We start from the raw sequence: 57448 nt of genomic DNA on the forward strand, positions 1-57448 counted from the left end.
ACGATTTGTTTTGTTGTGTTCTTTTTTCTACTCGTGTGGAACACCCAACCTCGCCCCCGGCCCCCCTGGGGGGGCCCCCGGCCCCCCCCCACACCTCTTTCGTGCGTGCGAGGAGTTCCGGCTGTCGAGCAGCGGCCCCGACGGTCTCGCCCGCCGGGCCGTGGACGTCCGACGCACCTTCTCTGAGCCGTGGACGTCGGGCGTGCCCCTCCCCGGGCCGTGGACGTCCGGCCTGCCCTCATCGGGCCCTGGAGGCCCGGCGTGCCTTCGGCGACGGGCGTCGCTGGTACTCCGATGCGAGCCGGGTCGCTGCTCCCGGCCTCCTGTGCCCCCCGCGACACCGCGGACGTCGCGGGCGCCCGGCCCGTGCCCCCACCGCTCCAACTCGGCCTGGGCCATGCTCGCCACCGGTCCGGAACACCTGCGTGCAGCCAGTGCGGCGTGACCGTCCGCCTTCGCCGGGTGGCCGCCCTTCCCCGGCTCCGACCGGGATGCGGCGGGCCGCACCGGCTCCGGGCCGGCTGTCCGCGAACGTCCACCGGTCGGTCGCCGTAGCCGGCGCCGGCATGGCCGTACGACGACCCGCCGACCCGGCGCCGATCACCTCCAGCACACACCGGGGTGGAAGGCCGCACCTGGTGAACGCATGTGGTCACCGAACCGGCCGCCCAACAGCCGCCCGAAGGCGAGCCACTGCCGATGAAGACGGTGACGGCGGCGACAGTTACGGTGACCGCGGTGGCGGCGACAGTGGCGACAGCGGTGGCGACAGCGGTGGCGACAGCGGTGGCGACAGCGGCGGTGACGGCGGTGACGGCGGCGGCGACAGCGGCGGTGACGGCGGCGGTGACGGCGGTGGCGGCGGCGACAGTGGCGGCGGCGGTGGCGGTGGCGGCGGTGATGATCGGGGGCCTTGGCCCTTGCTTTTCGCCTTTCTCCCGATCCGTGGTCGCGGACGATCCTGAGGGCTCACGGAGGATCAGTCGACTGCGGATCGCGATTTATGGCATATCTGGCGTCGGTGCATTCCGGGGGTCGCCGTGAAAGACCGGATTTCCTCTCGGCCGGCCGGAGTGAGAATGTTATGTCGTGATCTGTCGCGCTACCGGTGAATTGGGATAGACGCGTCCGCCGGATGCGGAGGCATTCGGCGCGAGGGTCCGAGCCGAGGGTATGCGACCTCGTGATCATGGCCATGACCTGTGGTTCTGTGGAAATGCCCGGTGGAAGCCACGTGGATCCCCCTGGCAAGGCGTTGCGTTGAGCGAAGGCGCTATTGGTCGCGGCGCCTCTAACTTTACCGTCATCTGACTCTCTCGCACCCTTATGGCTGATCGGGCGTTGGGTACTCTCTGAGCGGTCACATTCGGTAATCGCCGTTCAACGCAGTCCGCGTACGGACGGGCTGTTGCGGCGATTTACTAATAGGGAGAATTCAAGAATGATTCGCCGCCTTCTGGTCACCACGGCATGCGTCGGTATGGCCGTCATCGCCCCGGCCGCCGCCGCCTCCGCCGACGCGGTGCACGCGAAGAGCGCCAAGACCTCCGCTCGGGCCAACTGCTGCCCCTGTGGCGTGGGCGTCGTCCCGACGGTGGTCCCGACGGTCGTCGGCTCCGCCTGCCCGGGCGGCTACTACGGCGCCGGCGTCGGCTACGGCGTCGGCTACGGGGCCGGCTACGGCTACGGCGCCGGTTACGGGGCCGGCTACGGCTACGGCGCCGGCTACGGGTCCGGCGGCGGCTACGGCGTCGGCGTCGGCTACGGCAGCGGCGGCGGCCGCGGCCTGGGCCTGGGCCTCGGCCTGGGGCTGGGTCTCGGCCTCTGACCTGCCTAGCAGGAAGACAGGCGGCGCTTTCACGAGTCGTACTCGTGGAAGCGCCGCCTTCACTTTTGTGCGGATGCGGTCCGGTACGTCGATCGTCTCAGCGATCGCTTCCTGCGTGGCGCGCGGCTTTTCAGCCCTGATCGCCATGAGCTGCCTTAAGGTGGCGTAGCGCGCATCCGGTGATCTTCGAGCGGTGCGCGGCGATCTCCCCCTGCTCTGGCGGTCGAGGTCGAGGAGAGATCATGTCGTGCGGACGCACAGCCCTCATGGGGTGCGCTTTGACGGTCAGCGCGCTTGTCGTGGCGGCCACTCCGGCCGTCGCCCAGCCCCGGACGGCCGGCGTCGCGGTCACCGCGGGCGCCCACAGACCGCTGCCGGGCATGATCGAGGCACTTCAGCGCGACCTTAATCTCACCGCCGCGCAGGCTGAGGCCCGCATGCTCAACGAGATCCGCCTGACACCGATCGCGGCCCGGCTCGCCCGCGGACTCGGTGACCGTTACGGCGGGTCCTGGCTCACGGGGGCCACCGCCCAGACGCTCATGGTCGCCACCACCAGCTCCGCCGACATCCCCCAGATCCTCGCGGCCGGCGCGCGGCCGCAGGTGGTCAGCGGGTCGTTGGCCCACCTCGACATGATCAAGGACAAGCTCGACGCCGCACTGCCCGCCCATCCCGCCACCGTGGGCGGGGTGCGCTTCGTCGACGTGCGCACCAACAGCGTCACGGTCCTGTCCGAGGAGCCCGGCAAGACCCATGACGTCATCAGGAGCATCGGACTGGACGGATCGGCGGTGCGGGTCGTGGCGTCGGCTGAGCGGCCCCGGCCCCTCTACGACCTGACGGGCGGTGACGCCTACTACATCGGGACGACGACCCGCTGCTCGATCGGCTTCCCGGTCGTGCGCGGCACCCAGAAGGGGTTCGTCAGCGCCGGTCACTGCGGCAGGTTGGGCCAGGCGACCTTCGGCTTCAACCGGGTCGCCCAGGGCACCTTCCAGGCGTCGGTCTTCCCCGTCAGCGACTTCTCCTGGGTCGGCGTCAACGGCAACTGGACGCCCAGGCCCTCGGTGAACAACGGCAGCGGCGGCGTGGTCAACGTCGCGGGGGCCAGGGAGGCGATCGAGGGCGCCTCGGTGTGCCGGTCCGGATCCACCTCCGGCTGGCACTGCGGCATCGTGCAGCAGCGCAACGCCAGTGTCACCTACTCCCAGGGCACCGTCTACGAGCTCACCCGGACCAGCGTCTGCGCCGAGCCCGGTGACTCCGGCGGCCCCTTCGTCTCCATCGACCAGGCGCAGGGAGTCACCTCCGGCGGGACGGGCGACTGCACGTCCGGTGGGATCACCTACTTCCAGCCGGTCAACGAGATCCTGTCGACCTATGGCCTGAGCCTGGTGACCACCGCCGGCAACCCGCCGCCGAGCACGGGCGCCTGCACCGGCTTTCCGCACACCGTCACCGGCTCCCTGACCGGCGGCCGGTACGCCTACCAGCCGGACGACCTCTACTACCACTCGGCCGTGAGCGGGGTGCACTCGGCCTGCCTGGACGGTCCCGAGGGCGCCGACTTCGATCTCCACCTGCAGAAGTGGAACGGCCGGAGCTGGGTCACCGTCGCCTCGGCGGCGGGACCGAACCCCGACGAGAGGATCGGCTACACCGGCACGGCGGGCTACTACCGCTACCGGGTGGACGCCGCCAGCGGGTCCGGCTCCTACTCGCTGGCTTACCGGGCCCCGTAGCGGCCCATGTGCATGGATCCCAGGCGCAAGACCGCCGGCGGGACCGAGGCGACCCCCGTCGTCATGGCCCGTCGTCATGCCTCGGCGACGGGCCGATGCCGGGGATCGACGGGCCGGGAGGCCGAGCGTTCGTGACCCGCGGTTCACCCGACCGCCGCGAGGGTCAGCTCGCCAGTTGGGGAGGCTCTCCTTCGCGGGTGACCTCGGTGGGGTGCTTGTCGTCGCGCAGGCCGCGCCAGGACGGGTGGCGCAGCCGCCGGTCGTGGGTCCACTCGGCGTACTGGACCTCGCCGACCAGCACCGGGTCCACCCAGTGGGCGCCTCGGGCCTGCTCTCGGGGCACCAGGTCGTCGAAGGGGCAGGCCGGTCGTCCGAGCGGGCCGAGCACCTCGCCCAGCTCGCGCAGCGTCTCCTCGGTGAACCCTGTGCCGACGTTGCCGGCGTACACCAGCCGTCCGGCCTCGTAGACGCCGACCAGCAGTGAGCCCATCGTCGCCGACCGGCGGCCACGCCCGGTCGTCCAGCCGCCGATCACCACCTCCTGCGCGCGGAAGTTCTTGACCTTGGTCCACTCGGGTGACCTGCGGCCGGGCCGGTAGGGCGACTGTAGTCGCTTGGCGACGACGCCCTCCATGCCGAGCTGCCGGCTCAGCCGCATGGCGTGCGCGCCGTCGTCGTGGAACCAGGCGGGCACCTGCCAGCGCGCGCCCGCGGTCACCACGTCCTCCAGCAGTTCCCGGCGCTGGACGTAGGGCAGGTTGATCGCCGGCTCGGCGTCCAGGTGCAGGATGTCGAAGAGCATGAACGTCACCGGGATCGTCTGGGCCAGCTTGCGCACCCGTTCCTCGCGGCGCTGGTGCATGCGCGGCTGCAGCGCCGAGAAGCTGGGGCGACCGGCGTCGTCGAAGGCGACGATCTCCCCGTCGAGCACGACGTCGTGGCCGCCGACCGCGCCGGCCAGCGCGTACAGCTCGGGGTAGGCCACGGTGACCTCCTTGCCGTTGCGCGAGATGAGCCGGAGTGCGGAGTTCTCGATGTAGGCGAGGGCGCGCACGCCGTCCCACTTCATCTCATGGCCCCAGCTCGCGTCGTCGCCCGGCGGCGGCAGCGTGCCTAGCTGGGCGAGCATCGGAGTATAGGTAGGAAGTCCCCCCATGGGCGTTTTCTTACCCTGATGCGGGGGCTGTCCGAACCCCTATCCCACCCCGGAGATTCATCGGGTGACATCGGGATAATGGGCGTATGAGATTAAGGATCTTCACGGAGCCGCAGCAGGGTGCCGGCTACGAGGACCAGCTCCGCGTGGCGCAGGCCGCCGAGCGGCTCGGATATGACGCCTTCTTCCGCTCCGACCACTACCTGCGCATGGGGGACGGCGACGCCTCTCCCGGCCCCACCGACTCCTGGGTGACGCTGGCGGCGCTGGCCCGCGAGACCACGACGATCCGCCTCGGCACGCTGGTCACCGCGGCGACCTTCCGCCTTCCCGGGCCGCTCGCGATCAGCGTCGCGCAGGTGGACCAGATGAGCGGCGGCCGGGTCGAGTTCGGCTTCGGCACGGGCTGGTTCGACGCCGAGCACAAGGCGTACGGCATCCCCTTCCCGCCGCTCGGCGAGCGGTTCGCCCGGTTCGAGGAGCAGCTGGAGATCATCACGGGGCTGTGGACCACCAAGCCGGGTGACACCTTCTCCTTCGAGGGCGCCTACTACCGGGTCGCCGACTCGCCCGCGCTGCCCAAGCCCGCGCAGAGCCCCCGCCCGCCGGTGATCATCGGCGGCACCGGCGCGAAGCGCACGCCCCGGCTGGCCGCCCGCTTCGCCGACGAGTACAACGTGCCGTTCCACGGGCTGGGGGACACCGCGGCGGCCTACGACCGCGTGCGGGAGGCGTGCTCGGCGGCCGGACGCGAGCCGATCGTCCTGTCGGCCGCCCAGGTGCTGTGCGTGGGCGCCGACGAGGCCGAGCTCGCCCGAAGGGCGGCGGCGATCGGCCGGGAGGTCGGCGAGCTGCGGCAGAACGGCCTGGCCGGCACCCCGCAGGAGGTCCTGGACAAGATCGCGACGTTCGCCGAGGCCGGCTGCGAGCGCCTGTACCTGCAGGTCCTCGACCTGTCCGACCTCGACCACCTCGAACTGGTCGCCGCCGACATCATGCCCCACGTCTGAGCCCGCTGACCCGCCTCGGGGCGGGCGCACCCGAAATCGGTGGCCGGTGGGGCGCGAATGGGGGAAGATCGGGCAGCGTGCTGCTGACCATCTCGACGACCACGCGGCCGGCCACCGATCTCGGCTTCCTGCTCCACAAGCACCCCGGCCGGGTGCAGGAGTTCGGCCAGTCGTTCGGCGTGGCCCGCGTCTTCTATCCCGAGGCCGCCGAGGAGCGCTGCACGGCCGCGCTGCTGCTCGAGGTGGACGCCGTGCGCCTGGTTCGCTCGCGCGGCCACTCCTCGCCCGACTTCAGCCTGGGCCAGTACGTCAACGACCGCCCGTACGCGGCGTCCTCGATGCTCGCGGTGGCGCTCGCCGACGTCTTCCGCACCGCGCGCGCCGGCCACTGCGCGTCCCGTCCAGAGCTGGCCGCCGGGCCGATCGACCTGGAGGTCGTCGTGCCCGCGCTGCCCTGCCGGGGTGGGGCGGAGGTGGCGCACCGGTTGTTCGAGCCGCTCGGCTGGCAGGTGGAGGCGCGGCCGGTCCCGCTCGACGAGGGCTTCCCCGAGTGGGGCGACTCGCGGTACGTGCGGCTCACGCTGCGCGGGGCGGTCCGGCTGGCCGACGCGCTGAACCATCTGTACGTCCTGCTCCCGGTCCTCGACGACGCCAAGCACTACTGGATGGCCTCCGATGAGGTGGACAAGCTGATCCGCGCGGGGGAGGGGTGGCTGGCCGCGCACCCGGAGCGCGCGTGGATCACCCGCCGCTACCTGGGCCGCCGGACCGGGCTGACCCGCGCAGCGTTCGCGCGCCTGGCCGAGCTGGGAGACGACGTCGAGGAGGACCTGGAGCCACCCGTCGAAGAGGAGCCGGCCGCCGAGACCGCGTCCCTGGACGTCGCTGACGCACCGGGCGCCGGGACGCCGGTCAGCGCCGCACCGGTCAGCGCCGCACCGGTCAGCGCCGCACCGGTCAGCGCCGCACCGGTCGTCGACGCACCGGTCGCCGACGTGCAGGTCGCCGACGTGCCGACCGGTGACGGGCAGGCCGGTGACGGGCAGGCCGCGGACGTGCCGGTTGTCGACGCCTCGCTCGCCCAAGCACCGGCCGCAGAGGCGCCGCCGCCGGCGGTGGGCGGGGCGGCGCGGCCGTTGAACCTGGTGCGGCGGGACGCGGTGGTCCGGGCGCTGGCCGAGGCGGGGGCGCGCAGCGTCATCGACCTCGGCTGCGGCTCCGGGCAACTGCTCGCCGAGCTGCTGGCCAGGCCCGAGATCACCCGGGTCACCGGCGTCGACGTGTCGGCGCGGGCGCTCGCCCTGGCCGCCCGCCGGCTCAGGCTCGACCGGATGCCCGAGACGCGCAGAGGACGGCTGGAGCTGTTCCAAGGCGCCCTGACCTACACCGACGCGCGGTTCGCCGGGTACGACGCGGCCGTGCTGATGGAGGTCGTCGAGCACGTGGACCCGCCGCGGCTGCCCGCGCTGGAGCGGGTCGTCTTCGGCGAGGCCAGGCCCGGCGTGGTGGTGGTCACCACGCCCAACAGCGAGTACAACGTGCGCTACGAGTTCCTGACCGGCATGCGGCACCCCGACCACCGCTTCGAGTGGACCCGCGCGGAGTTCTCCGCCTGGGCCGAGGCCGTGGCCCGGGAGCACGGCTACCAGGTGGCGTACCGGCCGGTCGGCGAACCGGACCCCGAGGTGGGCCCGCCGACGCAGATGGGGGTGTTCAGCCGTGGTTGAGATCAGCGTCCCGGCGCTGTCGCTGGTCGTGCTGGTGGGGGTGTCGGGCAGCGGCAAGTCGACCTTCGCCCGCAAGCACTTCCCGCCCACGCAGGTCATCTCCTCGGACTTCTGCCGGGGCCTGGTCGCCGACGACGAGAACGACCAGGCGGCGACCCCGGACGCCTTCGATGTGCTGCACTACATCGTCGGCACCCGCCTGCGGCGCGGGCTGCTCACCGTCGTGGACGCCACCAACGTCCAGTGGGAGGCGCGCAAACGGCTGGTCGAGCTCGCCAGAAGCCACGACGTGCTGGTGGACGCGATCGTGCTCGACGTGCCCGAGGAAGTCGCGGTGGCCAGGAACGCCCTGCGCCCGGACCGCGACTTCGGCGCGCACGTGATCACCCGTCAGCGCAAGGACCTGCGCCGCTCGCTGTCCAAGATCTCAAGGGACGGGTTCCGGCGGGTGCACGTGCTGCGCGGCGAGGACATCGACGCCGCGACGGTCGTCCGCGAGAAGGCGTGGACCGACCGCCGCGAGCTCACCGGCCCGTTCGACCTGGTCGGCGACGTGCACGGCTGCCGCGCCGAGCTGGAGGACCTGCTCACGGAGCTGGGGTGGGAGCTGCGCCGCGACGAGGCCGGGCGGCCGGTGGGCGCGGCCCACCCGCAGGGCAGGACGGCCGTGTTCGTGGGCGACCTGGTCGACCGGGGCCCGGACTCGCCCGGCGTGCTGCGGCTGGTCATGGGCATGGTCGCGGCCGGCACGGCGCTGTGCGTGTCGGGCAACCACGAGAACAAGCTGGTGCGGGCGCTGAACGGCCGCAAGGTCACGGTGTCGCACGGTCTGGAGCGCTCGCTGGAGCAGCTCGCCGCCGAGCCGGAGGAGTTCCGCGAGGCGGCGCGGGCGTTCATGGACGGGCTGATCAGCCACTACCAGCTCGACGGCGGCCGGCTCGTCGTGGCGCACGCGGGCCTGAAGGAGGCCTACCACGGCCGCGCCTCCGGGCGGGTGCGCTCCTTCGCGCTGTACGGCGACACGACCGGCGAGACCGACGAGTACGGGCTGCCGGTGCGCTACCCGTGGGCGAAGGACTACCGGGGCCGGGCCATGGTCGTCTACGGCCACACCCCGATCCCCGACTCCGAGTGGGTCAACAACACCATCTGCCTGGACACCGGCTGCGTGTTCGGCGGCAGGCTCACCGCGCTGCGCTACCCCGAGCGCGAGCTGGTCGCCGTCCCGGCCCGGCAGGTCTGGTACGAGCCGGTCCGCCCGCTCCAGGCGGGGACGCGGCGCGACCCCGGCGTGCTGGACATCGGCGACGTCCAGGGCACCCGGTACGTCGAGACCCGCGCCGGGGGCAAGGTGAAGATCCGCGAGGAGAACGCCGCCGCCGCGCTGGAGATCATGAGCAGGTTCGCGGTGGACCCGCGCTGGCTGGTCTACCTGCCCCCGACCATGGCCCCGGCCGCCACCTCGCCGCTGGAGGGCCACCTGGAGCACCCGGCCGAGGCTTTCGAGGAGTTCCACCAGGCCGGGGTGGCCGAAGTCGTGTGCGAGGAGAAGCACATGGGCTCGCGCGCCATCGCCGTCCTGGCGCGCACGCCCGAGGCCGCCGCCGCCCGGTTCGGAGTCGGCGACGGGACGCGCGGCATGGTGCACACGCGCACCGGGCGCCCGTTCTTCGACGACCCGGCGCTCATGGCCGGCCTGGTGGACGGCCTGCGGGCGGCGGTGTCGGCGGCGGGCCTGTGGGAGGAGCTGCGCACCGACTGGATCGTGCTCGACGGCGAGCTGCTGCCCTGGTCGGCCAAGGCGGGCGGGCTGATCCGCGAGCAGTACGCGTCGGTGGGGGCCGCGGCGCGCGCCGCGCTGCCCGAGGCGGTCGCCGTGCTCGCCGCGGCGGCGGGGCGGGGGCTGGACGTGGGCGACCTGCTGCACCGCACCCGGGCGCGCGCGGACAACGCGGCGCGGTTCAGGGACGCCTACGCGCGGTACTGCCGGCCGGTGTCCGGCCTGTCAGGGGTGAGCTTCGCCCCGTTCCAGATCCTCGCGGTGGAGGGGCGGGCGACGGCGGCGGAGGAGCCGCACGCCTGGCACCTGGACGCGCTCGGGCGCCTGTCCGGCGACCTCATCACCCCGACCAGGCACGTCGTGGTCTCGACGGGCTCGGCGGAGTCCCGGGAGGCGGCCACCGCGTGGTGGGAGTCGCTGACCGGCGACGGCGGCGAGGGCATGGTGGTCAAGCCCGCCCATCCGGCGGCCGGCCGCGTGCAGCCGGGCGTCAAGGTGCGGGGGCGGGAGTACCTGCGCATCATCTACGGGCCCGACTACACCGGCGGCCTGGACCGGCTGCGCGGGCGTTTCCTGGGCAAGAAGCGGTCGCTGGCGCTGCGCGAGCACGCGCTGGGCATGGAGGCGCTGGCGCGGCTGGCCGGCGGCGAGCCGCTCTGGCGGGTGCACGAGGCGGTCTTCGCCGTCCTCGCCCTGGAGTCCGAGCCGGTCGACCCCCGGCTCTGACCCTCTCCCATCCCGCCCGGGTGGGGCGCTCAGGCGGACCGGAGGGGGCGCTGGCGCGGGGCCGGCAGGGGCAGGACCTCGCGGCGGAAGTACGCGCCGAGGTCCTCGCCCCGCTCGTACAGCGCCACCACGGCGGCCAGGCACGGCTCGACGGCGTCGGGGTCGGTGACGCGGCGGCCGCCCAGGTGGGCGCCCGAGCCGTCGTACAGCACCTCGTACATCAGCCCCGACTCGAACACCAGCAGCTCGGGCAGCGGGCCGGACCGCTCCAGGGCGCGGACGGCCGAAGCGGGGACCACGCGGGCCTGCTCGCCGGCCTCGGCGCGGGCGGCGAGCACGTGCAGCTCCCACTGCATGTAGGGGGTGAGCGGCGCGTCGACGACGCGGACCCTGCGGAACTCGGCGTATCCGGCGTAGTCGGCGGTCAGGGAGCCGCGCAGGTCGTCGATCAGCAGGAGGGAACGGTCCCAATCGCCGGCGGCCATCGCCTCCCAGCTCGGCTCGTAGGGCTCGTGGAAGTGCTGGGCCCGCTCGAGCTTCCACACCACGCCTTCGGCGCTCTCGTACGCCCGGCGGAACTCCGGGCCGTACACCTCCGGGGGGAGGACCACCGCGTCGACGTCGCGCACCCTCTGGAACACACGGTGATCAAGCTGATCGTCCGTGATCGGGCCCATGGGCTACTCCTCGTCGTCGGGGGCCGGGCCCGTGGCGGTTCCACTAGGCCGGTGGCGCGCTGATCGCGGGCAACGTGCGCCACCATGCCCGGGTGCGCGCGAGCCGAAACCCGGGAATGACGACGGTCGGGAAGACAGGCCGATCATGAAACGGCTGACTGGAGGCGTCAAGACCCAATTAGCGCCGGCGGTTCCCGGCCGGTCCGCGAGACCGGCCGGGAGGACCCCGCGGCAGGGCGTCAGAGGGGCGCCGGCCGGGCCGGCTCAGAGGCGGCGGCCGAGGCGCCCGCGGTGGTGACGGTGGTGGCGGTGGTGGGCCAGCCCCAGCACGGCCATGACGATCCAGACCAGGAACAGCACCTTCAGCACCCCGAAGATGGGCGCCAGGGAGCCTGAGACCGCCGCGGCGATCAGGATGACCGCGAGGATCATGAGCGGGACCGCCGGCGCGCCGTGCCGGCGACGCCCCCGGCGGGCCAGGTGCTCGCGGCGGACGGCGGCCATGTGCCCGGCCCACACCGCCGGCCCGTCCTGCGGCGACGGCCAGCCGCTCGCAGGCCACCCGGGCCCGCCGTCCCACGACCCCGGACGCGGCCGGGGACCCGCCCACGGGCCGCGAGGACCCGCCCACGGACCGCCGGGACCGGCCCACGGGCCGCGGGGGCCGTCCATCGCGGGATGATCGCCCTCGGCCGCGGCGCGCCGCGCGGGGAAGGGCAGGTCGGCCGTCACCCGCCGCAGCTCACCCGCGGTGCGGGCGGCGAGCGCCGTGTCGAGCCGCTCGTCGAGCTCTTCGTGGGTGAGCCGGCCCTGCGCGAAGTGCTCGCGCAGGGCGGCCATCACCTCGTCGCGCTCCGCGTCGCCGATGCGCAGATCGTCCCGCGATGTCATCGAGGCTCACTCCTCCGGGGTGTCGCCGTCGGCCAGGATCTGGTACAGCTTGCGCCGGGTGTCGGCGAGGATCTTCTTGGCCTGGCCGACCTGGGCGTCACTCCCAGTCTGCGCGATCTGGAAGAGCGCCGCGGCGGCCTGGCGGCTCAGGTCGAACAATTCGTAGACGCCCTCCTCCATGTTCGGCGTCATGTCCTCCCAGGGTGCCCGCAGCTCATCGGCGTGCTGGGCCACGTAGTCGCGGCCCGCGTCGGTGAGCTGGAAGGTCTTGCGCCCCTCGGTCTCGTCGGCGCGCACGAGGCCCTCGTCGGCGAGCTGCTGGAGCGCCGGGTACACCGCGCCGGGGCTGGGCTTCCAGCCCCCCTCGCTGCGCTCGGCGATCTCCTGGATGATCTGGTAGCCGTTGCGCGGCTCCTCGCCCAGCAGGGCGAGGATGGCGGCGCGGACGTCGCCGCGCTTGGCCTTGCGACCGCCTCTGCCGAACGGCGGCCGCCCGCCCCCGAAGCCCCCGAACGGGAAGCCCTGCCGGAACGGGCCGCCGCCGAAGTCCCACGGGCCGGGGCCCCTGCGGCCGCCCCGGCCCCCCCGCTGGCGGCGCTCGGACCCGGCCTCGTCGTCCTCGCCGGGCACGCCGTGGCGGTGCTGGTGGTGGTGATGCGCCTGGTGCAGGGCGGCCATGGCGCCCAGCAGGCCGAGTGTCATGGGCCGTCCGCCTCGGGGGGTTCCCCAGGGCGCGGCTCCCATCGCGAATCCCGTCATCGTTCTCTCCTCACATCGACGATCGACCGTCGACCGTTCTCGATGCTTCAAAGATATATCGTTAGCGTTCTCAGAACAACCCATCGAAACCAACTCGCACACTTCGCCGGTGAACAGGAGCGCCGACGGGGCCGGGGCTCGGAGAAATCAGTGACGCACATCACGCTCACCGGGGAACACATGCCGGGATGCGAGCGTTAACAGCATTCGGACGGGTCGTTCCGCTCTGAGAGGGCTGGGGGGTGCTCTTGGAGCGGAACGGCCCCGTCCTTCTTTTTTTCCACGGCCCTCGGGCGGTTCTCTCCGCGCTTCTCCGCGCTTCCCGGCGCGCGCCGGTCGCCGGGCGCGAGGCGACACGCCGCGCCCCCGGCGGGACACCTCCGCCGCTTGGTGAGGTTTTTGCCATAGGGTGCCCGATCGTGATCGACGCATGATGGGGCATACGCACGCACTCAGCGGGGCGGCGGCCTGGCTGCTGGTCGCGCCGGGTCTGGTGGCGCTGCCGGGCCTGACGGCGCTGTCCGGCCTCACCGGCGACCTGACGCCGGTGGTGGCCAACGCGCTGTCCCCGGCCGAGTTGGTCGCCGGCACGCTCGTCTGCGCGGGCGCGGCGATGCTCCCCGATCTCGACCACCCGCACGCGACGATCGCCCAGACCTTCGGCCCGGCCACCTGGGTCCTGAGCAAGGCGGTCAACTGGGCGAGCGGCGGGCACCGGCACGCCACCCACTCGCTGGCGTTCGCGATCGCCGCCGGCCTCGGCGCGCACCTGCTCGCCGACCACTATTCCATCGGCCGCGACGTCGTGGTCATCCTGATGATCGGCCTCGCGCTGCGGTCGATCGGCATCGGCATCCCCGGCAAGACGATCACCTCGGCGATGGTGAACATCGGCCTGACCGCCATCGCGTTCATCCTGCTTCACTCCGCCCACGTCGGGTACCTGTGGCTCGGCTTCGCGATCTCGATCGGCTGCCTGGCGCACGTGGTGGGCGACTGCCTGACCGAACGCGGGTGCCCGGTGCTGTGGCCGCTGCGGCACCGGTGGCTGCTGCCGTGGAAGATCGGCATCAAGACCGGGAGGGTGTTCGAGATCAAGATCCTCGGCCCGGTGCTGTCGGTGGTCGTGATCGGCCTGTTCGCGGCACGTCTCATGCCGTCCTTCTAGCGTCTCCCGCTCGCCTCGCCGCGGCCCGTCCCGCCGTCCCGCTGCCTCGCGTCCCGTCACCGGGTTCCTCGTCGCACTCCTCGCTACCCATGAGTAACTTGATGTCGAGATATAACACCCGATATCTTGATGTCGAGAGATCCGAGAGGCCGTGTTCGGTTAGGAGTACCTAACTGGCGGCGGCACTCCGCCGGTGCGGCAGGATCTATGGGGCGAACCAGGCACAGTCTGCGACCCATCATCAGTGGCGATGAGTGTGAAATGAGGGAGGCGAGTCTCCGTGTCCGCCAACAGCTTCGGCAGCCGTGACACACTCCGCGTCGGTGACGCGGCATACGAGATCTACCGGCTGGACGCCGTCGAGGGGTCGGCGCGCCTCCCGTACAGCTTGAAGATCCTTCTCGAGAACCTGCTGCGCACCGAGGACGGCGCCAACATCACCGCCGACCACATCCGGGCGCTCGGCGGGTGGGACCCCGCCGCGGCCCCCAGCGTGGAGATCCAGTTCACGCCCGCCCGCGTGATCATGCAGGACTTCACCGGCGTGCCCTGCGTCGTCGACCTGGCCACCATGCGCGAGGCCGTGCGCGACCTGGGCGGCGACCCGGCCAGGATCAACCCGCTGGCGCCGGCCGAGTTGGTCATCGACCACTCGGTCATCGTCGACTTCTTCGGCGGCCCCGACTCCTTCCGGCGCAACGTCGAGCGCGAGTACGAGCGCAACCGCGAGCGCTACCAGTTCCTGCGCTGGGGCCAGACGGCCTTCGACGAGTTCAAGGTCGTCCCGCCCGGCACCGGCATCGTGCACCAGGTCAACATCGAGCACCTGGCCCGCGTGGTCATGACCCGCGACGGCAAGGCCTACCCCGACACCTGCGTCGGCACCGACTCCCACACCACCATGGAGAACGGCGTCGGCGTGCTCGGCTGGGGCGTCGGCGGCATCGAGGCCGAGGCCGCCATGCTCGGCCAGCCGATCTCCATGCTGATCCCCCGGGTGGTGGGCTTCCGGCTCACCGGCGAGCTGCCCGCCGGGGCGACCGCCACCGACCTGGTGCTGCGCATCACCGAGATGCTCCGCGAGCACGGCGTCGTCGGCAAGTTCGTCGAGTTCTACGGCGAGGGCGTCGCGGCGGTGCCGCTGGCCAACCGCGCGACGATCGGCAACATGAGCCCCGAGTTCGGCTCCACCTGTGCGATCTTCCCGATCGACGACGAGACGGTGAAGTACCTCACGCTCACCGGCCGCGCCCCCGAGCAGGTCGCCCTGGTCGAGGCGTACGCCAAGGAGCAGGGTCTGTGGCACGACCCCGCGAGCGAGCCGGTCTTCTCCGAGTACATCGAGCTGGACCTGTCGACGGTCGTCCCGGCCATCGCCGGCCCCAAGCGCCCGCAGGACCGCATCGCGCTGACCGCCGCCAAGCAGACCTGGCGCCGTGACGTGCGCGTCTTCGTCCCCGACGCCGAGGGCGTGGACGAGGAGGGCAAGGAGTCCTTCCCGGCCTCCGACGCCCCCGCCTCCAACGCCCAGGCCGACGGGCACGACAAGGAGCAGGACAGGCCGCACGCCGCGGCGGCCGCCGAGGGCTCGGCCCGGCCGAGCAGCCCCGTCCCGGTCACCCTGGCCGACGGCGCCTCCTTCGAGCTGGACCACGGCGCCGTGGTGATCGCCGCCATCACCTCCTGCACCAACACCTCCAACCCGTACGTCATGATCGGCGCGGCCCTGCTCGCCAGGAACGCCGTGGACAAGGGCCTCACCCGCAAGCCCTGGGTGAAGACCTCCCTCGCGCCCGGCTCGCAGGTCGTCACCGGCTACTTCGAGCGGTCCGGCCTGACGCCCTACCTGGATAAGCTCGGGTTCAACCTGGTCGGCTACGGCTGCACCACCTGCATCGGCAACTCCGGCCCGCTGCCGGAGGAGATCTCGGCCGCCGTCCAGGAGGGCGACCTGGCCGTCGCCGCGGTGCTGTCGGGCAACCGCAACTTCGAGGGGCGCATCAACCCCGACGTCAAGATGAACTACCTGGCCTCGCCGCCGCTTGTCGTCGCCTACGCGCTGGCCGGCACGATGGACCTGGACCTGGACACCGAGCCGCTCGGCACCGGCACCGACGGCGAGCCGGTGTTCCTCAAGGACATCTGGCCCTCGGCCGAGGAGATCGCCGAGGTCGTCCACTCCTCCATCGGGGAGGACATGTTCCGGCGCGACTACGCCGACGTGTTCAAGGGCGACGACACCTGGCGGTCGCTGCCGATCCCCACCGGCGACACCTTCGAGTGGGACCCCGAGTCGACCTACGTCCGCAAGGCGCCCTACTTCGACGGCATGCCGAGCGAGCCGGAGCCGGTGACCGACATCGCCGGAGCCCGCGTGCTCGCGCTGCTCGGCGACTCGGTGACCACCGACCACATCTCCCCGGCCGGTTCGATCAAGGCCGACTCGCCCGCGGGGCTGTACCTGAAGGAGCACGGGGTCCAGCTCAAGGACTTCAACTCCTACGGCTCGCGCCGCGGCAACCACGAGGTGATGATCCGGGGCACCTTCGCCAACATCCGCCTGCGCAACCAGATCGCGCCCGGCACCGAGGGCGGCTTCACCCGCGACTTCACGCAGGAGGGCGGCCCGGTCTCGACGATCTACGACGCCTCCTCGAACTACCAGGCGGCGGGCGTCCCGCTGGTGGTGCTGGCGGGCAAGGAGTACGGCTCGGGGTCCTCGCGCGACTGGGCCGCCAAGGGCACGGCGCTGCTCGGCGTCCGCGCCGTGATCGCCGAGTCCTACGAGCGCATCCACCGCTCCAACCTGATCGGCATGGGCGTGCTGCCGCTGCAGTACCCCGAGGGCGAGAGCGCCGCCTCGCTCGGCCTCACCGGCGAGGAGACCTTCGACATCACCGGTGTCGAGGAGCTCAACGCGGGGACGACCCCGGCCACCGTCACGGTGAAGGCGGGGGACAAGGAGTTCCAGGCCGTCGTGCGCATCGACACCCCCGGCGAGGCGGAGTACTACCGCCACGGCGGCATCATGCAGTACGTCCTGCGCTCGCTGCTCGCCAAGAGCTGAGACCCCGAGCCGGGCCCGCGGGCCCGGCGGACGCGGGGCCCGTCGGGGCCCCGCCGACGGGACGTCGCGTCCCGTGCGGCCCGGCGGCACCTGGTGCCCCGGGCCGCACGGCGTCCTGTCGAATCTTTACTCCGCCCGATACCTCCCTTCATATAGCGGAATGTCCCCGCTTTGTAGGGTCTGGGAGAAAGGGAGGAGCGCATAATGACGCACGCGATGTCACGGCCGGTTACCCTTTCCCTCGAACGCCCGAACCCCTTCGACCCGCCCGGAGAGCTGGCCCGGTGGCGCGAGGAGGGCCCGATCCGGCCGATGCTGTACGCGGACGGGCACGTGGGATGGCTGGTCACCGGCTACGCCGCCGCGCGCGCCGTGCTCGCCGACTCGAGGTTCAGCACCGACCTGAAGGTTTTGCACCCGCCGGTCGGCGGGCGGCTCACCCAGGCGATGTTCGCCGACGTCCCCGGCTTCTTCCTGCACCAGGACCCGCCCGAGCACACCCGCGTCCGCGGGCTGCTCACCGGCCAGTTCACCCTGCGCCGGGCCAAGGAGATGGAACCGAGGATCGCCCAGATCGCCGAGGACCTGCTGGACGCGATGGAGAAGGCCGGCCCGCCGACCGACCTGGTGCGCGCGTTCGCCCTTCCGCTGCCCTCCCTGGTGATCTGCGAGCTGATCGGCGTGCCCGTCGAGGCGCAGGAGGACTTCCAGCGGCAGTCGGAGGTGATGCTCGATCTCGCCTCCACCCCGGAGATGGTCCGCCGGGCGAAGGACGAGTTGATGCGGTTCATGCTGGAGCTGGTGGACGGCAAACGGGCGCGGCCGGCGCAGGACCTGATCGGCAACCTGGTGGCGACCCGGCAGCTCACCAAGGAGGAGATCGCCGGCGTGGCGATGCTGCTGGTGATCGCCGGCCACGAGACGACCGCCAACATGCTGGCGCTCGGCACCTTCGCGCTCCTGCGCAACCCCGGGCAGCTCGCCGCGCTGCGCGAGGACCCCGGCCGCCGGGCCGGGGCCGCGGTGGAGGAGCTGATGCGCTACCTGAGCATCATCCACATCGGCCTGCTCCGCTCGGCCACCGAGGACGTCCTGGTCGAGGGCCACATGATCAGGGCGGGGGAGACGGTGACGGTGTCGGTCGCCGCCGCCGACCGCGACCCCGCGCAGTTCCCGGCCCCCGACGCCTTCGACGTCACCCGCCCGGCGACCGGGCACCTGGCCTTCGGGCACGGCGTCCACCAGTGCATCGGCCAGCAGCTCGCGCGCGCCGAGATGCGCGCCGGCTATCCCGCGCTGCTGCGGCGCTTCCCCGGCCTGCGCCTGGCCATCGAACCCGAGCAGGTCGCGACGCGGTCGGACATGGCGATCTACGGGGTGCACCGGCTCCCGGTCGCCTGGTGACCTCCGCAAGGCCCCGATCAGCGGTTGCGGGCGGCCGATAATCCGTTGCGGCGGGTGGGCGGCCTGCCTCTACTGTGCCACGCATGGGTGTCGAGGGCTTTTACGTGCTGGTCGCCGGCGTGGCGGTGTTCGTGGGCGCCATCGTGCAGGGAGGGGTGGGCTTCGGCCTCGGCCTGGTGGCCGCGCCGCTGATCACGGTGCTCGATCCGAGCGTGATGCCGGGGGCCGTCCAGATCGTCAACGTGACGCTGCCGCTGTTCACTCTGGCCGCCGAGTGGCGCAGGGTCGACTGGAGGGGCCTGGGGTTCGCGCTGCTCGGCCGGCTGCCGGGCAGCGCCCTCGGCGCGCTGGTCGTCGTGTACGTCAGCACCCGCGTTCTCGGCCTGTTCGTCGGCCTCATGGTGCTGGTCGCGGTGGCGGTCACCGCCTCGGCGGTCGCCGTCCCGCGCAACGGGGCCACGCTGGCCGGCGCGGGGTTCATCTCGGGGATCACCGGCACGGCGACCGGCATCGGCGGCCCGCCCATGGGCATCGTCTACCAGCACGCCAAGGGGCCGCAGATCCGGGCGACGCTCGCCCTGTACTTCTTTCTCTCAGCCGCGCAGTCGCTGGCCCTGCTCGCCGCCGTCGGCAAGCTGCCCGCCCGGTCGGCGCTGGCCGGGGCCGTGCTCATCCCGTTCATGGTCGCGGGCTTCGCCGTCTCCGGCCCGCTGCGGCGGTTCCTGGACGGCGGGCGGGTCAGGGCGGGAATCCTCGCGGTAGCCGCCATGTCAGCTCTTGTGTTGATCGGGCAGAGCCTGGGCAGTTAAGGGCGCGTTTCCCGATTGTTACCGGAGACAACAAATCTTGACCCTTCCAGGTCTGGTATCCGGCCCCGGGACGGAATACGTTGCCGCAAACAACATTCAAGGAAACGGCAAAATCCGCGACCCGGTGACAGCCGTGCCATCCCCGGTCAGAGCTCGGCCGGGCACCTCCCGAACAGACCCCCGTGCCACGCCGTCAGTGGCCATCTCTGTAGAAAGGACCCGGTGCATCCATGCGCAAGGGGATCCTCGGCCTGACCGCCGCCGCGGCGGCGCTCTCTCTCGGTCTCACCGCCTGCGGGGGCGACAGCGGTGACTCCGGCGCGGCTCCGAGCGGCAGCGCCCCGGCGTCGTCCGCCGCCGCCAAGCCGGCGGGGAAGATCGGCGTCATCCTTCCCGACAGCAAGTCCTCCCCCCGCTGGGAGACCGCGGACCACAAGTACCTCGAAGAGGCCTTCAAGGCCGCCGGGGTCGAGTACGACATCCAGAACGCGCAGAACGACAAGACCGCGTTCCAGACCATCGCCGACCAGATGATCACCAACGGCGCCACCGTGCTGCTGATCGTCAACCTGGACAGCGGCACCGGCAAGGCCGTCATCGACAAGGCCAAGGGCCAGGGCGTCCCGGTCATCGACTACGACCGCCTCACGCTCGGCGGCGGCGCCTCGTACTACGTCAGCTTCGACAACGTCAAGGTCGGCCAGCTGCAGGGCGAGGGCCTGGTGAAGTGCCTGACCGACAAGAAGGTCGACAAGCCCATCATCGCCGAGCTGAACGGCTCGCCCACCGACAACAACGCCACGCAGTTCAAGGAGGGCTACGACGGCGTCCTGAAGCCCAAGTACGACTCGGGCGACTACAAGAAGGGTCCCGACCAGTCGGTTCCCGACTGGGACCCGCGCAAGGCCAACACGATCTTCGAGCAGATGCTGACCTCCGAGCCCAAGATCGGCGGCGTGCTCGCCGCCAACGACAACCTGGGCAACGCGGCCATCACCGTGCTGAAGAAGCAGAAGCTCAACGGCAAGGTCCCGGTGACCGGGCAGGACGCCGGCGTCCAGGGCCTGCAGAACATCCTGGTCGGCGACCAGTGCATGACGGTCTACAAGGCGGTCAAGCAGGAGGCCGACGCCGCGGCCAAGCTCGCCGTCGCGCTCGCCAAGGGTGAGAAGCCCACGGTCAGCGGCACGACCAAGGACACCCAGACCGGCCAGGACGTCCCCGCCGTCCTGCTCGACCCGCTGGCGGTCACCTTCGAGAACGTCAAGGACGTCGTCGCGGACGGGTTCGTCACCAAGGACGAGCTGTGCAAGGGCGAGTACGCCGACAAGTGCACCGAGGCCGGAGTCCAGTAGAACCGCGGTTCGGCACGGCTCACGCTCCCGCGGGGAGGTCCCGGCAAGGGGCCTCCCCGCGGGGATGCGGGTGACGTACCGTCAGTCCCTGAGGAGCAACGTGTCATCCCAACCCGTCCTGGAGATCCGGGGGCTCGACAAGAGCTTCGGTCCCGTGCAGGTGCTGCACAATGTCGCCTTCTCGGCCTACGCCGGTGAGGTCACCTCCCTGGTCGGCGACAACGGCGCAGGCAAGTCCACCATGGTCAAGTGCATCGGCGGCACCTACACGGCCGACGCGGGGGAGTTCCTGTTCGACGGCAGGCCCGTGCAGGTCAACAGCCCCCGTGAGGCCGCCGACCTCGGCATCGAGATCGTCTACCAGGATCTCGCCCTCTGCGACAACCTCGACATCGTCCAGAACATGTTCCTCGGCCGCGAGAAGAAGAGCGGCCTGGTGCTGGACGAGGCGACGATGGAGGAGATGGCGGCCAAGACGCTCGACAGCCTCTCGGTGCGCACCGTCAAGTCGATCCGCCAGCACGTGTCGAGCCTGTCCGGCGGCCAGCGGCAGACCGTGGCCATCGCCAAGGCCGTGCTGTGGAACAGCAAGGTCGTCATCCTGGACGAGCCGACCGCGGCGCTCGGCGTCGCCCAGACCGCCCAGGTGCTGGAGCTGGTGCGCCGCCTGGCCGACAACGGCCTGGCCGTGATCCTCATCTCCCACAACATGAACGACGTCTTCGCCGTCTCCGACCGCATCGCGGCGCTCTACCTCGGCCGGATGGCCGCCCAGGTCAAGGCGTCCGACGTCACCCACTCACAGGTCGTCGAGCTGATCACCTCGGGACGCAGTGGCGAGCTCGGCCTGCAGAACGTCAACGGAGTCACCGCATGAGTACGACGATGGTTCCCGACAAGCAGACCGCGGCGCCGGCCCCGAGCCTCAGCGGCAACGCCCGTGCCTACATCGGACGCGTCCGGGGCGGTGACATGGGCGCGCTGCCCGCCATCCTCGGGCTCCTCGTCCTGTGCACGGCCTTCGCCGTCCTGCGGCCGGTGTTCCTCTCGGCGATCAACTTCGCCAACCTGTTCACCCAGGGCGCCGCGATCAGCGTGATCGCCATGGGGCTGGTCTTCGTCCTGCTGCTCGGCGAGATCGACCTGTCCGCCGGGTACACCAGCGGCGTGTGCGCCGCGGTGCTCGCGGTGATGATGACCCAGAACGGGCAGCCGTGGTACCTCAGCGTCGGGGCGGCGATCCTCACCGGCGTCGTGATCGGCCTGATCCTCGGCGCGCTGGTCGCCAAGCTCGGCATTCCTTCGTTCGTGGTGACCCTGGCCGCCTTCCTGGGCTTCCAGGGCCTGCTGCTGGTGCTGGTCAACGAGGGCAACAACATCGCCATCCGCGACCCGCTGATCATCGCGATCGAGAACAAGAACCTGCCGCCGTCCCTGGGCTGGATCCTCTACGCGGTGTGCGTTCTGGTCTACGCCGCCATCCAGGTCGTGCGGGCGCGCCGCCGCGCCGGGCGCGGGCTCGCCGCCGACACCGCCGGCATCATCGCCGTCAGGGTGGGCGCTCTGGTGATCCTCGGCGGCCTGGCCGTCTATGCCCTGAACCTCGAGCGCAGCCGCAACGCCCTGCTCGTGTCGCTCAAGGGCGTGCCGATCGTCGTGCCGGTCGTGCTGGCCCTGCTGATCATCTGGACGTTCGTCCTGCGCCGCACCGCCTACGGGCGGCACATCTACGCGGTCGGCGGCAACGCCGAGGCGGCCCGCCGCGCGGGCATCAACGTGGACCGCATCCGGGTCAGCGCCTTCGTCATCTGCTCGGGCATGGCCTCGATCGGCGGCATCATCCTGGCCTCCCAGGCCAGCTCGGTCGACCCGAGCACGGGCGGCAGCGACGTGCTGCTGTTCGCCGTTGGCGCCGCGGTCATCGGCGGCACGAGCCTGTTCGGCGGCAAGGGCCGGGTGCTGGACGCCATCCTCGGCGGCGCCGTGGTCGCCGTGATCAACAACGGCATGGGCCTGATGGGCTACAGCGCCAGCGTCAAGTACATCGTCACCGGGCTGGTGCTGCTGCTGGCCGCCGGGGTCGACGCGCTGTCGCGCAAGCGGGCGGCCGCCTCTGGCCTCAGGTGATCGCCGGTCCGGTGCCACCTGACCCCCCACCCGGACCGGACGATCAACGAGCAGAGGAACGCCGATGATGCGCGCGGGACCCTCGCAGGAGGAGATCCGCCGCCACAACCTCGGAGCGCTGCTGCGTCACGTGCACCTGGGCGGCCCGACGTCCCGCGCCGAGCTGACCACGCGGATGGGGCTCAACCGCAGCACCATCATGGCCCTGACCGCCGACCTGACGGCGGCGGGCCTGGTGCGGGAGGAACTGCCCAGGGAGACCGGCAGGGCCGGGCGCCCCTCCCTCGTGGTGCGGCCCGAGTCGGCGCGCGTGTACGTGCTCGCGTACGACATCGGGGTCGACCGCCTGGTGGCCGCGCGGGTGGGGCTCGGCGGGGTGATACTCGACCGGCGCGAGACCACCCGCCGGCGCGGGGTGTTCGCCATGGAGAACGAGGTCGAGCGCCTGGCCGCGTTCACCGGGCAGATGCTGGGCAAGACCCGCTCCGACACCGTGTGCGTCGGCGCGGGCGTGGCCTTCTCCGGCGGGGTGCGGCACTCTGATGGGTTCGTCCGCTTCAGTCCCAACCTGGGGGTCTTCGACATTCCGCTGGGCGAGGAGCTGGAACGCAGGCTGGGGCTCGGGGTGCCGGTCGTCGTGGGCAACGACGCCAACGTGGGCGCGCTGGCCGAGCAGGCGCGCGGGGTCGGCGTCGGAAGCCGTGACCTGATCTACCTGCACGGGGACGTCGGCGTCGGCGGCGGCATCATCACCGCGGGCCAGCTGCTCGGCGGGCACGGCGGTTACGGCGGCGAGGTCGGCCACATGGTGGTCAACGCGGGCGGCCGTCCCTGCGGGTGCGGGTCGCACGGCTGCCTGGAGGCCGAGGTGGGGGAGCGCGCGCTGCTGGAGGCCGCCGGCCGGTTCGGCCCGCAGATCGGGCGCGACGCCGTGCGCGCCGTCGTGGACGCCGCCGACCGGGGCGACAGCATCGCCCAGGAGGCGCTGGCGCGCGTCGGTGACTGGCTCGGCCTGGGCGTGGCCAACCTGGTCAACATCTTCAACCCCGAGATCGTCATCTTCGGCGGCATGCTGCGCGAGATCTACCTGGGGGCGGCGGCGCAGGTGCGCAGCCGCATCACCACCGACGTGCTGTACGCCTCCCGCGAGACCCTGCGCCTGCGCACCCCGATGCTCGGCGACGACACCACCCTGGTGGGCGCGGCCGAGCTGGCGTTCGCCCGGGTGCTCGCCGACCCCCTGGACGCCCTGGCCAGGGTCGGGGCCTGAGCGGGGGGGCCTGGCTACGCGGGCGCGGAGGCGACCATCGCCGAGCCGGCGCCCCAGGTGTTGCAGGCGCCGGGGCCGGCGGCCTTGAAGCCGCGGCTCAGCCAGTTGGCGATAGTGCGCCCCTTGCCGTGGTCGCGCACCTTGGTGCGCTCGTCGCCGCTCTCGCGGGTGGCCTCCAGCAGATAGTCCCAGTCGTCGGAGGTGCGGTCCAGGGAGTCCCAGACACTGCCGATGAACGCCCCGGCGAAGCACTCGGCCTGCAGTTCCAGGCGGCGGTACTGCTCGTAGTACTCCGGCTTGCCCCCGTAGGCCAGGCCGTTGAACGCGGCCTCGATGCCGGACAGGTTCTGCACGTGGTGGCCGTACTCGTGGGCGATCACGTCCATCAGGAACAGGTCCTCGGCCTGCCGGGTGAGGTGCTTGTCGAGCATGATGACGATGCGCCGCTGCGAGGGGCAGTACAGCCCCTGGGCGTTCTTGGGCCAGCTGTGCCCGCACACGCGCCCCGGCCGGGTGATGAACTGCACACCCGGCTCGGAGAAACGGATGTGCGCCTTGGCGAGCTGGGTCTTCCACGACGCGCCGAGGCAGTCCAGCAGCGGCAGCACGTATCTCTTGGCGGAGGCGACGCTGCCGGGTGTCACGGGCTTCTCCGGGCACCGCGCCGCGGGGAGCCTTCCGGAGGTGTACAGGGGGCTGCGGGTCAGCGCGGCGCGCTTCACCGGGTAGGACGCCGCTGTCGCGGGGATGCCCGGCGCCGAGGCCGCGAGGCAGAGACCCGCGAGTAGTCCGGCCGACAGCGTGGTGGAGCGCTTTCGACTGATCACAGCAGAGGAGAGTAGCCGCTATGTATGCGTAAGGGCTGATAAATGAGGGAGATCGCGTCCGGTGGTCCGTCTCAGGAGACCGCGGACGCCGAGGCGCTCCAGGTGTTGCAGGCGGAGGGCGAGGCGGCGCGGAAGCCGCGGTCCAGCCAGCCGGCGATGTTGGCGCCCTTGCCGTGGTCGCGCACCTTGTAGTTCTCGTCGCCGCTGCGGCGTTCGACGGCCAGCAGGTCCTTCCATTCCGCGCCGGTGCGCTTCAGAGAGGGCCACACGCCGCCGATGAAGACCCCGCCCAGGCACTCGGCCTGAAGCTCGTGCCTGCGGTCCTGCTCTTCGGCCTCCGCCCTGCCGCGGCTGTCCATCCCGTTGTAGGCGCGGGCTATGCCGGCCAGGTACTGCACGTGGTGGCCGTACTCGTGGGCGATCACGTCCAGCAGGAACAGGTCCTGGGGGGTGGCCACGCTGTCCTTGTCCAGCAGCACGGTGATCCGCCGGTCGCGGCCGCAGTACAGCGCCTGGACGTCGTGGCCCCACTTGTCGCCGCACGTCCGCTCGGGTTTGGTGATGAACCTCACAGTCGGCGTGCTGAACGGGATGCGGGCCTTCTGGAGCTGCACCGCCCACACGGCGTCCAGGCACCGCAGCAGCGGCGTGAGGTAGGCGCGCACCGAGGCCACGTCGCCGGGCCGCACCGGCCGCTCCGGGCAGGAGCTCCACGGCAGGCGGCCCGTCGTGTACAGGGGATTTCGCGTCAGGACGCCCGCGTCGCCGACCGGGTAGGCGGCCTGGGCGGCGGCGGCCGGCCCACTGCCGACGACCAATCCGGCAATAAGCATGAACAGCACAGGCAGCGACGAAGTTCGCATGGTTCCGTGAGGGTACGCGAGCTGCGCGCTTGGCGTAAAACCGATCTAATGTGGACAAGTTGTGGAGGTTTTCCGTGCATGTCCCAAAGGCGCCGCAGGGGTGGGACCCTGGGGGCGAGCCGGAGGGGCGGACCCCTCCGGTGAATAGACTCGACGGGCGTCGGTAAGAGGCGGAGGAGATGATTCCGTGAGCGAGCGGACCCAGCGAACCGAAGGTTCGGGCGCGGACAAGGCCGGCCTGCTGGAATCGGTGAAGGGTCCGGGAGATCTCAAGCGCCTGGAGGTCGGCGAGCTGCCCGCCCTGGCGGCCGAGATCCGCGACCTGCTCGTGTCCATCACCTCCCGCACCGGCGGCCACCTCGGCCCGAACCTCGGGGTCGTCGAGCTGACCATCGCGCTGCACCGGGTCTTCGACTCCCCGCGCGACCGCATCCTGTGGGACACCGGTCACCAGGCCTACGTCCACAAGATGCTCACCGGCCGCTCGGGCGACTTCGACACCCTGCGCCAGGAAGGCGGCCTGTCGGGATACCCGTGCCAGGCCGAGTCCGACCACGACGTCATCGAGAACTCCCACGCCTCCACCGCCCTGTCCTACGCCGACGGGCTCGCCAAGGCCTACAAGCTGCGCGGCGAGGCCGACCGCACGGTCGTCGCGGTCATCGGCGACGGCGCGCTGACCGGCGGCATGGCCTGGGAGGCGCTCAACAACATCGCCGGCCACGCCAAGGACCCCGACCTGCCGCTGGTCATCGTGGTCAACGACAACGGCCGGTCCTACTCGCCCACCATCGGCGGGCTCGCCTCCCACCTGGCGTCCCTGCGCATGACCCAGAGGTACGAACACCTGCTGGAGTCCGTCAAGCACAACCTCAGCCGGGTGCCCGTGGTGGGCCCGCCGCTGTACGAGACGCTGCATGGCGTCAAGAAGGGCATCAAGGACGTCCTGGCGCCCCAGGTGATGTTCGAGGACCTCGGCCTGAAGTACGTCGGCCCGATCGACGGCCACGACGAGCAGGCCGTCGAGGCCGCGCTGCGCAAGGCCCGCGCCTTCCGCGGGCCGGTCATCGTGCACGTCCTCACCATCAAGGGCAACGGTTACTCCCACGCCGAGAACCACGACGAGGACCGTTTCCACTCGCCCGCGCCGTTCGACCCGCTCACCGGCGAGGAGCAGCCCAAGCCGCACAGCTGGACCAACGTCTTCGGCCAGGAGCTCGTGCGCCTCGGCGCCGAGCGCCGCGACATCGTGGCGATCACCGCGGCCATGCTGCACCCCACGGGCCTGGCCGCCTTCGCCGAGGCCTACCCCGACCGCACCTACGACGTCGGCATCGCCGAGCAGCACGCCTTCACCAGCGCCGCCGGCCTGGCCCTCGGCGGGCTGCACCCCGTGGTCGCCGTCTACGCCACCTTCCTCAACCGGGCCTTCGACCAGCTCCTCATGGACATCGCCCTGCACCGCCTGCCGGTCACCGTCGTGCTCGACCGCGCCGGGGTCACCGGGGACGACGGGCCCAGCCACAACGGCATGTGGGACATGTCCATCCTCCAGGTCGTCCCGGGGCTGTCGATCGCCGCGCCGCGCGACGCCGCCCGGCTGCGCGAGCTGCTCGCCGAGGCCGTCGAGGTCGACGACGGCCCGACCGTGGTGCGCTTCCCCAAGGGCGCCCTCGGCCCCGAGATCCCCGCCGCCGGGCGCCTGGGCCGCATGGACGTGCTGCGCGCGGGCGGCCAGGACGCCGACGTGCTGCTGGTCGCGGCCGGTGCCATGGCCCAGCCCGCCCTGGACGCCGCCGTGCTGCTGGACGCGCAGGGCATCTCGGCCACCGTGGTCGACCCGCGCTGGGTCAAGCCGCTGGACGAGGCTCTGGCCGAGGCCGCCGCGGCCCACCGGCTGGTCGCCGTGGTGGAGGACAACGGCCGGGTCGGCGGGGTCGGCGACGCCGTCGCCCGCCTGCTCAGGGACGCCGGGGTCGACGTCCCGGTGCGCACCTTCGGCATCCCGCAGCGGTTCCTCGACCACGCCAAGCGGGCCAAGATCCTCGCTGAGATCGGCCTCACCGGGCAGGACCTCGCCCGCGCGATCACCGAAGCGGTCGCACGGCGCTCACCCGCCCTGGAAGCCGACCCCGCACGCTGACCCCCACCCCCGGCCGCCACCCGGCGGCCGGCGGCCGGCCCCTCATGACCTCGGTTAACGTCCGCACGGCTCCCGCCCCCGGCCCGAGCGGCGTCCCGGGGTGTGGAATGAAGGTTCGACCACGCTGAGTGGAGCCATGTTTGCCAAGCGTGAGGGCGCGTGAGCGAACAAGTGTTTCAATTGATCGGGTGAAAGTCGCTGAGTGGGAGTGGTCGCGGGGCATCGACCTACAGATCGCCTACCGGTGGTTCCGGCAGGGCAAAAATGCCTGTCCCGGTCGCCTACCCACCGGCACGACATGATCGAGGTGTTGGCGTCGACGTGCGGGCCCTTGTACGGGCGGCGTGCGGAGCGCAACCGGGCGCTGTGCGCGGTCACTGCGGCCAAAGCCGCTGATCGCGAGATCTGGTGAAGGTCGTCCAGGCGTACCGGTACGCCCTGGACCCGACCGCAGCCCAGGTTGCCGCGCTGGTCTCGCATTGTGGTGCGGCCCGGTTCGCGTTCAACCGGGGTCTGGCCCTGGTCAGGGCCACGTTGTCGCAGCGGGCGGGGGAGCGGTCCTATGGGGTGCCTGATGAGGTGCTGACCGAGGTGCCGTGGTCGCTGTACGGGCTGCACCGGGCGTGGAACGCCGCCAAAGGCCGCGTCGCGCCGTGGTGGGCCGACAATTCCAAGGAGGCGTACAACACCGGGCTGGAGGGTGTGGCGCGGGCGCTGAAGAACTGGTCGGCCTCCCGCAACGGCACCCGCAAAGGACGCAAGGTCGGGTTCCCGCGGTTCAGGTCAAAGCATCGTGCGGGGTCGTCATGCCGGTTCACCACCGGAACCATCCGGGTGGAACCTGACCGGCGGCACGTGACGCTGCCCCGCCTGGGCACGATCCGCACCGCTGAGTCGACGCGGAAACTGGCCCGGCATCTGGAGCGTGGCAGCGGCCGGATCCTGTCGGTCACCGTCCGGCGGGAGGGTGGCCGCTGGTGGGTGGCGTTCACCTGCCAGATCGAGCGTACCGACCGTGTCCCGGCGCAGCCGGGTGCCGTGATCGGGGTGGATCTCGGGGTCAAAGACCTCGCGGTGCTGTCCACCGGCGAGGTCATCGCCAACCCCGGGCATCACCGGTCGGCGTCCAAGCGGCTGCGCCGGTTGAACAAGCAGCTCGCAAGCTCGCCCTGTCCGAACGCACCTACACCTGCACCGGGTGCGGCCTGGTCCTGGATCGGGATCTCAACGCCGCGCTGAATCTGGCCGCACTGGCGGCCGAGGTCGCCCAGAGTTGCGGGGAGACCGAAAACGCCCGTGGAGGAGCGGTAAGACCCGGCCCCCGCGCCGGGCGCGCACCGGTGAAACGAGAACCCCCGAAACGGGGAACGCCGGGCCGTAAGGCCACGGCTGCCTGACATGTGCTCACATTCGACCACATTTGAGGTAACGGTAGGCATGACCTGCGTTTTCAGGGGCAGGCGTCCTCGCGCGGTCATCGAGGAAAAGGGGCACGCGGATGTCGATTTTCCGGACGAAGTCTGTTGAACGGTCGATCGAGGACACCGAGGGCGAGCACCGGCTCCGGCGCAACCTGAGCGCGCTGGACCTGACCGTCTTCGGGGTCGGAGTGATCGTCGGCACCGGCATCTTCGTCCTGACCGGCCAGGTCGCCCGGGACACCGCCGGACCGGCCGTCGCGCTGTCGTTCGTCGTCGCGGGCGTCGTCTGCGCGCTCGCGGCGCTCTGCTACGCCGAGTTCGCCTCGACCGTGCCGGTCGCCGGGTCGGCCTACACCTTCTCCTACGCCACCATCGGCGAGTTCCCCGCGTGGATCGTCGGCTGGGACCTGATGCTGGAGCTCGCGCTCGGCGCCGCGGTCGTCGCCGTCGGCTGGTCGGGGTACTTCTCCGAGCTTATGGCTTCGCTCGGGGTGCACCTGCCGGACTCCCTCGCCGGCGAGCACGCGACGTTCAACGTGCCCGCCGTCGTCGTCGTGCTCGCGCTGACCGCCGTGCTGGTGGCCGGAATCAAGCTGTCCGCGCGGATCAACCTGGTCATCGTCACGGTCAAGGTGGCCGTGGTCCTGCTGGTCATCGTCGCGGGCCTGTTCTTCGTCAAGGGCGCCAACTACACCCCCTTCGTCCCGGACGCGCAGCCGACCCCGGCCGTGCACGGCCTCAAGGCGCCCCTGATCCAGGTGGTCTTCGGCATCACCCCGGTCGCCTACGGCCTGCTCGGGGTGTTCGTCGGGGCGGCCGTCGTCTTCTTCGCCTTCATCGGCTTCGACGTGGTGGCCACCGCCGCCGAGGAGACCCGCAGGCCCCAGCGCGACCTGCCGATCGGCATCATCGCCTCCCTGGCGGTGTGCACCGTCCTGTACGTCGCGGTCTCGCTGGTGGTCGTCGGGATGCAGCCGTACAACCGGCTCAGCCGCTCGGCCCCGCTCGCCGGAGCCTTCCGCACCGTCGGCCAGGACTGGCTCGCCACCATCATCAGCATCGGCGCGCTCGCCGGTCTGACCACGGTCGTGATGATCCTCATGCTGGGCCAGAGCCGCATCTTCTTCGCCATGAGCCGCGACCGGCTGCTTCCCGGCGGCCTGGCCACCGTGCACCCGCGGTTCGGCACCCCCTACCGCATCACGATCATCATCGGCGTGGTCACCGCGCTGCTGGCCGGGTTCATCCCGCTGTCCGCGCTGGCCGAGCTGGTCAACATCGGGACGCTGTTCGCCTTCATCCTGGTCTCGGTCGGGGTGATGATCCTGCGGCGGACGCGGCCCGACCTGCCCAGGGCGTTCCGCACGCCGCTGGTGCCCGTGGTGCCCGTCCTGTCGGTGCTCGCCTGCCTGTACCTGATGCTGAACCTGCCGGTCGAGACCTGGGTGCGGTTCCTGGTCTGGATGGCCCTGGGCATCGTGCTGTACTTCGCCTACGGGCGGCGGCACAGCCGGGTCGAGGAGCCCTCGCCGGCCCGCGCCGGGTAGCCGGGGCGCCGCGACGGAGGTCGTGACCGGGCACTCCAGAAGCGCCGCACAATTGAGGGAGGGGCGGCAGGCAGGAGGAGGACCGCCATGATCACGCTTGAGGACGTCGCCAGGCACGCGGGGGTGTCACTGGCCACGGCGTCGCGGGTGCTCAACGGCAGCAGCCGCCAGGTCGGTGCGGCCCTGCGCGTCAGGGTCGAGTCCTCGGCCGCCAAGCTCGGCTACCGCGTGGACGCCGCCGCCCAGACGCTGGCACGGGGCGCCAGCAACGTCGTGGGCGTGATCATCCAGGACCTCACCGACCCCTACTTCGCCGCCATCGCCGACGGCGCCATCCGCTCGGCCGACCTGCACGACATGGTGGTGACCCTCGGCACCACCTACCGCGACCCCGAGCGCGAGATCGCCCTGGTGGCCACGCTGAACGCCCAGCGGGCCCGCGCGGTCCTGATCACCGGGTCCCGCGTCGACGACGCCTACCTGCTCGGCAGGCTGCGCGCCGAGCTGGAGGTGTACCGCGCCTCCGGCGGCCGGGTCGCCATGATCGGGCAGGACCTCCTCGGCACCGACACCGTGGCCCCGCTCAACCGCGAGGGCGCCCGCGAGCTGGCCCACGCGATCGCCGGCCAGGGCCACCGCCGGTTCGCCGTGCTGGCCGGTCCCAAGCGGCTGTTCACCGCCGCCGACCGCACGCTGGGCTTTCTCGAAGGACTGTCGGAGCTCGGCCTGCCGGCGCCCGTCGTCGTGCACGGCGGGTTCGACCGCGACGGCGGGCAGGCCGCGGCCGAGGAGCTGCTGGAGATGGGCGCCGAGGTCACCTGCGTGTTCGCGGTGAACGACGTCATGGCGATGGGGGCGCTGGCCGCCTTCCGCGCCCGCGGCGTCGAGGTGCCCGGCGAGCTGTCCCTGGCCGGCTTCGACGACATCCCCACGCTGCGCGACGTGGTCCCCTCGCTGACCACCGTGCGGCTGCCGCTGTCGCACATGGGGTCCATGGCCCTTGATCTCGCGCTCTCCAGCGAGGACGCGCCCCGCGTGGAGCCGGTGGCCGGGCAGGTCGTGCTCCGCGAGAGCGTCCGCAAGCTGGGCGCCCCGGGCACGGCCGCGACCACCACGGCCCCGGCGGCGCACATCCCGGTCACTCCCTGAGGCGGCGCACACCCCGCCTGCTCGAGCGGACCCCTTGGCGGGCTTGCGGAGAGGCGGCGCTCAGCCGCCGAGGTCCTCCTTGGCCGCCAGGCGGATCAGCGCCTTGGACAGCGGGTGGGCGGTCAGGGCGATCTGCCACTCGCGCGCGCCGAGCCGGCGCAGCCGCTCGGCCACCGCGTCGTCGCCGAGGTCGTCCGGCGGCTCCCAGGTGAGGCGGCGCACGGCCTCGGGCTGCAGGAGGTTCTCCGTGGGCATGTGGTTGGCGTCGGCGAGCGCGGTGATGGCCGTGCGGGCGGCGGCCAGCCGCCTGGCCGCGGCGGGGTCGCGGTCGGCCCACCGGTTGGCGGGCGGCGGACCGTCGCCGGGGCCGCTCTGCTGCGGCAGCTCCGTCTCGGTCAGCACGCGCGCCCGGCCGATGGCGTTCAGCCAGTCGCGCAGATGGCGCCGAGCGCTGCGCCCGGTGAACGGGGGGATCTCGGTCAGCGCCTTGGTCGTGCGCGGCTGCTCGAGCGCGGCGGTGACGATGGCCGAGTCGGGCAGCACCCGGCCCGGGGCCAGGTCGGCCTCCCGCGCGAGCTCGTCGCGCAGCGTCCACAGCTCGCGCACCACCGCCAGGCCGCGCAGCGAGCGCACCCGGTGGATGCCCGACGTGCGCCGCCACGGGTCGACGCGCGGCGGCGCCGGGGGAGCGGCGAGGATCGCGGCGAACTCCTCCTGCGCCCAGGGCAGCTTGCCGCTGCTCTCCAGCTCCGCGTAGAGCATGTCCCGCAGCTCGATGAGCACCTCGACGTCCAGCACGGCGTAGCGCAGCCAGTCCTCGGGCAGCGGGCGGTGGGACCAGTCGGCCGCCGAGTGGCCCTTCTCCAGGCGCAGGCCGAGGACGTTCTCCACCATCGTGCCGAGGCCGACGCGCTCGTAGCCGAGCAGCCGCCCGGCCAGTTCGGTGTCGAAGAGCCTGCGGGGGACCAGGCCCAGCTCGGCCAGGCACGCGAGGTCCTGCGTGGCGGCGTGCAGCACGATCTCGGCGCCGTCCAGCGCGGCGTCCAGCCGCGACAGGTCGGGGCAGGAGATGGGGTCGATCAGCGCGCTGCCGGCCCCGGCGCGGCGCAGCTGGACCAGGTAGGCGCGGCCGCTGTAGCGGTAGCCGGAGGCGCGCTCGGCGTCGACGGCGACCGGGCCGGTGCCCTGGGCGAACGCCTGTACGGCCGCGGCGAGCGCGGCGGGGTCCTCGATGACCGGCGGGATTCCCTCGCGGGGCTCCAGAAGCGGCACTATCTCGGATGCGGGGATGATCTCTTCGTCGGTCACGTCCTGAAGGACTCCGGGTCTTCGCGACGCGCGGTCCGCGGCTGCAGGGCCGCGACGTCAGGTGGCAGGGGTGGGATGCCCGCGGCGAGGCAGATGAGGTCGCACCAGGCGGCGACGTGGGCCGACAGGTCCTCCTCCAGGGGGGACCACGAGGCCCGCAGCTCCAGCTCGGTGGTGACCGGGTCGTCGGCCTTGTTGCCGAAGCCCTCCGACACCGCGCGGGTGACGGTGCCGCCGGCGGCGGCGTACCGCGCCTGGTGGGAGTCCAGGGACTCGGTCAGCCAGCTCCACGCCACCGGGCCGAGCATCGGGTCGGAGGTGATCTCCGGCTCCATGTCGGCGCGCACGTAGGCGACCAGGCGGAAGGGGCCGTCCCACCCGCGCTGGCCGTCGGGGTCGAACAGCATGATCAGCCGGCCGACCGCGAGCTCGTCGTCGTCGCGGTAGACCGAGGCGCCGACCGCGCCGGAGTAGGGGGCCAGCCGCTGGGGGGCGGGGATGTCCTCCAGCTCGATCTCGGGCCTGACCTCGGTGGGACGCAGGCTTTCCAGCGCCCGCCGGAATGCGGCGGGGGCCGGTGGCGCGTCACCGATGGTCATGATGGCAGCGTAGGACGGAGCGGGCGGGGCCGGAAGCAGGGGGGTATGCGCGGAGGACACCGAAGGTGATCAAGCCGTCATCACCGGTGCGCCGCCACGCTCCATGGAGACCCGGTCGTGGCGCAGGTGGTGGCGGGGTTGCTCCTCGAACCCCTGCTCGCCGGCACGGAGCGCACAATGCACAGTGCGGTGCTCGGAGGAACTCCACATCGCGGTCATCGCGGGCCTTTCGTCGGGTCCCAAGATCGAGTGCTCGCACGGACAGGAGCGCGCGCCGCCGCCTGGCCGGCGCATCCCCGCGCGCGCCATGTCCGTGAACTCGAGGGCTGGTCCGACGTTGACACGTCACGGCGACATTTCCCCGCAACGCGCTCGGCGTGTCCCGAAAGTGGTCACCGAATCAGCGCCGCGCGGTGATTTGGCGAGCATTTGAACCAGCCGTGACATGATCACGAACCTCGCGTGAGACGTACTGTACCTGCGCTTGGCCGCTGATTGGCGCGGTCGGCGGCCGTCCGGGCCGCAGACTGCCCCTACTGAACCAGACATATTGTACGGATCGCCACGTCGTTCACCATGACCGGACATCGGCCTGGTAGGTAACTTTTTCGCGGCAAACTTTGCCGTCGCTCTCCAGGAAGGCGGCGGACTTGTTTCCGCCGGGCCCGCCGACGCCGCCTTCAACGGCCGCGTGGCCCCTCCGACGGCCGCGTGGCCCCTGCGGGCGGCCGCCGCCCCCCTTCCGCGCGGCGCGGCCCCCTGTTCCCCCGGCCGGGCGATGCTCCGACCACGTGACCGGCGTGGCACTCTGGTCAGGTGAATCCCGAGACCGCCGAGTCCCCGTTCATCCGCGCGTGCAGAGGTCTGCCCGTGCCGCACACGCCCGTCTGGTACATGCGTCAGGCGGGGCGCGCGCTGCCGGAGTACCGCGCCGTGCGCGCCGATGTGCCCATGCTCACGGCCTGCGCCACGCCCGACCTCATCGTGGAGATCACGATGCAGCCCGTGCGGCGCTACGGCGTGGACGCGGCGATCTTCTTCAGCGACATCGTCGTGCCGCTCAAGGCCATCGGCGTCGACCTGGACATCCAGCCCGGCGTCGGCCCCGTCGTCGCCGCCCCGATCAGGGACGCCGCCGCGGTCGCCGCGCTGCGCGACCTGTCGCCCGGCGACGTGCCCTACGTCACCGAGGCCATCGGCGCGCTGACCAAGGAGCTCGGCCCCACGCCGCTCATCGGCTTCGCCGGAGCCCCCTTCACGCTGGCGTCCTACCTCATCGAGGGCGGCCCGTCCAAGAATCACGACCACACCAAGGCCATGATGTACGGCGAGCCGGCGCTGTGGCACGCGCTCATGGACCGCCTCACCCAGATCACGCTGGCCTACCTGCGGGTCCAGGCGGACGCCGGCGCCTCGGCCCTCCAGCTGTTCGACTCCTGGGTCGGCGCGGTGGCCCCCGACGACTACCGCGAGTTCGTCCTGCCCTACACCAGCCGCATCTTCGCCGGCCTGGCCGACCTCGACGTTCCGCGCATCCACTTCGGCGTGGGCACCGGAGAGCTGCTCGGGTTGCTCGGCGAGGCCGGCGCGGACGTGGTCGGCGTCGACTGGCGCGTCCCCCTGGACGAGGCCGCGCGCCGGGTCGGCGAGGGCAAGGCCCTGCAGGGCAACCTCGATCCGGCCATCCTGTTCGCCCCCTTCGAGGTCGTCGAGCGGCGCGCCCGCGACATCCTCGCGCGGGGGCGGGCGGCGGGCGGCCACGTGTTCAACCTCGGCCACGGCGTGCTCCCCACGACCGACCCCGACCAACTCACCCGCCTCACCGACCTCGTCCACGAAGCCTCAACCCGCTGACCGCGTCCCCGAGCGCCGGGCCCGGTGACCGCGTCCTCGAGCCCTGGGCCCGGTGACCGCGTCCTCGAGCCCTGGCCCGCTGACCGCGTTCTCGAGCCCGGTGACCGCGTCCTCGAGCCTTTGGCGCTCTCCCCGCCTCGGCTGGACCTTCCTGCGGCGCCGAGGCGGCGAGTCGCGGAGCGGCGGGTCCGGCGCCGTCGTGCGGCGGGTGACCGGTGCACGTTCGCGGGTCACTCGCACTATTCGGGCCGGCCGGGCTCGCCGGAGTGCGGAGGGTGTCCCTGGCCGGCGGGGCCGGAGAAGGGCCATACAGGGCGGTCGGCGAGCGGGGCCTCACCCTCCGGCCTCTCCCGGGTCTCCGGCGTCTCCGAGGGGGCCGAGGGCTCCGGTTCCTCCGGGGAGTTCTGGGACTCGGGCGACGGGTTCCCGGAGAGGGTGCGCTCTGGCGGCGCGCCGGGGTGGGGCGTGGGCGGGACGGCCACGCCGGGGTCGTCATCGCCGCCGCGCCCCCGGCGCAGCGCCCTGATCCCCCGGCGGGCGCCGACGTACGCCGCCCACAGCACGGCGAGCACCGCCAGCCACGGCAGCAGCGCTCCGAAGACCGCGAGGCCGACCCGCGCCGTCTGCTTGAGCGTCGTCCACCCCGACCGCAGGCCGGTGAAGAAGTTCGGCGGCTGGGGCTTCGGCCGGTGCACCACGGGCTCCCGGCGCACCGGCCCCTCCACGTGCAGGGTGAGCGTGCCGTCGGCGACGCGCGTGGCGAGGCTGCGCTGGCGCGCCTGCAGGGCTTCCAGGTCGGCCTCGCGGCCGGAGATCTCCCGCTCGACCTTGAGCACCTCCGAGACGTTCTTCGCCTTCTTCAGCAGAGAGCGGAGCTGGTCCAGGCCCGCCTTGGCCGACTTCACGCGGCTGCCGACGTCGGCGATCTCCTCGGTGACGTCCTCGGTGGACAGGCGCAGCGACACGCGGGTGCCCAGTTCCCTGCCGAGCCGGTCGGTCACCGTCGCGTAGTGGTCCGGCGGGATCTTGAACACCAGGGTCGAGGTGTCCTGGCGCGCCAGGGCGGCCGCCTCCTCGCCGTCCAGCCGGCCCCCGGCGTCGGCGACGATCCGCTTGGCGGTGTCGGAGGCCGCGGTGACGTCCTTCACCCGCACCGTCATCTCGCCCGTGTACACGATCGCCCGCGGGCCGGCCTGGGGCGCGTCGGGAGTGGGGGCCGCCTTCTGCGGCGCCACCTTCGAGGAGTCGCCGGTCCCGCCGGCCTCGCCTTGGTCCCGCTGGGCGACCGCCGGTGCGCCGGCCGCGTCCGTCGAGGAGCCCGAGCCCCCGCAGCCCGACAGGGCGATGGCCGCCGCCGCCAGGGCCGCCGCGAGGGCCGGGCGGCATCGTAATCTGCTCATGTCATGGTTGACGACGCGGGCTCTCGGCGGGTTTGACGTGCCGCGTCACAATGCCGTCACGGTCTCGACCAGGGGCCCGCCGGAGCCGCGGCCCGCACCGGCGGTGCCGGAGGGTAACGTCTGGGGGCATGGAACCTACTCGGCGGCACGTCGTGGTCGTCGGCGGGGGCATCGCGGGGCTGGCCGCGGCCTTGCACCTCCGCCAGGAGGACGGCGACGTTGCGGTCACCGTGCTCGAAGGCGCCTCGCGCATCGGCGGCAAGCTGCACGCCTCGCAGGTCGCGGGCTTCCCGGTGGACGAGGGCGCGGAGGCCATGCTGGCCCGGCGTCCGGAGGGCAAGGAGCTGGCGCGCATGGCCGGCGCCGGCGGCGATCTGGTCCATCCCGCCTCCGTGGGAGCGTCCATCTACAGCAGGGGAGCGCTGCGGCCGATGCCCAAGGGCCAGGTCATGGGCGTTCCCTCCGACCTCGCCGAGCTGGCTCGCTCCGGGGTCCTGTCGCCCGGCGGCCTGGTGCGGGTGCCGTTCGACCAGGTGCTGCCCGCGACCCTGATCACCTCCGACGTCTCGGTGGCCGCCTACATCCGGGCCCGCATGGGCAGAGAGGTCCTCGACCGCCTGGTCGAGCCGCTGCTCGGCGGCGTCTACGCCGGGCGCGCCGAGATGCTCTCGCTGGACGCCACCATGCCCGCCGTCGCCACGGCGGCCCGCACCGAGCGCTCCCTGCTCCAGGCGGCCCGCGCCATCGCCGCGAAGGCCCCCAAGGACGCCGGCCCGGTGTTCACGACACTGAGAGGCGGCATGGGCGGCCTGCCCGAGGCGGTCGCCGCGGCGTCCGGCGCCGAGGTGCGCACCGGCGTCATGGTGCGCGAGCTGAGCCGCACGCGCGCCGGATGGCGCCTGGTGACCGGCCCGGCGCGCGCCCCCGAGACCGTCGAGGCCGACGCGGTGATCCTCGCGGTGCCCGCGCCGGCGGCCGGCCGGCTGCTGTCCGGCGAGGTGCCCAAGGCCGCCGCCGAGCTGTCGCGGGTGGAGTACGCCAGCATGGCGATCGTCACCCTGGCCTATCCGCGCGCGGCCTTCCCCGAGCAGCCCTCCGGCAGCGGCTACCTGGTGCCGCCGGTCGAGGGCCGGGCCGTCAAGGCCGTGACCTTCAGCACGGTCAAGTGGCCCCATCTGGCCGAGGCCGATCCCGGCGTGCTGGTGCTGCGCTGCTCCATCGGCCGGTTGGGCGAGGAGGCCGTCCTGCAGCGCGACGACGGCGAGCTGGTCGCCCTGGCCATGACCGAGATGGCCGAGGTCATGGGCGTTCGCGGGCTGCCGCTCGACACCCGGGTGACCCGCTGGGGCGGCGCACTGCCGCAGTACGAGGTGGGCCACCTCGACCGCGTGGCGCGCATCCGCGCCGCCGTGGCCGTCCAGCCGGGCCTTGCCGTGTGCGGCGCGGCCTACGACGGGGTGGGCATCCCCGCCTGCGTCGCCTCCGCGCGCGCGGCGGCGGCGAGCATCCTCGCGCACCTGCGGGAGGAGCGCGAGGGAGAATGGCGTGAGGACCAGCCGGCGGCCGGCACCCGCTGAGGTGCCGCGCCGGTCAGAGCATTCGACGGAAGCGAGCGTGGACTTGTGAGTGAGGAGCGGACGCGGCCCAAGGCGCGCGATCTCAACGAGGTGATCCGCTACACCATGTGGTCGGTCTTCCGGGTGCGCGAGGAGCTGCCCGGTGAGCGGCAGGATCTGGCGCACGAGGTCGAGGCCCTGTTCGCCCAGGCCGCCGAGAAGGACGTGGTGACCCGCGGCGCCTACGAGGTGGCCGGGTTCCGCGCCGACGCCGACTACATGTTCTGGTGGCACGCGCCCACCGCCGAGGACCTCCAGGAGGTCTACGGGCGGTTCCGCAGGACCTCCCTGGGCCGGGCCAGCGAGCCGGTATGGTCGGCGATGGCCCTGCACCGGCCCGCCGAGTTCAACAAGTCGCACATCCCGGCGTTCCTGGCCGAGGAGGAGGCGCGCGGCTACGTCTGCGTCTACCCGTTCGTGCGCTCGCTGGAGTGGTACCTGCTGGAGGACGCCGAGCGCCGCAGGATGCTCGCCGAGCACGGCGCGCTCGCCCGGGGGTACCCCGACGTGCGGGCCAACACCGTCTCGTCGTTCGCGCTGAACGACTACGAGTGGATCCTCGCCTTCGAGGCCGACGAGTTGCACCGCATCGTCGACCTGATGCGCGCCCTGCGGGCCTCCGACGCCCGGCGGCACACCCGCCTGGAGGTGCCCTTCTACACCGGCACCCGCAAGCCGGTCGGAGAGCTGCTGACCGCCCTCCCATAAGCCTGCATAGCCGGACAATCGCGACATCTGTCACTCAAGCCTCAAAGGACACATCTGTTACTTTTGGGGAACAACCGCCGCGAGGATGCGATCTTTGGCATACTCGTGGGGATTCCCGTGTCGAAGTGAGGCAGAGGGTGACCAGGGGCAAGAGTCTGGCACGGTCCAGGCGAGGGGGGCACCGGCGGCGCAAGGCCCGCCGTGCGCGCGTTCTCGAGGGTTTCTTAGGGCTGGCCGCCGTCACGGTGGGGGCCCTGGCGGTCGGTGCGGTGTTCCTGCGGCCGGACGGCGGCCAGGCCGTCGCCGGCCTGGCGCCGCCCCCGCCGCGGGTGGCGGCGGCGCCTCCCGCCGCGCCGGTGGAGTCCGGTGGCGGCTCCCAGGCCAGGGCCGCCGGAGCCAAGGCCAAGAAGGCCCGCGACCCGGCCAAGACGGCGTCGGGTCCCTCCGAGCACACCGACGCCAAGGCGGTGAGCTACTTCAAGCAGCGCTGGGTGGACGACAAGGCGATCAAGCGCATCACCGACATCAGGACCGTCGGGAAGTACCTGCGCATCTACACCGACCTGCCGGAGTCGGCGCACGACTCCAAGCCGGCGATCGACCTGTGCAAGCGCGGGCTGGAGTACCTCGTGCAGGAGGTCGGGGACGAGCACCCCGTGGTCTTCGTGCAGGCGGAGTTCGGTCAGAACGGCAACCCGGTGCTGGCCAACATCATCGGCGCGGGCGACAAGTCGTGCCGGCTCACCCATCCCGCTCCGGACTGAGCGGTGTCCGCCCTGCCCGGGGGCGGAGGCCGCCGCACCCGCACGCGCGTTCGGCCGCAGACCGCGCAGCGCTGTGTGACCACCTGGCCGATGGTCTCGATCGTCTCCCACCTGTGACGAAGGTGCACACGGCTCCCGCACGAACCCCGACCCGGGCCCGCGCGAAGGCGTGCGCCCGGGATGGGTCTACCCGCACGGCGGCATGACCACTCGCTGACGGTGACATTCCGCTGGCTTTCCGTGACGAATGCGGGCATATGGGACGAGACCGGGAGCCGGGCGATCGGTCAGGAGTCGGCGGGGACCAGTCGCAGGGACACGGAGTTGATGCAGTAGCGGTCGTCGGTGGGCGTCGCGTAGCCCTCGCCGTGGAAGACGTGCCCGAGGTGGGAGTCACAGCGGGCGCAGCGGACCTCGACCCGGGACATGCCCAGAGAGTGGTCCTCGATCAGGGTGACGGCCTCGGACTTCGACGGCTCGAAGAACGACGGCCACCCGCAGTGCGAGTCGAACTTGGTGTCGGAACGGAACAGCTCGGCTCCGCAGGCGCGGCAGGAGTAGACCCCTTCGGCCTTGGTGTCGACGTACTCGCCGGTCCACGGGCGCTCGGTGCCCGCCTGGCGCAGCACGCGGAACTCCTCGGGGGACAGCTGGACGCGCCAATCGGCCTCGCTCTTGACCACCTTTTCCATGCCTTAAGCCTATGCGGGCTCCGGCGATGGGGATCGCGCGGACCGTCGACGTAAGCACTTCGTCAGCGGCCCTCGGGGCGCGCCCGCCCGCCCCGGTTCCTGTCGGTGGCGCGGGGTACGGTCGAAGGCATGGCGTCGCCGTTCATCGAGCTCAACGTCGGGGGCCGGACCGTCAAGGTCACCAACCCGGACAAGGTCTACTTCCCTGACATCGGTGCGACCAAGCGCGAGCTGGTCGAATACTACGTGTCGGTCGGCGAGGGCGCCCTGCGCGCGCTCAGAGACCGGCCCACCTACCTCAAGCGCCACCCCGACGGCGTGCTGACCGAGGCCATCTACCAGAAGCGCGTCCCGCCCCGGCACCCTGACTGGCTGCAGACCGTCACGGTGCGCTTCCCGAGCGGGCGCAGCGCCGACGCTCTGCGGGTGACCGAGGTCGCCGCCATCGCCTACTGCGCCAACCTCGGCACCATCGACTTCCACCCCTGGCCCACCCGCGCCGACGACGTCGAGCGCCCCGACGAGCTGCGCATCGACCTCGACCCCCAGCCGGGCACCGGCTTCGAGGACGCCCGGGCGACGGCGTTCGCCGTGCGGGAGGTCCTCGACGAGCTCGGCATGCGCGGCTTCCCCAAGACCTCCGGCACGCGCGGCATCCACATCAACGTGCGCATCGAGCGCCACTGGTCGTTCACCGAGGTGCGCCAGAGCGCCATCGCCCTCGCCCGCGAGGTCGAGCGCCGCCGTCCCGACCTCACCACCACGGCCTGGTGGAAGGAGGAGCGCGGCGAGAAGGTCTTCATCGACTACAACCAGAACGCCCGCGACCGCACCATCGCCAGCGCCTACTCCGTCCGGGCCAGGCCGCACGCCCCCGTCTCGACGCCGGTCACCTGGGAGGAGCTGGCGCAGGTCGATCCGCGCGACTTCGACATCCGCACCGTCCCCCCGCGCTTCGCCGAGCTCGGCGACGTGCACGCCGAGATCGACGACCGGGCCTTCTCCATCGAGCCGCTGCTCGAGTGGTACGCCAAGGACGAGCGCGGCGACATGCCCTACCCGCCCAACTACCCCAAAATGCCCGGCGAGCCCAAGCGCGTCCAGCCCAGCAAAGCCAGGCCCGAGGGGGAGCAGTCCGAGGCGGGCTGATTCGCCCCGCCCGCACGCGGCCGGCCGCCGTCCGGAAGGGACGGCGGCCGGAGCATGAGGCCCGAGCTGTGAGGTCGGAGCTGTGAGGCCCGGGCGGGTCACCAGTTGGCGGGCAGGCCCGGGGTGGTGGGGGGCAGCGGCCGGTTCGGCGGGTGGATGACGTAGACCACGCCGCGGCTGCTGGAGCCGCGCAGCCAGACGTTCTCGAAGTTCGCCCTCGGATAGACGTGGCGCACCGCGTCGTCGTTCGGCGAGGCCGGGTCGTTGGCGATCACGTCACCGGTCGCGGTGAAGCCGATGATCACCATGAGGTGGCCGTTGGTGCTGTACCCGGCGCCGGGCAGCTCCTCCTTCTTGAACGACTGGGAGGTCACGACGGGGATGCCCGCGGCGATCAGGCGCTCCATCTCGGTGAGCGAGCGCAGCCGGGTGACGAATCCTTCCATGCCGTACCGGCCGGCGTAGGCGGTGTTGAACGGCCAGTTGCCGGCGCCCTCGTAGTCGTGGTCGTAGGTGTACCGGGCGGCGTAGTCGACCTCGGGGTCGGGGTCGGCGGGGTCAACCCAGGCGGTGTCCTGCGCGCTCGGCCACTTGCCCCAGTAGCCGAGGACCATGGTGGTGGAGGTCGGGCTGCACCAGGCCTCCCCGCCGCCGTCCCACTCGGGGTAGTGGCCGGCGTGGACGTTCTGCGAGCGGCGCGGCACGTTCAGCTCGACGCCCCAGGCGGCGCCGCCGGGGCTGACCGGCACGGTGGCGCGGTCGGGCGCGGCCGAGGCCATCGCGCCGAGCGCCCGCACCTTCGGCACCACGTGGGAGCCCGGCGTGCGGTACAGCGTGAGGCGAAGCTGGTAGCTCGTGATCGGCCGGTCGTCGGCGGCGACGAAGGTGTCCACGGAGACGTAGCCGTTGTCGTCGCCCTGGCTCGGCACCGAGGTGCGCAGGATGTCGCCCTCGGCGTAGGACCAGCGCCCGAGCACGTACCACTTGGTCTGGCCGGTGGAGTTGCGGCCGCGCATCTCGACCTGCAGCCAGCTCCCGGCGGGGACATCGGCGTTCCACGAGGCGACGGCCTCGGTGGCGGCGAAGCCGATCTGCCGCTCCGTGCCGGTCCACCGGGCGTACTCCCACGTCTTGGTGCCCAGGGCGTCGGTGTAGGCGGTGGTCCCCACGGGGCGGGCGAAGGACAGCGTCCTGCCGGGGGCGACGCCCTCGGCCCTGCCCTGGTGGAAGGAGGATCGCTGGTAGGTCACGTCCACCGCGGCGGGGGCGGGCCCGCTCCCGGCCATGGCGGGGCTCGCGGAACCCGCGGTGAAAAGGACGGCGGACAGGGATGTGCTAAGGAGGGTGGAGAGGAACCTGGTCAGCACGCGCATGGGCTCACCTTGCCTGTCGGTCGGTTGGCCGCCGACGGTAGATCCTTTGACCGCCGCTCGCATCGGATGGTTTACGTATGAGTAGACAAAGGTGACGTCCTGGCCACATCGCCGGCGCCGGCGTGCCGCATCAGGGCCGCCGGGGTCTCACTCGCTCTCGACCGGAGGGGTCCTCACGGCCGCGCCGGCGGCCACGTCGGCGTGCCGCGACATCGTGGCGGCGGCGCGGCGAACGGCGCCCACCGGGACGGCGGGCACGAGCTTGTCCAGGAAGGCGTACCGGCGGGCCAGCGAGTCGATGTAGGCGCCGCTGTGGCCACTGGCGGCGGCGGCCCGCACGTCGTGCCACCAGTCGGCGATGTCCCCCCAGCCGGGGGCGGCGAGCGAGCCGCCGAACTGCTGCACGGCGAGGGCCGAGCAGACCCCGGCGAAGGACAGGCGGTCGGCCAGCGGCCAGTCCGACAGCGTGCCGAGCACCAGGCCTGCCCCGAAGACGTCGCCCGCGCCCGTCGGGTCGAGCGCGGTGACCCGCAGCGCCGGAGCGTAGGCCTCCTCGCCGGTGGTGGAGTCGATGGCCATCGCGCCGTTGGCCCCGTCGGTCACCACCGCGAGCGGCACCCGGTCGGCGATGGCGTACAGCGCCTCGCGCGGGGTCTCGGTGCCTGTGTACGCCATGGCCTCGACGGCGTTGGGCATGAAGGCGTGGCAGACCGACAACTGGTCGAGCACCGAGGCCGACCAGGTCTCCGAGGGGTCCCAGCCGACGTCGGCGAAGATCAGCGCGCCGTCCTTGCGCGCGAGGTCGGCCCAGGTGCACGCCTCGTCGTCGCCGAGCGGCTCCTCCAGCGACAGCGGCGCGATGACGGCCCGCGAACGGGGCGGGCGGCCGATCATCTGCGTCGGCGACATGGGCGCGGGATGGCCGTGGGTGACCATGCTGCGGTCGCGGTTGACGGCCATCGAGACGGTCACGGGGGAGTGCCACCGCTGGAACCGGCGCGAGCGCGACAGGTCGACCGACTCCTGCTCCGACAGGATGCGCCAGTTGAAGTCGGCGTAGTCGTCGTCGCCGAACGCGGCGGCCATCGAGGTGCGCAGCCCGAGCCGGCTGGAGGCGATGGCGAGGTTGGCGATGCCGCCCGGGCACGACCCCATGCCCTCGGCCCACACCTCGGTGCCGGCGGCCGGCATGGCCTGCAGGCCGGTGAAGACGATGTCGAGGAAGACGGTGCCCGCCGTGAACACGTCGAACTCGGGCCCCTCCGGGCCGCGTTGGTCGGCTAGCGGATCGTATGCCTGGACTGACACGGTGGTGCTCCCCCTCGACGTGCGAAGATGTGCGCACTCTCGCATGTTTCGCCCACCCAGATCAAGGGTGATCAAGCCGGTGCCCGCCCGTGCGGCCCGCCGTTCCCGCAGGTCGCGGCCCTCAAGCACCCGGTGAGGATGCCCGCCGCCCCGGCGGGTCAGGCGGCGGCCCGGCCCGCCCTGGCGGCGCCGCGCGGCGTCGGGCGGACCGGCAGGGCCGCTCGGTTCTCGGGCGGCGCCGCGCGGCGTCAGGCGGACGGGTCCAGCCGCCCGATCATCCAGCGGCACCATTCGGCGCGGTGGCGTTCGTAGCTCAGGCCGCACCACAGGGCCGCGTAGTTGCCGAAGGCCGGATCGCCGGGGTCGGGAACGCCCGCGAAGCCCGCCCGCTGCCCTTCGTACTGGGCGATGCGCTCCTCGTGCAGCAGGAGCTGGGCGCGGAACAGCTCGGCCAGCTCGGCGGGGTCGGCGAGCCAGGACGCGTAGGTCTTCAGCACCAGCTCATCACGCTCGGTGCGGGCACGCGGCGGCTCGGTGACCCAGTCGCGCAGCGCCGCCCGGCCCTCGGGGGTCAGGTGGTAGACCTTCTTGCCCTGCGGCCCGGGCCCGTGCTCGGCCTCGAACCGCACCAGGCCGTCGGCCAGCAGCTTCTGCAGGTCGGTGTGGATCTGGCTGTGGCGGGCCGTCCAGGAGTAGCCCACCGGGCGGTTCATGACGGCGGTGAGCTCGTAGCCGGTCCTCGCGTCCTTGGCGAGCGCGGCCAGGATCGCGAAACCAAGTGTTGATGGCATCGCACCCCGAGTGTAGTGTGCGGCACTATGTCAGTTCAGACATAGAGCGAGATGGTGGTGGTCATGCGAGCGATCGTCGGGCTGGCGGCACTGGTCATGGCGCTGAGCGCGTGCGGGGGCGAGACGGGCGCGACGGGTACGACGGCCGCGGGCGGGCGGGGCGCGAGCGCCGGTCCATCGGCGTCCGGGACGCCCGCCGCCACGCCGTCGGCGGCGCCCGCTCCCACGCTCTCCCCGTCCCCGAAGCGCCCGCTCCCCAAGGGGCCGAACCTGTCGGGGTGCTACACCAGGGACGACGGGAAGATCTTCACCTACGGCGAGGAGAAGCTGCCCGGCGTCGTCATGGGCAAGGGCGCCACCGGAGTGGTGATCTCCTACGAGCGCGGCGGCAACGCCTGCACCTGGCGGCCCCTCGCCGACCGGCTGGTCTCGGCCGGCTACCGCGTGCTGCTCTACGCCCGCGATCTGGAGGCCATTCCCGAGGACAACATCGTGGACATGGCCAGGCGGCTGGACAAGGAGCGCGGTGTCGGGCGCATCGTTCTGGCCGGCGGCTCGATGGGCGGCACGCTGTCGGTGAGCGCGGCGCTGAAGCTCGGGGACCGTGTCGCGGCCGTGGTCGCCCTGGCGGGCCCGCCGCTTCCCGAGGAGGCGGCCCGCCTGAGGGTCCCGCTGCTGCAGATCGCCGGCGTCTACGACGGCGACCGCGCCCAGCGCATGCGCGAGTCCGACGACGCGGCCGTCCTGGCGCCCGACCGGCAGGTCGTCGTCGTCCCGGACGAGTCGGCGCACGCCTCATCGCTCTTCGAGACCCCGCACGGGCCCCAGGTGCTCGACACGATCATGGCGTTCGTGAACCGGCACGGGACCTGACCCGGCCGGACGGCCGCCGGCCAGGGGCGCCCGCCGGGACGCAGGGTGACCGGTGGCGGGTGGAAATAGCGCGCCGGAGCGTCCGGAGAACGGGACAAATGCGTACATGCCGGGTACATAGCCGGGAGGGACGGCGACGGGAGGGCTGCTTACCAGACGACTCGCTTTCCACGTGGGAGGCAGCAGAACTATGGGGAGCGGCGAGCGGCCCGCGCTGCGGGTCGATCTTCTGGGAGGCTTCCGCCTCCTGGCCGGAGGGGAACAGGTGACGGTCTCGGGTGGCACCGAGCGCCTGGTGTCGTTCACCGCCCTCTGCGGTCAGGCGGTGCCCCGCACGCTGCTGGCGGGCACGCTGTGGCCCGACCGGCCGGAACGGCGGGCGCAGGCCAGCCTGCGCTCCGCGCTGGCGCGCCTGGAGGCCGCGGGCCGGCTGGTCCTGGACATCGGCTCCACCGAGGTGCGGCTGAGCCCGGCCGCCGGCGTCGACATCGGCGAGGCGCGCGCCCTGGCCCGGCGCGTCCTGGACCCGGGCGGGCGGCCGGCCGGCGCGGACCTCAGCGCCGCCGCCGTGGAGGCCCTGTCGGTGGACCTGCTGCCCGGCTGGTACGACGACTGGGTGGTCCGCGAGGCCGAGGAGTGGCACCAACTGCGCCTGCACGCCCTGGAGGCCCTCGCCGACGACTTCGTCGAGGCCGGCAGGTTCGCCGACGCCGTCGCCGCCGCGGGGACGGCCGTGCGCGCCGAGCCCCTGCGCGAGAGCGCCCACGCGGCGCTGATCCGCGCCCACCTGGCCGAGGGCAACCAGGCGGAGGCCCTGCGCGTCTTCGAGCGCTACGAGCGCCTGCTGTCCTGCGAGCTCGGCCTGCGTCCGACCCCGCTGGTCGCCGACCTGGTCGCCGGCCTGCGCGCGTCGCCCAGCGGTGAGCGGCGCGGTCATCCGCTCCGGCCGGCCGATCAGCGGGCCAGGATGTCGTCCAGGTTGTAGCCGACCGGGGTCTCGAGCTGGGCATAGGTGCACGACTCGGGGGTGCGGTCGGTGCGCCAGCGCCGGAACTGGGCGGTGTGCCGGAACCGGTTGCCCTCCATGTGGTCGTAGGCGACCTCGACCACCAGCCGGGGATCCAGCGGGACGAACGCGAGGTTCTTGCCCGCGCTCCACCGGGAGATCGCCCCGGGCATGCGCTGGGCGGTGTTCTCGTCCTGCGACGTCCACGAACTCCACGGATGCCCGCCCAGGTCCTCCAGCAGATAGGGCTTGAGCTCCTCGATCAGCTCGGCGCGGCGCTTCATCGGGAACGACGCCGACACCCCCACGTGGTGCAGCACACCGGCCTCGTCGTACAGGCCGAGCAGCAGAGACCCGACGACCGGGCCCGACTTGTGCTCGCGGTAGCCGGCGACGACGCAGTCGGCCGTGCGCTCGTGCTTGACCTTGAACATCGTGCGCCGGTCGGGCTCGTAGGGCTGGTCGGTGCGCTTGACCACGATGCCGTCCAGTCCGGCGCCCTCGAACATCTCGAACCACTCGCCCGCGCGCTGGTCGCTGGCGGTGACGGGGGTGAGCCGGACGCGGTCGCCCGCGCCGGCCAGGGCCTCGGCGAGCCGGGCGCGGCGCTCCCCGAACGGGGTGTCCATCAGGCTGTCGCCGCCGATCGCGAGCAGGTCGAAGGCGACGAACGAGGCGGGCGTGCGCTCGGCGAGCAGCTTGACCCGCGAGGCGGCCGGGTGGATGCGCTGCTGCAGCGCGTCGAAGTCGAGGATCTGGCCCTGCCGCAGGACGATCTCGCCGTCGACGACGCAGCGCTCGGGCAGCTCGCGCCGCACCGCCTCGATGAGCTCGGGGAAGTAGCGGTTGAACGGCCGCTCGTTGCGGCTGCCCAGGTAGACGGTGTCGCCGTCGCGGAACACGATGCAGCGGAAGCCGTCCCACTTCGGCTCGTACAGCAGGGTGCCGTCCTGCGCGGGCAGGGCCTTGACGGCTTTGGCGAGCATCGGCGCCACCGGCGGCGGCACCGGCAGGTCCATCTCGGGCGGCGGCTCCGGCGGGGCGGGACGGCCGGGACGGCTCGGCTGTTCGGGGAGGGTCATTTCGGCTCCCGGGTGTACCTGCAGAACAGGAAGTCTTCTTCCGTGAGGACGTGCGCGAGGCGCAGGGGCACGTGGGAGGCGGGCCCGTTGAGGATGCGCGCGGAGTCGCCGCCGGTCAGAACCGGGCTGACGGTCAGGCACAGCTCGTCCACCAGTCCGGCCGCCGCGAGCTGCCCGTTGATCCTCGGCCCGCCCTCGCACAGGATGCGGCCGAGGCCGCGCTCGCGCAGCGAGGCCACGGCGAGGGACATGTCGACCCGCTCGTCGCCGGCCACGATCACCTCGGCGTGCCGTGCGGCCTCGTCGCGGCGGTCCTTGGGCGCGCGCTCGGTGGTGATCACGATCGTCCTGGCGTACGGCTCGGCCTCGGTGAAGAGCGGACTGGCCAGGTCGAGGTCCAGGCGCCGGGTGATCACGGCGATGGGCGGGGAGAGCGGCCGTCCGACCCGCAGTTCGCGCCAGGACGGGCGCGGGCGGGCCGGCCCGTAGGCCTCGGTGCGCACGGTGGCGGCGCCGGCGAGCACCACGTCGGCCAGGCCGCGCAGCACGCCGAACAGGCGCCGGTCGCCCTTGCCTGACAGGCCCTCCGACACGCCTTTGAGCCAGGCGCCGCCGTCGGCGCCGGCCACCATGTTCAGGCGCAGGCAGCCGGACCGGGGGTAGGCGTAGGCGTGGGCGAGATCGACGTCGTCCGCGGGGCTGGGAAGGATGCGTCGCACGCTTCCTACCTTGGCACAAGGGGAACGCCGGGTCGCGGAGGGGGCGGCAAGGTCGCCGAAGCAATAGCTCGCCATATATAGCCATTTGTGAGACATGGGATGCGTAGCGTTACGCCGCCGGGCTCAGATGTACGGGAGGGAAACACGCGGCGACGAATGGAGGGCCTGGTGCGGCTGGCGGCGGTGGCGATGTGGGTGGTGGCGGCGGGCCTGGGGGTCTATCTCCTGTGCCTGTGGCTGACCGGGGGAGGGCTGCGCCAGCAGAAGACCAAGGTGACCCGGTTCCCGGCCACTTTGGTCTTCCTGCACCCCGCCTTGGGAGTCTGCTCGCTGGCCTCGTGGCTGGGCTTCCTGGTCAGCGGGCGTCATGGCTACCTGTGGCTGTCGCTGAGCCTGCTGTGCGCGGCCCTGCTGCTCGGCTTCACCATGTTCACCCGCTGGATCGGCGGCGGGCGGCACGCCAAGGGCGCCGAACAGCGTTTCCCCGTCATCGCCGTGCTCCTGCACGGCCTCGCGGCGCTGGCGACCTTCGTGCTGGTGCTGCTCACCGCCGCGATGCTCTAGGCGCGCCCCGGACGGGCGGCGCCGCCCCCGGCGGTCAGGAACCGGCGGTGGCGCGCAGGATCTGCATGGACCGGCTGGTGACGGCGACCAGGGCGCCGGGCAGGTGCAGGGCGTGGGAGGGGGTGCGCAGGTCGACGCGCTCTTCGGCGGTGTCCAGGACGGGCCGCCAGCCGGGGCCGAACTCGCCGCCGGGCAGGGCGAAGGTGATGTTCTCGTGGTGGGCGTTGACCAGCAGCAGGAAGGAGTCGTCGCTGATGCGCTCGCCCCGCGGCCCCGGCTCGCTGATCGCCTCGCCGTTGAGGAACACCGCCATCGCCTTGCCGAAGCCGCTGTGCCAGTCGCCCGAGGTCATCTCCTTGCCCGACGGCGTCAGCCACACGATGTCGCGGACGTCGCCCTCGGGCACCCGGCCGAGGAAGAACCGCCGACGCCGGAACACCGGATGCCGCTTGCGGAACGTGGCGAGGGCGCGGACGAAGTCGAGGAGCTCGGGCTCTGAGCGCAGCAGCGACCAGTCGACCCAGGACACCTCGTTGTCCTGGCAGTAGGCGTTGTTGTTGCCGAGCTGCGTGCGGCCGATCTCGTCGCCGTGCAGCAGCATGGGCACGCCCTGCGACACGAACAGCGTGGTCAGCAGGTTGCGGCGCTGGCGGCGGCGCAGCCGGACGATCGCGGGGTCCTCGACCGGCCCCTCGGCCCCGCAGTTCCAGGAGCGGTTGTCGTCGGTGCCGTCGCGGTTGTTCTCGGCGTTGGCCTCGTTGTGCTTGTGGTCGTAGGAGACCAGGTCGGTCAGGGAGAAGCCATCGTGGCAGGTGACGAAGTTGATGGAGGCGACCGGGCGGCGTCCGCTGTTCGCGTACAGGTCGGAGGAGCCGGCCAGGCGCGAGGCGAACTCGGGCAGCCCCGACGGGCTGCCCCGCCAGAAGTCGCGCACGCTGTCGCGGTACTTGCCGTTCCACTCGGTCCACAGGGGTGGGAAGTTGCCCACCTGATAGCCGCCCGGACCGACGTCCCACGGCTCGGCGATGAGCTTGACCTGGGAGATCACCGGGTCCTGCTGGATCAGGTCGAAGAAGGCCGACAGGCGGTCCACGTCGTGCAGCTCGCGGGCCAGCGCGGCGGCCAGGTCGAAGCGGAAGCCGTCGACGTGCATCTCCATGACCCAGTAGCGCAGCGAGTCCATGATGAGCTGCAGCGCGTGGGGCGAGCGGACGTTCAGCGAGTTGCCGCAGCCGGTGTAGTCGAGCAGCAGGCGCCGGTCGGAGTCCAGCAGCCGGTAGTAGGAGGCGTTGTCGATGCCGCGGTAGGCCAGCGTGGGGCCCATGTGGTCGCCCTCGGCGGTGTGGTTGTAGACCACGTCGAGGATGACCTCGATGCCGGCCTCGTGCAGGGCCTTGACCATCCCCTTGAACTCCAGCACCTGCTCGCCGCGCTGGCCCGCGCTCGCGTAGGCGTTGTGCGGGGCCAGGAAGGCGATGGTGTTGTAGCCCCAGTAGTTGGTCAGGCCGCGCGCCACCATCGCGTGCTCGGGGACGAACTGGTGCACCGGCATCAGCTCGACGGCCGTCACGCCGAGGCTCACCAGGTGGTCGATCACCGAGGGGTGTGCCAGGCCGGCGTAGGTGCCGCGCTGTTCGCGGGGCACGTCGGGGTGGCGCATGGTGAGCCCGCGCACGTGCGCCTCGTAGATCACCGTCTCGTGGTACGGGGTGCGCGGCGGGCGGTCGTCGCCCCAGTCGAAGAACGGGTTGACCACCACGTTCTTCGGCATGTACGGCCCGCTGTCGTCGGTGTTGCGCCGGGACGGGTCGGTGAACTGGTAGGCGTACAGCGACTGGTCCCAGCGGACCTCGCCCTCGATCGCCTTGGCGTAGGGGTCGAGCAGCAGCTTGCTCGGCTCGCAGCGGTGCCCGGCGGCCGGGTCGTAGGGCCCGTGCACGCGGTAGCCGTACCGCTGGCCGGGCATGATTCCGGGCAGGTAGCCGTGCCAGACGAAGCCGTCGACCTCGGGCAGGTCGACGCGGCTCTCCTGACCGGCGTCGTCGAAAAGGCAGAGCTCGACCCGCTCGGCGACTTCGGAGAAGAGCGAGAAGCTCGTACCCACGCCATCCCAGGTGGCGCCCAGAGGGTACGGCTCACCAGGCCAGACCTCACGCATGTAGCCTCATTGTGGTCGTGGAACGTTTCGCGGTGCAGCTTGATCGCGCGGCTCGTTGCTCTGTCGTGATCCGGGCTCCCGTGATCTCCTCTCGTCCGGGGGCTCCGCCGCCGCAGACCTGGATGCTTGCGTTCCGGCTCTACCGTCGATTTTAGGGCCGCGCGTCTGATTTACCAGATCTTTCCGGCCACATGGGGGCGCTCACGGCCGGCGGTGGTGAGGGTGCCGCCGGAAGCTCCATCAACATACTGCAAATCGGTCAAATGTGGACATGTCCGCTGTAAAGGTTTGCTTTGCGTTGAAAACGGATGTCGGACATGCCGGAACATGGCGAGGCCCCCGCGCGGCGTCGCGCGCGGGGGCCGTGAGCCGTCCGGTCAGGAGACCAGCTCGGCGTTGAGCGTGATGGTGGTGCCGGCCAGCGCCTTGCTCACCGGGCAGTTGGCCTTGGCGGTCTCGGCGGCGGTCTGGAAGTCCTCCGCGGAGATGCCCGGCACCTGCCCGCGAACCGACAGCACGATGCCGGTGATGCCCTCGCCAGGCTGGAAGGTCACATCGGCCCTGGTCTCCAGCTCCTGCGGCGGGGTGCCCGCCCCGGCGAGCGCGTGCGACAGCGCCATGGAGAAGCAGGAGGAGTGCGCGGCCGCGATCAGCTCCTCGGGGCTGGTCTTGCCGTTCGCGTCCTGCGAGCGCGAGGCCCAGGTGACGTCGAAGGTGCCCACGCCGGAGGTGTCGAGCGAAACCGAGCCCGAGCCGTCGAGCAGCGCGCCCTTCCACTGCGTCGTCGCGGTACGTGTGGTCGCCATGGCGATCTTCCCTTTCAACGCTGAGATGGTTACATGCCCGAACCTACACGCGCGCCTGGTGCGCCCGGTGCTCGGCTCGGACCAGATCCTCCACCTCGGCGCGCAGCGCGAGGAACGCGGGCGACCGCTTGACGGTGAGCGGCCGTTCGGCGGGCAGGCCGACGGTGAGGTCGCGGGCGATCCGGCCAGGGTCGCAGGACAGCACCAGCACGCGCCGGCCGAGGAAGACCGCCTCCTCGACATCGTGGGTGACCATGATCACGGTGGTCGGCTCCTCCTGCCACATCTGGCGGACGAACAGCTGCATGTCCTCCTTGGTCTGCACGTCCAGCGCCCCGAACGGCTCGTCCAGCAGCAGCACGCGCGGAGAGCACGCGAGCGCCCGGGCGATCGCCACGCGCTGCTGCTGCCCGCCCGACAGCCTCCCGGGCAGCGCGCCGGCGAGGTGGGACAGCCCGACCTCCGCCAGCAGCCGGCCCACCCGCTCCTCGCGCAGTGCGCGCGGCAGCCCCAGCGACTCCAGCCCGAACGCGACGTTGCGCGCGACGCTGCGCCATGGATACAGCGACGCCGTCTGGAACACCAGGCCGCGCTCGGGGCCCGGCCCGGTGACCTCCTCGCCGTCCAGCAGCACCCGTCCGGACGTCGGGCGGGTCAGCCCGGCGATCAGCGAGAGCAGCGTCGACTTGCCCGAACCGCTGGCCCCCACCACGCAGACGAACTCCCCGGGCGCGACGGTGAGGTCGAGATCGGCCAGCACCGGCCGCCCGGGCGCGAACTCCTTGCCGACCGACTCAAGGCGCAGCGTCACGCGGCCCACCTCCCGACCCGTGCGCGCAACAGCCGGAGCAGGACGTCGATGGCCAGGCCGATCAGGCCGATCACCACGAGGATCGCGAAGATCCGGTCGGTCTGCAGGAACCGCTGCGCGCGGATGACGCGGTACCCGAGCCCGGAGGTGGCCGCGATCAGCTCGGCCACGACCACGAAGTTCCACGCCGCCGCCGCGTTGACCCGCATCGCGTCGATGACGCCGGGCAGCGCGTAGGGGAACACCACGCGGAAGGCGACCCTGAGACGGCGCGCGCCGAGCGTCGCGGAGACCTCCAGCAGTCGCCTGGGCACCTGCCGGACGACGTCGGCCGTCATCAGCGTGTTGAAGAAGACCACCCCCAGCACCAGCAGCGCGACCTTGGACGCCTCGCCGATGCCCAGCCAGATGATCAGCAGGGGGATGAAGGCCGAGGCGGGCAGGTAGCGCAGCAGGCCGATCAACGGCTCGGCCAGCGCCTGCGCCCACGGCAGCGCGCCCATCGCGAAGCCGAGCGGCACCGAGATGAGCACCGCGAGCGCGAAACCGAGGCCGACGCGGCCGAGACTCGCGGCTAGGTCGGACCACAGCTCGCCGCGGACCGCCATCTCGCGGCCGGCCGCGAGGACGGCGGCGGGCGAGGGCAGGAAGGTGGGGTCGGTCAGGCCGCTCACGCTGACCGCCTGCCAGGCGGCGAGCGGGAGCAGCACGGAAAGGGCGCGCAGCACCCAGGCCGTCCGGGGCGAGACGGCGCTGGACAGCAGCCGCACCCGCCGTCCGCGCCCGCCCGGCACGGCGCCCGGCGCGAGGGACGGCTCGAGCGGGCCGGCGGCACCGGCGGGCCGCGACATCGGGGCCCCGGCGGGGGCGGAGGCCCGGGTCACGGCTGCACCGCCTGGACGAACCGGGGCTCCAGCAGCCCGTCCAGCGGGGGAGCGGCGTCGACCAGCTTGCTGGAGACCAGGAACTCGGAGATCTCCTTGGCCCGGGCGGGCAGCTCGTCGGCGAACGCCGCCCGGTTCTGCTCCAGCGTGAAGATCGTCGTGCCCTTGTCGTAGGTCTCGTAGTCGGCGGCGCTCACGCCGGCGCGCCCGGCCATGATCTGCACGGCCTCGGCCCGGTTCGCGCCGATCCAGGCGATGGTGTCGAACCAGGTCTTCACCAGCGCCTGCACGGCCTTGTCGTTCTTGGCCAGCAGGTCCCTGGTGACCACCAGGTGGTCGGGGATGGCGCCGGGGAAGTCCGCGGAGCTGGTGATCGCGCTGCTGCCGGGCCGCTTGAGCGCGGTGGTGGTGAAGGGGGCGAAGACGCCGACGGCGTCCACCCGGCCGGCGACGAACGCGGCGGCGGCCGCGTCGGTCGGCAGCGGCTGGAACTTCACCTGCGCCTCGGTCAGGCCGGCCTTGCGCAGGGCGAGCAGCAGCAGATAGTGGTCCACGGTGCCCTGCTCGGCCGCCACGGTCGCGCCCTTGAGGTCGGCCAGGGATTTCACGCCCTGCTTGGCGATGATCTGGTCGTTGCCGGTGGAGTTGTCGTTGACCAGCACGACGGTCTCCTTGGCGCCGCCCGCGACCGAGGCCAGGGTGTCGTTCAGCGTCTGGCTGTTGGCGTCGATGTTGCCGGTCGCCAGGGCATTGAGACTGTCGGTGTAGCTGTCGAAGTACTTCAGCTCCACCGTGACGCCGTTCTTGGCGAACAGCCCCTTCTCTTCGGCGACCTGCCAGGGGAACCAGCCGGGCCAGGCACTGAACCCGAGCCTGACCGCCGGGGCGCCCCCGGGGTCGGCCGGCCGCGCGGAGTCCGGCGCCGCGGCGCACGCGGTACCCAGCACCAGGACGACGGCGGCGGGCAGGATGAGGCGTCGGAGCATCGAAGGCTCCCCTCTCAGGCTTGCGAAGCGTTGACGTGCGCGCCCGCGGGCCCGGAGCCGTCCGCCCGGGCGGCGGCGCGCCGGGGGAGGTGGCCGGCGCGGACCAGGCACCCGAGGGTGTCGCAGATGACCCGGGTCGCGATGAGGGCGGTGATCTCGGCGTTGTCGTAGGGCGGCGCGCACTCGACGACCTCGATGCCCGCGAGCGGCCGGGCGTCCGCGATGAGCTGGATGAACTTCAGCACCTCGCGCGGCAGGAAGCCGCCCGGCTCCGGCCAGCCGGTGCCGGGGACGAACGCCGCGTCCAGGCAGTCGACGTCGAACGACAGCCACACCGCCTCGGCGCCGTCCCAGGCGACCTCCAGGGCGCGCTCGGCGGCGGCCTCGATGCCCATCTCGACGCAGTCGGTGACGGTCATGATGGTGGTGCCGCGCTCCCTGCCCACCTTCACGCCCGGCCGGGGCGCCTGCCATCCGCCGATGCCGATCTGCACGAGGTTCTTGGCCGGCACGTTCGGGATGTCGGTCGCGTGGAACCAGGGCGTGGTGTGCATCCGCTCGTCCAGGTCGGTCTCCTGGGTGTCGACGTGCCGGTCGAAGTGGATGATGCCGACGTTGCCGGAGACGTGCTCGGCGACGCCGCGCACGGTCGGGTAGCCGATGGAGTGGTCGCCTCCGAGCACCACAGGGAACGCCCCGCTGGCGTAGACGTGCGACACCGCCTTGCTGATCTGGTCGAAGGTCTTCTCGATGTTCGCCGGGATGGTGAAGACGTCCCCGAGGTCGGCGATGGTGATCGACTCGCGCAGGTCCACGCCCAGCTCGAAGCTGTACGGCCCGTACAGCGCGGAGATCTTGCGGATGCCCTGCGGGCCGAACCGCGTGCCCGAGCGGTAGGTCGTGCCGCCGTCGAACGGGGCGCCCAGCACGGCCACGTCGTACTCGCCGCAGCGCCGCACGTCCTCCACGTAGGGGGCCTTGAGGAAGGTGTTGATCCCGGCGAAGTGCGGCAGCTCGCCTCGGGAGAAGGTGGGGATGGTGCGGTCGACGATCGACTCGGCGCCCGGCAGGCCGTACTCCAGCCCGCGCTCGATCTCGCGCCGGTGCATCGTCAGGGGAAGCTCGGCCTCGCGTTCGACGGCGCGGCGGGCTTCGGGTCCGTAGTTGTCGTGAAGGTGACCCACGGCACTCCCTTTCGGAAACGCCTCACACAGGAGGCAGCCGATATGACTGTCTCCCGGGTTTTTGTCCCGCCGTGGAACGGCCGCAGGCCGCCTGCACCTCTCGGACCAGCCCCTCGCCGGCCGGCGAGGGCGGAACCCTAGGTGCGCCTCACCGGGGGCGGTGAGTCCCCTTCATGACAGCCGCGGCCTGTTTCCTCCGGGTTTCCCGTCCGTAGCGGATCGGTGACGTACTACGCACAGCCCTGCGGCACGGGGCGCGGGCGACCCGTCTCGGCGGTCAGTCGGACGTGCTCCCCGCGCGGAGCGGCGCGCCCACGGTGTGCATGTGGCGCAGGGCCTGGGCGTAGGAGGCGATCAGGCCCGTCTCGTGGAACGGGATGCCGAGCTCCGCGCAGTAGGCCCGCACCAGGGGCTTGGCCCGGCGCAGGTTGGGCGTCGGCATGCTCGGGAACAGATGGTGCTCGATCTGGTGGTTCAGGCCGCCGAGGGCGATGTCCAGCATCAGGCCGCCGCGCACGTCGCGGGAGGTCAGCACCTGACGCCGCAGGAAGTCCAGGCGGTCCTCGGCGGTCAGCATGGGCATGCCCTTGTGGTTGGGCGCGAACGTGCACCCGAGGTACACCCCGAAGATCGCCTGGTGGACGGCGACGAACAGCAGCCCCTTGCCCAGGGGGAGCACGGCGAACACCGCCACGAGATAGGCCACGACGTGGGTGGTCAGCAGCGCGGCCTCCACCCCGCGGTGCTTGAGCCGGGGACGCCGCAGCGCCCGGAAGCTCGCCAGGTGCAGGTTGAAGCCCTCCAGCGTCAGCAGCGGGAAGAACAGGTACGCCTGCCACCGCCCGATGACCCGGGCCGCGCCCCGGCTCGACGCGGCCTGCCGCGAGGACCAGATCAGCACGTCGGGGGAGACGTCCGGGTCGTGGTCCTCGTGGTTGGGGTTGGCGTGGTGCCGGGTGTGCTTGTCCATCCACCAGCCGTAGCTCATGCCGATGGCCAGGTTGCCCGCCAGCCATCCGGCGCCCTGGCTCAGCCGCCTGGACCGGAAGACCTGCCGGTGGGCCAGGTCGTGGGCGATGAGCGCCACCTGCGCGAAGGCGACCGCGAGGCCCGCCGCCACCAGCAGCTGGGCCCAGGAGTCGCCGAGGGCGAAGAAGGCGGCCCACCCGCCCGCGAACAGGCCGGTGACCAGGCCGAGGCGCAGAGCGTAGTAGCCGGGACGCCTGGCCAGCAGTCCGGCCTCGGCCACCCGTCGGGAGAGCCGGGCGAAGTCGCTGCCGCGCGTGGCGGCGTCGACGGTGGAGGTTTCGGTCACGGCTCTCCTGACGTGGTGGCGGATCGGCCGCCCGTCCCCGCGCCGTGCG

Annotated in this window: 49 protein-coding genes and 1 riboswitch; of the genes, 27 read left to right on the forward strand and 22 right to left on the reverse strand. The window is 72.1% G+C overall.

The annotated features are described in order from the left end of the window. The first annotated feature begins 648 nt into the window (after positions 1-648). The 3 genes from ABZT47_RS10820 (at position 649) to ABZT47_RS10830 (ending at position 3573) form a co-directional block, all read left to right on the forward strand. Positions 649-1044, forward strand: coding sequence for a hypothetical protein (locus tag ABZT47_RS10820; RefSeq protein WP_354838777.1), 396 nt, complete (start codon positions 649-651; stop codon positions 1042-1044). A 397-nt stretch (positions 1045-1441) separates the two neighbouring features. Beyond that, positions 1442-1828: a hypothetical protein gene (locus ABZT47_RS10825; protein WP_354838780.1), complete on the forward strand. Its 387-nt coding sequence runs from the start codon at positions 1442-1444 to the stop codon at positions 1826-1828. 278 nt (positions 1829-2106) lie between these two features. Then, positions 2107-3573 (forward strand): S1 family peptidase, encoded by a 1467-nt coding sequence (locus ABZT47_RS10830; RefSeq protein WP_354838783.1) that lies wholly within the window; start codon positions 2107-2109, stop codon positions 3571-3573. 163 nt (positions 3574-3736) lie between these two features. Here ABZT47_RS10830 and ligD (ABZT47_RS10835) read toward each other — a convergent pair whose 3' ends face one another. After that, a complete protein-coding gene (ligD, locus tag ABZT47_RS10835; protein WP_354838786.1) occupies positions 3737-4702 on the reverse strand; it encodes a non-homologous end-joining DNA ligase in 966 nt (321 codons plus the stop codon). 113 nt (positions 4703-4815) lie between these two features. Between ligD (ABZT47_RS10835) and ABZT47_RS10840 the strand changes: the two genes are divergently transcribed. The 3 genes from ABZT47_RS10840 to ABZT47_RS10850 all read left to right on the forward strand — a co-directional run bounded on the left by ABZT47_RS10840 (position 4816) and on the right by ABZT47_RS10850 (position 9972). After that, entirely contained in the window at positions 4816-5739 is a 924-nt protein-coding gene (locus tag ABZT47_RS10840) for an LLM class F420-dependent oxidoreductase (protein ID WP_354838789.1), read from the forward strand. A gap of 77 nt (positions 5740-5816) precedes the next feature. After that, positions 5817-7466, forward strand: a complete 1650-nt coding sequence (locus ABZT47_RS10845; protein ID WP_354838793.1) for a 3' terminal RNA ribose 2'-O-methyltransferase Hen1 — start codon at positions 5817-5819, stop codon at positions 7464-7466. Then, a complete protein-coding gene (locus ABZT47_RS10850) occupies positions 7459-9972 on the forward strand; it encodes a polynucleotide kinase-phosphatase (RefSeq protein ID WP_354838795.1) in 2514 nt (837 codons plus the stop codon). The genes ABZT47_RS10845 and ABZT47_RS10850 overlap by 8 nt, the downstream gene beginning before the upstream one ends. 29 nt (positions 9973-10001) lie before the next feature. Here the strand turns inward: ABZT47_RS10850 and ABZT47_RS10855 are convergent, their stop codons facing one another. The 3 genes from ABZT47_RS10855 to ABZT47_RS10865 form a co-directional block, all read right to left on the reverse strand. Beyond that, a complete protein-coding gene (locus tag ABZT47_RS10855) occupies positions 10002-10649 on the reverse strand; it encodes a DUF6879 family protein (protein WP_354838798.1) in 648 nt (215 codons plus the stop codon). Positions 10650-10913: 264 nt separating this feature from the next. Further along, the gene (locus ABZT47_RS10860; protein WP_354838801.1) at positions 10914-11540 is read right to left on the reverse strand and encodes a DUF1707 domain-containing protein; all 627 of its coding nucleotides are present in this window, start codon (positions 11538-11540) and stop codon (positions 10914-10916) included. A gap of 6 nt (positions 11541-11546) precedes the next feature. Further along, positions 11547-12299 carry a PadR family transcriptional regulator gene (locus tag ABZT47_RS10865; protein ID WP_354838804.1) on the reverse strand — a complete coding sequence of 251 codons (753 nt, stop codon included), beginning with the start codon at positions 12297-12299 and terminating at the stop codon, positions 11547-11549. A 433-nt stretch (positions 12300-12732) separates the two neighbouring features. Between ABZT47_RS10865 and ABZT47_RS10870 the strand changes: the two genes are divergently transcribed. From ABZT47_RS10870 to ABZT47_RS10905, 8 genes are all read left to right on the forward strand, one after another. Continuing rightward, on the forward strand, positions 12733-13467 hold the full coding sequence (locus ABZT47_RS10870) for a metal-dependent hydrolase (RefSeq protein ID WP_354838807.1): 735 nt from the start codon (positions 12733-12735) through the stop codon (positions 13465-13467). A 280-nt stretch (positions 13468-13747) separates the two neighbouring features. Next, the gene (locus ABZT47_RS10875; RefSeq protein ID WP_354838810.1) at positions 13748-16534 is read left to right on the forward strand and encodes an aconitate hydratase; all 2787 of its coding nucleotides are present in this window, start codon (positions 13748-13750) and stop codon (positions 16532-16534) included. Between the two features lie 204 nt (positions 16535-16738). Further along, complete coding sequence (locus tag ABZT47_RS10880; RefSeq protein WP_354838812.1) at positions 16739-17938, forward strand: cytochrome P450; 1200 nt, start codon at positions 16739-16741, stop codon at positions 17936-17938. An 83-nt stretch (positions 17939-18021) separates the two neighbouring features. Beyond that, positions 18022-18747, forward strand: a complete 726-nt coding sequence (locus ABZT47_RS10885; RefSeq protein WP_354838815.1) for a sulfite exporter TauE/SafE family protein — start codon at positions 18022-18024, stop codon at positions 18745-18747. 230 nt (positions 18748-18977) lie between these two features. Beyond that, a complete protein-coding gene (locus ABZT47_RS10890) occupies positions 18978-20102 on the forward strand; it encodes a substrate-binding domain-containing protein (RefSeq protein WP_354838818.1) in 1125 nt (374 codons plus the stop codon). Positions 20103-20166: 64 nt separating this feature from the next. Continuing rightward, a complete protein-coding gene (locus ABZT47_RS10895) occupies positions 20167-20979 on the forward strand; it encodes an ATP-binding cassette domain-containing protein (protein ID WP_354838821.1) in 813 nt (270 codons plus the stop codon). Next, positions 20976-22229 carry an ABC transporter permease gene (locus ABZT47_RS10900; protein WP_354838824.1) on the forward strand — a complete coding sequence of 418 codons (1254 nt, stop codon included), beginning with the start codon at positions 20976-20978 and terminating at the stop codon, positions 22227-22229. Before ABZT47_RS10895 ends, ABZT47_RS10900 begins: the two co-directional genes overlap by 4 nt. A gap of 67 nt (positions 22230-22296) precedes the next feature. After that, entirely contained in the window at positions 22297-23499 is a 1203-nt protein-coding gene (locus tag ABZT47_RS10905; protein ID WP_354839694.1) for an ROK family transcriptional regulator, read from the forward strand. Between the two features lie 14 nt (positions 23500-23513). Here ABZT47_RS10905 and ABZT47_RS10910 read toward each other — a convergent pair whose 3' ends face one another. Both ABZT47_RS10910 and ABZT47_RS10915 read right to left on the reverse strand, forming a co-directional pair. Further along, a complete protein-coding gene (locus ABZT47_RS10910) occupies positions 23514-24326 on the reverse strand; it encodes a neutral zinc metallopeptidase (RefSeq protein ID WP_354838827.1) in 813 nt (270 codons plus the stop codon). A 71-nt stretch (positions 24327-24397) separates the two neighbouring features. Further along, positions 24398-25189, reverse strand: coding sequence for a neutral zinc metallopeptidase (locus ABZT47_RS10915; protein ID WP_354838830.1), 792 nt, complete (start codon positions 25187-25189; stop codon positions 24398-24400). A gap of 238 nt (positions 25190-25427) precedes the next feature. Here ABZT47_RS10915 and dxs point away from each other — a divergent pair, with 238 nt between their 5' ends. From dxs to ABZT47_RS10940, 5 genes are all read left to right on the forward strand, one after another. Further along, positions 25428-27332: a 1-deoxy-D-xylulose-5-phosphate synthase gene (gene dxs, locus ABZT47_RS10920; RefSeq protein WP_354839697.1), complete on the forward strand. Its 1905-nt coding sequence runs from the start codon at positions 25428-25430 to the stop codon at positions 27330-27332. A gap of 408 nt (positions 27333-27740) precedes the next feature. After that, the gene (gene tnpB, locus ABZT47_RS10925) at positions 27741-28571 is read left to right on the forward strand and encodes an IS607 family element RNA-guided endonuclease TnpB (protein WP_354838833.1); all 831 of its coding nucleotides are present in this window, start codon (positions 27741-27743) and stop codon (positions 28569-28571) included. Next, a complete protein-coding gene (locus ABZT47_RS10930) occupies positions 28502-28729 on the forward strand; it encodes a zinc ribbon domain-containing protein (protein WP_354839700.1) in 228 nt (75 codons plus the stop codon). The genes tnpB and ABZT47_RS10930 overlap by 70 nt, the downstream gene beginning before the upstream one ends. Before the next feature lie 101 nt (positions 28730-28830). Beyond that, complete coding sequence (locus tag ABZT47_RS10935; protein WP_354838836.1) at positions 28831-30300, forward strand: amino acid permease; 1470 nt, start codon at positions 28831-28833, stop codon at positions 30298-30300. Positions 30301-30387: 87 nt separating this feature from the next. Beyond that, entirely contained in the window at positions 30388-31449 is a 1062-nt protein-coding gene (locus ABZT47_RS10940) for a LacI family DNA-binding transcriptional regulator (protein ID WP_354838839.1), read from the forward strand. A gap of 60 nt (positions 31450-31509) precedes the next feature. On the opposite strand, the gene ABZT47_RS10945 is transcribed toward ABZT47_RS10940, so the two are convergent. Both ABZT47_RS10945 and ABZT47_RS10950 read right to left on the reverse strand, forming a co-directional pair. Further along, the gene (locus ABZT47_RS10945) at positions 31510-32757 is read right to left on the reverse strand and encodes an HRDC domain-containing protein (protein WP_354838842.1); all 1248 of its coding nucleotides are present in this window, start codon (positions 32755-32757) and stop codon (positions 31510-31512) included. After that, positions 32754-33356, reverse strand: a complete 603-nt coding sequence (locus ABZT47_RS10950; protein WP_354838845.1) for a DUF3000 domain-containing protein — start codon at positions 33354-33356, stop codon at positions 32754-32756. Before ABZT47_RS10950 ends, ABZT47_RS10945 begins: the two co-directional genes overlap by 4 nt. 816 nt (positions 33357-34172) lie before the next feature. On the opposite strand from ABZT47_RS10950, the gene hemE reads away from it, so the two are divergent. Continuing rightward, positions 34173-35210 carry a uroporphyrinogen decarboxylase gene (gene hemE, locus ABZT47_RS10955; protein ID WP_354838848.1) on the forward strand — a complete coding sequence of 346 codons (1038 nt, stop codon included), beginning with the start codon at positions 34173-34175 and terminating at the stop codon, positions 35208-35210. Positions 35211-35449: 239 nt separating this feature from the next. On the opposite strand, the gene ABZT47_RS10960 is transcribed toward hemE, so the two are convergent. After that, positions 35450-36610 (reverse strand): DUF4349 domain-containing protein, encoded by a 1161-nt coding sequence (locus ABZT47_RS10960; RefSeq protein WP_354838851.1) that lies wholly within the window; start codon positions 36608-36610, stop codon positions 35450-35452. Between the two features lie 128 nt (positions 36611-36738). On the opposite strand from ABZT47_RS10960, the gene hemG reads away from it, so the two are divergent. The 3 genes from hemG (at position 36739) to ABZT47_RS10975 (ending at position 39698) form a co-directional block, all read left to right on the forward strand. Beyond that, positions 36739-38187, forward strand: coding sequence for a protoporphyrinogen oxidase (gene hemG, locus ABZT47_RS10965; RefSeq protein WP_354838854.1), 1449 nt, complete (start codon positions 36739-36741; stop codon positions 38185-38187). A 105-nt stretch (positions 38188-38292) separates the two neighbouring features. Continuing rightward, a complete protein-coding gene (hemQ, locus tag ABZT47_RS10970; RefSeq protein WP_354839703.1) occupies positions 38293-38934 on the forward strand; it encodes a hydrogen peroxide-dependent heme synthase in 642 nt (213 codons plus the stop codon). A gap of 137 nt (positions 38935-39071) precedes the next feature. Continuing rightward, positions 39072-39698: a hypothetical protein gene (locus ABZT47_RS10975; RefSeq protein ID WP_354838857.1), complete on the forward strand. Its 627-nt coding sequence runs from the start codon at positions 39072-39074 to the stop codon at positions 39696-39698. A 287-nt stretch (positions 39699-39985) separates the two neighbouring features. On the opposite strand, the gene msrB is transcribed toward ABZT47_RS10975, so the two are convergent. Continuing rightward, a complete protein-coding gene (gene msrB, locus ABZT47_RS10980) occupies positions 39986-40390 on the reverse strand; it encodes a peptide-methionine (R)-S-oxide reductase MsrB (protein ID WP_354838860.1) in 405 nt (134 codons plus the stop codon). A 129-nt stretch (positions 40391-40519) separates the two neighbouring features. Between msrB and ligD (ABZT47_RS10985) the strand changes: the two genes are divergently transcribed. Continuing rightward, positions 40520-41539 (forward strand): non-homologous end-joining DNA ligase, encoded by a 1020-nt coding sequence (gene ligD, locus ABZT47_RS10985; protein ID WP_354838863.1) that lies wholly within the window; start codon positions 40520-40522, stop codon positions 41537-41539. A 98-nt stretch (positions 41540-41637) separates the two neighbouring features. Here ligD (ABZT47_RS10985) and ABZT47_RS10990 read toward each other — a convergent pair whose 3' ends face one another. The 3 genes from ABZT47_RS10990 to ABZT47_RS11000 form a co-directional block, all read right to left on the reverse strand. Continuing rightward, positions 41638-42912 carry a C39 family peptidase gene (locus ABZT47_RS10990; RefSeq protein WP_354838866.1) on the reverse strand — a complete coding sequence of 425 codons (1275 nt, stop codon included), beginning with the start codon at positions 42910-42912 and terminating at the stop codon, positions 41638-41640. A 147-nt stretch (positions 42913-43059) separates the two neighbouring features. Next, positions 43060-44220 (reverse strand): PfkB family carbohydrate kinase, encoded by a 1161-nt coding sequence (locus ABZT47_RS10995; RefSeq protein ID WP_354838869.1) that lies wholly within the window; start codon positions 44218-44220, stop codon positions 43060-43062. A gap of 248 nt (positions 44221-44468) precedes the next feature. Next, entirely contained in the window at positions 44469-45011 is a 543-nt protein-coding gene (locus tag ABZT47_RS11000; RefSeq protein ID WP_354838872.1) for a PadR family transcriptional regulator, read from the reverse strand. Positions 45012-45074: 63 nt separating this feature from the next. Here ABZT47_RS11000 and ABZT47_RS11005 point away from each other — a divergent pair, with 63 nt between their 5' ends. Together ABZT47_RS11005 and ABZT47_RS11010 are read left to right on the forward strand one after the other, a co-directional pair. Continuing rightward, positions 45075-45884: an alpha/beta fold hydrolase gene (locus ABZT47_RS11005; protein ID WP_354838875.1), complete on the forward strand. Its 810-nt coding sequence runs from the start codon at positions 45075-45077 to the stop codon at positions 45882-45884. Between the two features lie 190 nt (positions 45885-46074). Further along, complete coding sequence (locus ABZT47_RS11010; RefSeq protein ID WP_354838878.1) at positions 46075-46869, forward strand: BTAD domain-containing putative transcriptional regulator; 795 nt, start codon at positions 46075-46077, stop codon at positions 46867-46869. On the opposite strand, the gene ABZT47_RS11015 is transcribed toward ABZT47_RS11010, so the two are convergent. Both ABZT47_RS11015 and ABZT47_RS11020 read right to left on the reverse strand, forming a co-directional pair. Further along, positions 46839-47909, reverse strand: coding sequence for an ATP-dependent DNA ligase (locus ABZT47_RS11015; RefSeq protein WP_354839706.1), 1071 nt, complete (start codon positions 47907-47909; stop codon positions 46839-46841). The two genes, ABZT47_RS11010 and ABZT47_RS11015, sit on opposite strands and share 31 nt — an antisense overlap. Before the next feature lie 59 nt (positions 47910-47968). Further along, entirely contained in the window at positions 47969-48691 is a 723-nt protein-coding gene (locus ABZT47_RS11020; RefSeq protein ID WP_354838881.1) for a pyrimidine reductase family protein, read from the reverse strand. 156 nt (positions 48692-48847) lie between these two features. Between ABZT47_RS11020 and ABZT47_RS11025 the strand changes: the two genes are divergently transcribed. After that, positions 48848-49255 carry a hypothetical protein gene (locus tag ABZT47_RS11025; protein ID WP_354838884.1) on the forward strand — a complete coding sequence of 136 codons (408 nt, stop codon included), beginning with the start codon at positions 48848-48850 and terminating at the stop codon, positions 49253-49255. Positions 49256-49289: 34 nt separating this feature from the next. Here the strand turns inward: ABZT47_RS11025 and glgX are convergent, their stop codons facing one another. The 7 genes from glgX to ABZT47_RS11060 form a co-directional block, all read right to left on the reverse strand. Then, entirely contained in the window at positions 49290-51413 is a 2124-nt protein-coding gene (gene glgX, locus ABZT47_RS11030; protein WP_354838887.1) for a glycogen debranching protein GlgX, read from the reverse strand. A gap of 377 nt (positions 51414-51790) precedes the next feature. Next, complete coding sequence (locus ABZT47_RS11035; protein WP_354838890.1) at positions 51791-52219, reverse strand: OsmC family protein; 429 nt, start codon at positions 52217-52219, stop codon at positions 51791-51793. Between the two features lie 43 nt (positions 52220-52262). After that, positions 52263-53030 (reverse strand): ABC transporter ATP-binding protein, encoded by a 768-nt coding sequence (locus ABZT47_RS11040; protein ID WP_354838893.1) that lies wholly within the window; start codon positions 53028-53030, stop codon positions 52263-52265. Then, a complete protein-coding gene (locus ABZT47_RS11045; protein WP_354838896.1) occupies positions 53027-53914 on the reverse strand; it encodes an ABC transporter permease in 888 nt (295 codons plus the stop codon). Before ABZT47_RS11045 ends, ABZT47_RS11040 begins: the two co-directional genes overlap by 4 nt. After that, positions 53911-54900: an ABC transporter substrate-binding protein gene (locus ABZT47_RS11050; protein ID WP_354838899.1), complete on the reverse strand. Its 990-nt coding sequence runs from the start codon at positions 54898-54900 to the stop codon at positions 53911-53913. Before ABZT47_RS11050 ends, ABZT47_RS11045 begins: the two co-directional genes overlap by 4 nt. A 14-nt stretch (positions 54901-54914) precedes the next feature. Next, positions 54915-56084, reverse strand: a complete 1170-nt coding sequence (locus tag ABZT47_RS11055; protein WP_354838902.1) for an agmatinase family protein — start codon at positions 56082-56084, stop codon at positions 54915-54917. A 48-nt stretch (positions 56085-56132) separates the two neighbouring features. Further along, positions 56133-56236: riboswitch (guanidine-I (ykkC/yxkD leader) on the reverse strand. 125 nt (positions 56237-56361) lie between these two features. Next, positions 56362-57399 carry an acyl-CoA desaturase gene (locus ABZT47_RS11060; RefSeq protein WP_354838905.1) on the reverse strand — a complete coding sequence of 346 codons (1038 nt, stop codon included), beginning with the start codon at positions 57397-57399 and terminating at the stop codon, positions 56362-56364. Between the last annotated feature and the right edge of the window lie 49 nt (positions 57400-57448).

The organism is Sphaerisporangium sp. NPDC005289 (assembly GCF_040607455.1).
Lineage (GTDB): Bacteria > Actinomycetota > Actinomycetes > Streptosporangiales > Streptosporangiaceae > Sphaerisporangium > Sphaerisporangium rhizosphaerae.

Excerpts from the sequence above, each read along its gene's own strand:
- ABZT47_RS10825 (WP_354838780.1), top strand. The coding sequence starts at position 1,442 with ATGATTCGCCGCCTTCTGGTCACCACGGCATGCGTCGGTATGGCCGTC.
- ligD (WP_354838786.1), bottom strand. The coding sequence starts at position 4,702 with ATGCTCGCCCAGCTAGGCACGCTGCCGCCGCCGGGCGACGACGCGAGC.
- ABZT47_RS10840 (WP_354838789.1), top strand. The coding sequence starts at position 4,816 with ATGAGATTAAGGATCTTCACGGAGCCGCAGCAGGGTGCCGGCTACGAG.
- ABZT47_RS10855 (WP_354838798.1), bottom strand. The coding sequence starts at position 10,649 with ATGGGCCCGATCACGGACGATCAGCTTGATCACCGTGTGTTCCAGAGG.
- ABZT47_RS10860 (WP_354838801.1), bottom strand. The coding sequence starts at position 11,540 with ATGACATCGCGGGACGATCTGCGCATCGGCGACGCGGAGCGCGACGAG.
- ABZT47_RS10865 (WP_354838804.1), bottom strand. The coding sequence starts at position 12,299 with ATGACGGGATTCGCGATGGGAGCCGCGCCCTGGGGAACCCCCCGAGGC.
- ABZT47_RS10870 (WP_354838807.1), top strand. The coding sequence starts at position 12,733 with ATGGGGCATACGCACGCACTCAGCGGGGCGGCGGCCTGGCTGCTGGTC.
- ABZT47_RS10880 (WP_354838812.1), top strand. The coding sequence starts at position 16,739 with ATGACGCACGCGATGTCACGGCCGGTTACCCTTTCCCTCGAACGCCCG.
- ABZT47_RS10885 (WP_354838815.1), top strand. The coding sequence starts at position 18,022 with ATGGGTGTCGAGGGCTTTTACGTGCTGGTCGCCGGCGTGGCGGTGTTC.
- ABZT47_RS10890 (WP_354838818.1), top strand. The coding sequence starts at position 18,978 with ATGCGCAAGGGGATCCTCGGCCTGACCGCCGCCGCGGCGGCGCTCTCT.
- ABZT47_RS10895 (WP_354838821.1), top strand. The coding sequence starts at position 20,167 with ATGCGGGTGACGTACCGTCAGTCCCTGAGGAGCAACGTGTCATCCCAA.
- ABZT47_RS10900 (WP_354838824.1), top strand. The coding sequence starts at position 20,976 with ATGAGTACGACGATGGTTCCCGACAAGCAGACCGCGGCGCCGGCCCCG.
- ABZT47_RS10905 (WP_354839694.1), top strand. The coding sequence starts at position 22,297 with ATGCGCGCGGGACCCTCGCAGGAGGAGATCCGCCGCCACAACCTCGGA.
- ABZT47_RS10915 (WP_354838830.1), bottom strand. The coding sequence starts at position 25,189 with ATGCGAACTTCGTCGCTGCCTGTGCTGTTCATGCTTATTGCCGGATTG.
- ABZT47_RS10935 (WP_354838836.1), top strand. The coding sequence starts at position 28,831 with ATGTCGATTTTCCGGACGAAGTCTGTTGAACGGTCGATCGAGGACACC.
- ABZT47_RS10940 (WP_354838839.1), top strand. The coding sequence starts at position 30,388 with ATGATCACGCTTGAGGACGTCGCCAGGCACGCGGGGGTGTCACTGGCC.
- ABZT47_RS10950 (WP_354838845.1), bottom strand. The coding sequence starts at position 33,356 with ATGACCATCGGTGACGCGCCACCGGCCCCCGCCGCATTCCGGCGGGCG.
- ABZT47_RS10960 (WP_354838851.1), bottom strand. The coding sequence starts at position 36,610 with ATGAGCAGATTACGATGCCGCCCGGCCCTCGCGGCGGCCCTGGCGGCG.
- hemG (WP_354838854.1), top strand. The coding sequence starts at position 36,739 with ATGGAACCTACTCGGCGGCACGTCGTGGTCGTCGGCGGGGGCATCGCG.
- hemQ (WP_354839703.1), top strand. The coding sequence starts at position 38,293 with ATGTGGTCGGTCTTCCGGGTGCGCGAGGAGCTGCCCGGTGAGCGGCAG.
- msrB (WP_354838860.1), bottom strand. The coding sequence starts at position 40,390 with ATGGAAAAGGTGGTCAAGAGCGAGGCCGATTGGCGCGTCCAGCTGTCC.
- ligD (WP_354838863.1), top strand. The coding sequence starts at position 40,520 with ATGGCGTCGCCGTTCATCGAGCTCAACGTCGGGGGCCGGACCGTCAAG.
- ABZT47_RS10990 (WP_354838866.1), bottom strand. The coding sequence starts at position 42,912 with ATGCGCGTGCTGACCAGGTTCCTCTCCACCCTCCTTAGCACATCCCTG.
- ABZT47_RS11000 (WP_354838872.1), bottom strand. The coding sequence starts at position 45,011 with ATGCCATCAACACTTGGTTTCGCGATCCTGGCCGCGCTCGCCAAGGAC.
- ABZT47_RS11005 (WP_354838875.1), top strand. The coding sequence starts at position 45,075 with ATGCGAGCGATCGTCGGGCTGGCGGCACTGGTCATGGCGCTGAGCGCG.
- ABZT47_RS11010 (WP_354838878.1), top strand. The coding sequence starts at position 46,075 with ATGGGGAGCGGCGAGCGGCCCGCGCTGCGGGTCGATCTTCTGGGAGGC.
- ABZT47_RS11015 (WP_354839706.1), bottom strand. The coding sequence starts at position 47,909 with ATGGACCTGCCGGTGCCGCCGCCGGTGGCGCCGATGCTCGCCAAAGCC.
- ABZT47_RS11025 (WP_354838884.1), top strand. The coding sequence starts at position 48,848 with ATGGAGGGCCTGGTGCGGCTGGCGGCGGTGGCGATGTGGGTGGTGGCG.
- glgX (WP_354838887.1), bottom strand. The coding sequence starts at position 51,413 with ATGCGTGAGGTCTGGCCTGGTGAGCCGTACCCTCTGGGCGCCACCTGG.
- ABZT47_RS11035 (WP_354838890.1), bottom strand. The coding sequence starts at position 52,219 with ATGGCGACCACACGTACCGCGACGACGCAGTGGAAGGGCGCGCTGCTC.
- ABZT47_RS11050 (WP_354838899.1), bottom strand. The coding sequence starts at position 54,900 with ATGCTCCGACGCCTCATCCTGCCCGCCGCCGTCGTCCTGGTGCTGGGT.